The 56494-nt window shown below is 68.7% G+C and carries 52 protein-coding genes and 1 tRNA gene (1 of these 53 cut by a window edge); 34 read left to right on the top strand and 19 right to left on the bottom strand.

The features are described from left to right. Together rph and FZ029_RS15200 are read right to left on the bottom strand one after the other, a co-directional pair. Positions 1 to 101 carry the 5' end (the start) of a ribonuclease PH gene (rph, locus tag FZ029_RS15205; protein ID WP_149270031.1) on the bottom strand. It extends 619 nt beyond the left edge of the window, so 101 of the gene's 720 nt are visible here — the first part of the coding sequence; the start codon lies at positions 99 to 101; its stop codon lies off the left edge, out of view. A gap of 39 nt (positions 102 to 140) precedes the next feature. After that, positions 141 to 1448 (bottom strand): MFS transporter, encoded by a 1308-nt coding sequence (locus FZ029_RS15200; RefSeq protein ID WP_211104156.1) that lies wholly within the window; start codon positions 1446 to 1448, stop codon positions 141 to 143. Between the two features lie 306 nt (positions 1449 to 1754). On the opposite strand from FZ029_RS15200, the gene FZ029_RS15195 reads away from it, so the two are divergent. After that, on the top strand, positions 1755 to 4019 hold the full coding sequence (locus FZ029_RS15195; protein WP_149269954.1) for an NADP-dependent malic enzyme: 2265 nt from the start codon (positions 1755 to 1757) through the stop codon (positions 4017 to 4019). A gap of 146 nt (positions 4020 to 4165) precedes the next feature. On the opposite strand, the gene FZ029_RS15190 is transcribed toward FZ029_RS15195, so the two are convergent. Then, the gene (locus tag FZ029_RS15190) at positions 4166 to 4735 is read right to left on the bottom strand and encodes a GNAT family N-acetyltransferase (RefSeq protein ID WP_149269953.1); all 570 of its coding nucleotides are present in this window, start codon (positions 4733 to 4735) and stop codon (positions 4166 to 4168) included. A 12-nt stretch (positions 4736 to 4747) separates the two neighbouring features. Beyond that, positions 4748 to 5353 carry an XRE family transcriptional regulator gene (locus FZ029_RS15185; protein WP_149269952.1) on the bottom strand — a complete coding sequence of 202 codons (606 nt, stop codon included), beginning with the start codon at positions 5351 to 5353 and terminating at the stop codon, positions 4748 to 4750. A gap of 186 nt (positions 5354 to 5539) precedes the next feature. On the opposite strand from FZ029_RS15185, the gene FZ029_RS15180 reads away from it, so the two are divergent. The 7 genes from FZ029_RS15180 to FZ029_RS15150 all read left to right on the top strand — a co-directional run bounded on the left by FZ029_RS15180 (position 5540) and on the right by FZ029_RS15150 (position 13607). Next, entirely contained in the window at positions 5540 to 7171 is a 1632-nt protein-coding gene (locus tag FZ029_RS15180) for an ATP-binding protein (RefSeq protein WP_149269951.1), read from the top strand. Positions 7172 to 7299: 128 nt separating this feature from the next. Further along, entirely contained in the window at positions 7300 to 8355 is a 1056-nt protein-coding gene (locus tag FZ029_RS15175) for a PstS family phosphate ABC transporter substrate-binding protein (RefSeq protein ID WP_149269950.1), read from the top strand. 25 nt (positions 8356 to 8380) lie between these two features. Continuing rightward, positions 8381 to 9763: a phosphate ABC transporter permease subunit PstC gene (gene pstC, locus FZ029_RS15170; RefSeq protein ID WP_149269949.1), complete on the top strand. Its 1383-nt coding sequence runs from the start codon at positions 8381 to 8383 to the stop codon at positions 9761 to 9763. Beyond that, a complete protein-coding gene (pstA, locus tag FZ029_RS15165) occupies positions 9756 to 11069 on the top strand; it encodes a phosphate ABC transporter permease PstA (protein WP_149269948.1) in 1314 nt (437 codons plus the stop codon). Before pstC ends, pstA begins: the two co-directional genes overlap by 8 nt. A gap of 115 nt (positions 11070 to 11184) precedes the next feature. Further along, complete coding sequence (gene pstB / locus FZ029_RS15160) at positions 11185 to 11931, top strand: phosphate ABC transporter ATP-binding protein PstB (RefSeq protein WP_246457902.1); 747 nt, start codon at positions 11185 to 11187, stop codon at positions 11929 to 11931. 95 nt (positions 11932 to 12026) lie between these two features. Beyond that, positions 12027 to 12731 (top strand): phosphate regulon transcriptional regulator PhoB, encoded by a 705-nt coding sequence (gene phoB / locus FZ029_RS15155; protein WP_045582504.1) that lies wholly within the window; start codon positions 12027 to 12029, stop codon positions 12729 to 12731. A 147-nt stretch (positions 12732 to 12878) separates the two neighbouring features. Next, a complete protein-coding gene (locus FZ029_RS15150) occupies positions 12879 to 13607 on the top strand; it encodes an SAM-dependent chlorinase/fluorinase (protein WP_149269946.1) in 729 nt (242 codons plus the stop codon). An 83-nt stretch (positions 13608 to 13690) separates the two neighbouring features. Here FZ029_RS15150 and FZ029_RS15145 read toward each other — a convergent pair whose 3' ends face one another. From FZ029_RS15145 to FZ029_RS15135, 3 genes are all read right to left on the bottom strand, one after another. Next, on the bottom strand, positions 13691 to 14416 hold the full coding sequence (locus FZ029_RS15145; protein ID WP_149200796.1) for a Bax inhibitor-1/YccA family protein: 726 nt from the start codon (positions 14414 to 14416) through the stop codon (positions 13691 to 13693). 146 nt (positions 14417 to 14562) lie between these two features. After that, the gene (locus FZ029_RS15140; protein WP_149269945.1) at positions 14563 to 17088 is read right to left on the bottom strand and encodes an FtsX-like permease family protein; all 2526 of its coding nucleotides are present in this window, start codon (positions 17086 to 17088) and stop codon (positions 14563 to 14565) included. Between the two features lie 154 nt (positions 17089 to 17242). Next, positions 17243 to 18025: an ABC transporter ATP-binding protein gene (locus FZ029_RS15135; RefSeq protein ID WP_149269944.1), complete on the bottom strand. Its 783-nt coding sequence runs from the start codon at positions 18023 to 18025 to the stop codon at positions 17243 to 17245. A 112-nt stretch (positions 18026 to 18137) separates the two neighbouring features. Between FZ029_RS15135 and FZ029_RS15130 the strand changes: the two genes are divergently transcribed. The 4 genes from FZ029_RS15130 to thpR all read left to right on the top strand — a co-directional run bounded on the left by FZ029_RS15130 (position 18138) and on the right by thpR (position 21611). Next, positions 18138 to 18758, top strand: coding sequence for an arylesterase (locus FZ029_RS15130; protein ID WP_149269943.1), 621 nt, complete (start codon positions 18138 to 18140; stop codon positions 18756 to 18758). Positions 18759 to 18761: 3 nt separating this feature from the next. After that, entirely contained in the window at positions 18762 to 19913 is a 1152-nt protein-coding gene (locus FZ029_RS15125; RefSeq protein WP_149269942.1) for an FIST N-terminal domain-containing protein, read from the top strand. Between the two features lie 29 nt (positions 19914 to 19942). Further along, the gene (locus FZ029_RS15120) at positions 19943 to 20998 is read left to right on the top strand and encodes an NADP(H)-dependent aldo-keto reductase (protein WP_149269941.1); all 1056 of its coding nucleotides are present in this window, start codon (positions 19943 to 19945) and stop codon (positions 20996 to 20998) included. 67 nt (positions 20999 to 21065) lie between these two features. Continuing rightward, positions 21066 to 21611: an RNA 2',3'-cyclic phosphodiesterase gene (gene thpR, locus FZ029_RS15115; RefSeq protein WP_149269940.1), complete on the top strand. Its 546-nt coding sequence runs from the start codon at positions 21066 to 21068 to the stop codon at positions 21609 to 21611. Here thpR and FZ029_RS15110 read toward each other — a convergent pair. The 3 genes from FZ029_RS15110 to dnaK form a co-directional block, all read right to left on the bottom strand. Further along, entirely contained in the window at positions 21608 to 22795 is a 1188-nt protein-coding gene (locus FZ029_RS15110; protein WP_149269939.1) for a GGDEF domain-containing protein, read from the bottom strand. The two genes, thpR and FZ029_RS15110, sit on opposite strands and share 4 nt — an antisense overlap. Before the next feature lie 214 nt (positions 22796 to 23009). After that, complete coding sequence (gene dnaJ / locus FZ029_RS15105; RefSeq protein WP_109074961.1) at positions 23010 to 24161, bottom strand: molecular chaperone DnaJ; 1152 nt, start codon at positions 24159 to 24161, stop codon at positions 23010 to 23012. Positions 24162 to 24311: 150 nt separating this feature from the next. Beyond that, a complete protein-coding gene (gene dnaK, locus FZ029_RS15100; RefSeq protein ID WP_149269938.1) occupies positions 24312 to 26228 on the bottom strand; it encodes a molecular chaperone DnaK in 1917 nt (638 codons plus the stop codon). Positions 26229 to 26863: 635 nt separating this feature from the next. Between dnaK and FZ029_RS15095 the strand changes: the two genes are divergently transcribed. Beyond that, positions 26864 to 27067, top strand: coding sequence for a hypothetical protein (locus tag FZ029_RS15095; RefSeq protein ID WP_085086992.1), 204 nt, complete (start codon positions 26864 to 26866; stop codon positions 27065 to 27067). A 49-nt stretch (positions 27068 to 27116) separates the two neighbouring features. On the opposite strand, the gene FZ029_RS15090 is transcribed toward FZ029_RS15095, so the two are convergent. The 3 genes from FZ029_RS15090 to ddpX all read right to left on the bottom strand — a co-directional run bounded on the left by FZ029_RS15090 (position 27117) and on the right by ddpX (position 29733). Next, positions 27117 to 27635 carry a hypothetical protein gene (locus FZ029_RS15090; protein ID WP_149269937.1) on the bottom strand — a complete coding sequence of 173 codons (519 nt, stop codon included), beginning with the start codon at positions 27633 to 27635 and terminating at the stop codon, positions 27117 to 27119. 247 nt (positions 27636 to 27882) lie between these two features. Next, on the bottom strand, positions 27883 to 28935 hold the full coding sequence (locus FZ029_RS15085) for a polysaccharide deacetylase family protein (protein WP_149269936.1): 1053 nt from the start codon (positions 28933 to 28935) through the stop codon (positions 27883 to 27885). Positions 28936 to 29184: 249 nt separating this feature from the next. After that, positions 29185 to 29733 (bottom strand): D-alanyl-D-alanine dipeptidase, encoded by a 549-nt coding sequence (ddpX, locus tag FZ029_RS15080; protein WP_136704854.1) that lies wholly within the window; start codon positions 29731 to 29733, stop codon positions 29185 to 29187. Positions 29734 to 29932: 199 nt separating this feature from the next. Here ddpX and tsaB point away from each other — a divergent pair, with 199 nt between their 5' ends. Continuing rightward, the gene (gene tsaB / locus FZ029_RS15075; RefSeq protein WP_149269935.1) at positions 29933 to 30667 is read left to right on the top strand and encodes a tRNA (adenosine(37)-N6)-threonylcarbamoyltransferase complex dimerization subunit type 1 TsaB; all 735 of its coding nucleotides are present in this window, start codon (positions 29933 to 29935) and stop codon (positions 30665 to 30667) included. Next, positions 30664 to 31134, top strand: a complete 471-nt coding sequence (locus FZ029_RS15070; protein WP_149269934.1) for a GNAT family N-acetyltransferase — start codon at positions 30664 to 30666, stop codon at positions 31132 to 31134. Before tsaB ends, FZ029_RS15070 begins: the two co-directional genes overlap by 4 nt. Positions 31135 to 31137: 3 nt before the next feature. Here the strand turns inward: FZ029_RS15070 and FZ029_RS15065 are convergent, their stop codons facing one another. Beyond that, positions 31138 to 31392, bottom strand: coding sequence for a sulfurtransferase TusA family protein (locus tag FZ029_RS15065; protein WP_149200782.1), 255 nt, complete (start codon positions 31390 to 31392; stop codon positions 31138 to 31140). 89 nt (positions 31393 to 31481) lie between these two features. Between FZ029_RS15065 and FZ029_RS15060 the strand changes: the two genes are divergently transcribed. From FZ029_RS15060 to FZ029_RS15020, 9 genes are all read left to right on the top strand, one after another. After that, complete coding sequence (locus FZ029_RS15060; RefSeq protein WP_149200781.1) at positions 31482 to 31895, top strand: MucR family transcriptional regulator; 414 nt, start codon at positions 31482 to 31484, stop codon at positions 31893 to 31895. 341 nt (positions 31896 to 32236) lie between these two features. After that, on the top strand, positions 32237 to 33154 hold the full coding sequence (locus FZ029_RS15055; RefSeq protein ID WP_149269933.1) for a GNAT family N-acyltransferase: 918 nt from the start codon (positions 32237 to 32239) through the stop codon (positions 33152 to 33154). 7 nt (positions 33155 to 33161) lie between these two features. After that, a complete protein-coding gene (locus tag FZ029_RS15050) occupies positions 33162 to 34085 on the top strand; it encodes a lysophospholipid acyltransferase family protein (RefSeq protein WP_149269932.1) in 924 nt (307 codons plus the stop codon). Positions 34086 to 34132: 47 nt separating this feature from the next. Then, positions 34133 to 34206: transfer RNA gene (locus tag FZ029_RS15045), tRNA-Gly, on the top strand. 200 nt (positions 34207 to 34406) lie between these two features. Beyond that, positions 34407 to 34655, top strand: coding sequence for a hypothetical protein (locus FZ029_RS15040; protein ID WP_149269931.1), 249 nt, complete (start codon positions 34407 to 34409; stop codon positions 34653 to 34655). Between the two features lie 636 nt (positions 34656 to 35291). Next, positions 35292 to 35894: a YgjV family protein gene (locus FZ029_RS15035; RefSeq protein ID WP_188051950.1), complete on the top strand. Its 603-nt coding sequence runs from the start codon at positions 35292 to 35294 to the stop codon at positions 35892 to 35894. Between the two features lie 119 nt (positions 35895 to 36013). After that, entirely contained in the window at positions 36014 to 36457 is a 444-nt protein-coding gene (locus tag FZ029_RS15030; protein ID WP_149269929.1) for a PA2169 family four-helix-bundle protein, read from the top strand. Between the two features lie 178 nt (positions 36458 to 36635). Next, positions 36636 to 36875 carry a hypothetical protein gene (locus FZ029_RS15025; RefSeq protein ID WP_149200776.1) on the top strand — a complete coding sequence of 80 codons (240 nt, stop codon included), beginning with the start codon at positions 36636 to 36638 and terminating at the stop codon, positions 36873 to 36875. A gap of 81 nt (positions 36876 to 36956) precedes the next feature. Beyond that, positions 36957 to 38699: a hypothetical protein gene (locus FZ029_RS15020; RefSeq protein ID WP_149269928.1), complete on the top strand. Its 1743-nt coding sequence runs from the start codon at positions 36957 to 36959 to the stop codon at positions 38697 to 38699. Between the two features lie 20 nt (positions 38700 to 38719). Here FZ029_RS15020 and FZ029_RS15015 read toward each other — a convergent pair whose 3' ends face one another. The 3 genes from FZ029_RS15015 to FZ029_RS15005 all read right to left on the bottom strand — a co-directional run bounded on the left by FZ029_RS15015 (position 38720) and on the right by FZ029_RS15005 (position 43065). Continuing rightward, positions 38720 to 39520, bottom strand: coding sequence for a DUF1003 domain-containing protein (locus FZ029_RS15015; RefSeq protein ID WP_149200774.1), 801 nt, complete (start codon positions 39518 to 39520; stop codon positions 38720 to 38722). Between the two features lie 281 nt (positions 39521 to 39801). Next, a complete protein-coding gene (locus tag FZ029_RS15010) occupies positions 39802 to 41625 on the bottom strand; it encodes a phosphoenolpyruvate carboxykinase (GTP) (protein WP_149269927.1) in 1824 nt (607 codons plus the stop codon). Positions 41626 to 42114: 489 nt separating this feature from the next. Next, positions 42115 to 43065: a pyridoxamine 5'-phosphate oxidase family protein gene (locus FZ029_RS15005; RefSeq protein WP_149269926.1), complete on the bottom strand. Its 951-nt coding sequence runs from the start codon at positions 43063 to 43065 to the stop codon at positions 42115 to 42117. Between the two features lie 235 nt (positions 43066 to 43300). Here FZ029_RS15005 and FZ029_RS15000 point away from each other — a divergent pair, with 235 nt between their 5' ends. From FZ029_RS15000 to ptsP, 8 genes are all read left to right on the top strand, one after another. Next, positions 43301 to 43996, top strand: coding sequence for a response regulator transcription factor (locus FZ029_RS15000; RefSeq protein ID WP_149269925.1), 696 nt, complete (start codon positions 43301 to 43303; stop codon positions 43994 to 43996). Further along, the gene (locus FZ029_RS14995; protein WP_149269924.1) at positions 43968 to 45701 is read left to right on the top strand and encodes a stimulus-sensing domain-containing protein; all 1734 of its coding nucleotides are present in this window, start codon (positions 43968 to 43970) and stop codon (positions 45699 to 45701) included. The genes FZ029_RS15000 and FZ029_RS14995 overlap by 29 nt, the downstream gene beginning before the upstream one ends. A 193-nt stretch (positions 45702 to 45894) precedes the next feature. Further along, on the top strand, positions 45895 to 46311 hold the full coding sequence (locus FZ029_RS14990) for a hypothetical protein (protein WP_149269923.1): 417 nt from the start codon (positions 45895 to 45897) through the stop codon (positions 46309 to 46311). A gap of 98 nt (positions 46312 to 46409) precedes the next feature. Beyond that, positions 46410 to 46943 carry an HPr kinase/phosphatase C-terminal domain-containing protein gene (locus FZ029_RS14985; RefSeq protein ID WP_348771131.1) on the top strand — a complete coding sequence of 178 codons (534 nt, stop codon included), beginning with the start codon at positions 46410 to 46412 and terminating at the stop codon, positions 46941 to 46943. Continuing rightward, positions 46940 to 47935, top strand: coding sequence for an RNase adapter RapZ (rapZ, locus tag FZ029_RS14980; protein WP_149269921.1), 996 nt, complete (start codon positions 46940 to 46942; stop codon positions 47933 to 47935). Before FZ029_RS14985 ends, rapZ begins: the two co-directional genes overlap by 4 nt. Before the next feature lie 122 nt (positions 47936 to 48057). Continuing rightward, on the top strand, positions 48058 to 48456 hold the full coding sequence (locus tag FZ029_RS14975; protein WP_042690507.1) for a PTS sugar transporter subunit IIA: 399 nt from the start codon (positions 48058 to 48060) through the stop codon (positions 48454 to 48456). Between the two features lie 10 nt (positions 48457 to 48466). Continuing rightward, on the top strand, positions 48467 to 48769 hold the full coding sequence (locus FZ029_RS14970; RefSeq protein WP_149200766.1) for an HPr family phosphocarrier protein: 303 nt from the start codon (positions 48467 to 48469) through the stop codon (positions 48767 to 48769). Then, a complete protein-coding gene (ptsP, locus tag FZ029_RS14965; protein WP_149269920.1) occupies positions 48759 to 50630 on the top strand; it encodes a phosphoenolpyruvate--protein phosphotransferase in 1872 nt (623 codons plus the stop codon). The genes FZ029_RS14970 and ptsP overlap by 11 nt, the downstream gene beginning before the upstream one ends. Before the next feature lie 189 nt (positions 50631 to 50819). Here the strand turns inward: ptsP and FZ029_RS14960 are convergent, their stop codons facing one another. Together FZ029_RS14960 and FZ029_RS14955 are read right to left on the bottom strand one after the other, a co-directional pair. Further along, positions 50820 to 51680 carry a cytochrome c gene (locus FZ029_RS14960; RefSeq protein WP_188051949.1) on the bottom strand — a complete coding sequence of 287 codons (861 nt, stop codon included), beginning with the start codon at positions 51678 to 51680 and terminating at the stop codon, positions 50820 to 50822. Then, entirely contained in the window at positions 51677 to 52561 is an 885-nt protein-coding gene (locus FZ029_RS14955) for a thermonuclease family protein (RefSeq protein WP_247892315.1), read from the bottom strand. The genes FZ029_RS14960 and FZ029_RS14955 overlap by 4 nt, the downstream gene beginning before the upstream one ends. Here FZ029_RS14955 and FZ029_RS14950 point away from each other — a divergent pair. Continuing rightward, a complete protein-coding gene (locus FZ029_RS14950) occupies positions 52548 to 54080 on the top strand; it encodes a M48 family metalloprotease (protein ID WP_247892314.1) in 1533 nt (510 codons plus the stop codon). The genes FZ029_RS14955 and FZ029_RS14950 overlap by 14 nt on opposite strands. Before the next feature lie 95 nt (positions 54081 to 54175). Then, positions 54176 to 56179 carry an adenylate/guanylate cyclase domain-containing protein gene (locus FZ029_RS14945; RefSeq protein WP_149269919.1) on the top strand — a complete coding sequence of 668 codons (2004 nt, stop codon included), beginning with the start codon at positions 54176 to 54178 and terminating at the stop codon, positions 56177 to 56179. The last annotated feature ends 315 nt before the right edge of the window (positions 56180 to 56494 follow it).

Genomic DNA, 56494 nt, shown 5'->3' with positions numbered 1-56494 from the left:
TTGCCGAAGCGCACCATGCAGGAGCCCTCGGCATAGCGGCTGAAGCCGGGCTCGAGGGAGACGGTGCGCAGTTGGTCGAAGGCGCGGCCGGAGGGGCGCATGGGCATCATTCCGAAGGTCGTTTGCGGTTCGGCGGCAAGCTAACGGCTCTGCCCGCCCCCGTCCAGCACGGCGTCGGCAACCACCGGTACAGGTGTCGGCATAGGTGCCGGCATGGGCGTCAGACGCGTCGCCCGCTCCAGCCACAGGGTCAGCAGCGGCACGGCAAGCCCGATGGTGATGGAAATTGTCGCCATGGTCGTCACATGCTCCAGCCGGCCGTCGGTGGCGTTGGTCAGGATCTCGGCCGACAGGAAGGCGCCGAAGGCGGAGCTGAGATGCTGCACCGCCGATACCAGCGCCATGAAGCCGGCACGCTCCTGCGGGTCCGGCACGCGGGAGAAGGCGGCGCCGTTGGCCACCATGCGGATGCCGACGAAGGTCATGAAGAAGGGGAACAGCCCCAGCACCGGCATCCAGGGCCGGTAGCCGATGAAGGCGAAGAAGATCACCAGGCTCAGCCCCACCGTCGCCGCGAAGGTGACGGCGCTGGAGCCGTGGCGGTCGACCAGCCGCCCGGCCCAGCGCGCGGCGAAGAAGCTCAGCGTGCCGCCGGTCATGTAGACCAGGCTGAGATGGTCGCGCGGGAAGCCCAGATTGCCCTGCACATAGGCGGCGATGTTGGGGACGATCATGAATTGCTGGACCTGCACCAGCGCCACGGTGGCATAGGCCAGCCAGACCTTGCGGCGCGACAGCAGCGCCGTCATCCGTACCCAGGCCCCCGTCTTCACCCCTGCCCCGGCCAGATGGCCGCGCTGCGGCGGCAGGATGGCGATCGCGGCCACGGCGACGACCAGACCGGCGAAGGCCACCGCGAAGAAGGGCAGCCTCCAGCCGCCATAGAGCGCCAGTTCCAGCCCCACCGGCACCCCGGCGATGGCCGACAGCGAGAAAGCCGACATGACGGCCCCCATCGCCTGTCCCCGACGCTGCGGCGCCACCTGATCGGTCACCGTGGCGATGGCGACCGCGACGGCCGGGCCGCCGAACAGTCCGGCAAGCACGCGCGCCGCCAGCAAGGAGTGGAAATCCCACGCCAGCCCGCCCAGCGCGGTCGACACGATCAGCCCGGCCATGGCGACGGCGAGCGCCCGGCGCCGGTCGAAGCGGTCGAGCAGCATCGACCCGATCAATCCGGCCAAGGCCGCGGCGGCGGTGTAGCTGCCGCCGATATAGCCGATGTGCGCCGCCGGGATGTCCAAGGCCCGCGCGAAGTCCGGTCCGAGCGGCATCACCATCATGAAATCGAGGATGTTGATGAACTGCACCGCCGCGATGACCAGCGTGATGCGGCGTTCGTCCGGCGTCAGCGCGGTGGGAACCGCGGAGTTGGGGGCCAGGGACAAGATGGCGGCTCCGGCAGGGACGTAGAGCGTCGGTTGATTTTCGCACCGCATGATACCAGTCGCCGCCCGGCTGCCCCTACCGGCATGGTCATGCACGGAAAGCGGATCAGATAGGACGTGCAGCGAACTGGATGTGTCGCCAATCGTCAAAAAAATGCATGATTCGTACAAAAAGCGGGCGATGGAGGCTTGGCGAGTTGCGCGTGCGGCGTATACCATCGCGGCCCCACCGTCGGCAGCGCACCGCACAAAAGGCACCAACGAAGACCGACGGGCATCAGCACTCCGTTGAGGAACACGACATCCATGTCCGACACCAAGCGCGTCACCGACGAAGAGGCCCTGCTGCTGCATTCCAGCGGCCGGCCCGGCAAGCTGGAAATCACTCCGACCAAGCCGCTGACGACCCAGCGCGATCTGGCGCTGGCCTATTCGCCCGGCGTCGCCGCGCCCTGCCTGCGCATCGCCGAGGATCCGTCCCTCGCCTATGACTACACGGCCAAGGGCAACATCGTCGCCATCATCTCCAACGGCACGGCTGTGCTGGGGCTGGGCGACCTGGGCGCGCTCGCCGGCAAGCCGGTGATGGAAGGCAAGGCGGTGCTGTTCAAGCGTTTCGCCGACGTCGACGGCATCGACCTGGAGGTCGACACCCGCGACGTCGACGAGTTCGTCAACTGCGTGCGCTTCCTCGGCCCCAGCTTCGGCGGCATCAACCTGGAAGACATCAAGGCGCCCGACTGCTTCATCATCGAGGAGCGGCTGCGCGAACTGCTGGACATCCCGGTCTTCCATGACGACCAGCACGGCACCGCGATCATCGCCGCCGCCGGCCTGATCAACGCCTGCGACATCACCGGCCGCCGAATCGAAGACGTGAAGATGGTGGTGAACGGCGCCGGTGCCGCGGGCATCGCCTGCGCCGAGCTGTTCTGCACGATGGGTGTTTCACGTGAAAACATCATCCTGTGCGACACCAAGGGCGTGGTCTATCGCGGCCGCACCAACGGCATGAACCAGTGGAAGTCGTCCTTCGCCGTCGACACCGACAAGCGCACGCTGGAAGAGGCGGTGGCCGGCTCCGACGTGTTCGTCGGCCTGTCGGCCAAGGGGGCGATGACGCAGGAGATGGTGAAGTCGATGGCGGCCAAGCCGATCATCTTCGCGCTCGCCAACCCCGATCCGGAGATCACGCCGGAGGATGTGAAGGCGGTGCGCGCCGATGCCATCGTGGCGACCGGCCGCTCGGACTATCCGAACCAGGTCAACAACGTCCTGGGCTTCCCCTATCTGTTCCGCGGCGCGCTGGACGTCCGCGCCACCACCATCAACGAGGCGATGAAGGTGGCCGCCGCCAAGGCTCTGGCAGCACTTGCGCGCGAGGATGTGCCGGACGAGGTCGACGCCGCCTATTCCGGGCGCCGTCTGCGCTATGGCCCGGACTACATCATCCCGGTGCCCTTCGACCCGCGCCTGATCGTCACCGTCCCGGCCGCCGTCGCCCAGGCGGCGATGGAAAGCGGCGTGGCGCGCAAGCCGATCCTCGACCTGACCAGCTACAAGCATTCCCTGCGGACCCGCCTCGATCCGACCGCCGACAGCCTGGAACTGATCCTGGAGAAGGTGCGGACCAACCCGCGCCGCGTCGTCTTCGCCGAGGGCGAGGAGGAGCGGACGATCCGCGCCGCCATGGCCTTCCGTGCCGGCGGCTACGGCACGCCGGTGCTGATCGGGCGTGAGGAGGTCATCAAGGAGCAGCTGGTGGCGATGGGTCAGCCCAACGTCCAGTTCGAAATCCACAACGCCCGCCTGTCGGACGCCAACCGCCGCTATGCCGACCACCTGTACCGCCGCCTGCAGCGCAAGGGCGCCCTGCTGCGCGACTGCCAGCGGATGGTCAACCAGGACCGCAACGTCTTCGCCGCCTGCATGGTGGCGCAGGGCGACGCCCACGCCATGGTGACCGGCCTGACCCGCAGCTTCGGCGTCGCGTACGAGGAAATCCGCCGCGTCGTCGACCCGAAGGCGAGCGAGCCGGTGTTCGGCCTGCACCTGTTCATCACCCGCAACCGCACCGTCTTCATCGCCGACACCACCGTCCATGTCCGTCCCGACGGCAAGACGCTGGCCGACATCGCGGTTGGCGCCGCGGCCAAGGCCCGGCAGATGGGACACGAGCCGCGGATCGCGATGCTGTCCTTCTCCAACTTCGGCCAGACGCCGCACCCGAACACCGATCCGCTGCGGGAAGCCCTGTCGATCCTCGACAGCCGCCGGGTCGATTTCGAGTATGACGGCGAGATGTCGGCCGACGTGGCGTTGGATTACCAGCTGATGAAGCGGGTCTATCCGTTCTCGCGGCTGTCCGGTCCGGCGAACGTGCTGATCATGCCCGGCCTGCATTCCGCCAACATCTCGGCCAAGCTGCTGAATAAGATGGCGGGCGGCCAGATGATCGGCCCGCTGCTGATCGGCCTGGACAAGCCGGCGCAGATCGTCAGCATGGGCGCCACGGTCAACGACATCGTCACCGCCGCAGCGCTGGCGGCGCACGACTCGTTGCCCTGGTGAGGTGAGGTGCCTCCTCCCTAAAGTCCCCTCTCCCCCCTGGGGAGAGGGTTAGGGTGAGGGGGACGCACATGCCGGACTGTCTTCGGCTGCGCCGAACCCCCTCATCCCGACCTTCTCCCCAGGGGGGAGAAGGAGATCCCTAACTTTCACCCCAGCGCCTTGTAGAAGAAGGCCGTGTCGCAGAACCCGCCTTTCGGCCACAAAGCGTAGTTCGGGATGACGCCGACCTTCACCCAGCCGGCGCGTTCGTACAGCCGTTGGGCCTCGGGCGAGGCGGTGTCCAGCACCAGCAGGGTCTTGCCGGCGGCTCGGCCAGCCTCCTCGGCCGCCTGCATCAGGGCGGCGCCGACGCCCCGGCGGCGGGCGCGGCGGTGAACCAGCATCTTGGACAGGTCGGCGCGGTGCGGCTGGTTCGGCGGCTGGCCGACCACCAGCTGGACGGTGCCCAGCACGCCCTCCCCGTCTTCCGCGACCAGCAGGATGCGCTCCCCCTGCTCCACCCCGGCCACCACTTGACCCCAGAAGCCTTCGGCGGTGGCGCGGTCGAGCGGCGCCATGAAGCTGACCGACGCACCGCCCGCCACGCAATCGAGCAGCACGTCGGTCAGCCCCGGCACGGCTGCGTGAGCCTCCGCAGAAGACAGCACGCGCACCGTCACGGCAGCGGCGCCGCTCTCCCCACCGTGCTGGCCGGAGTCCAGGCAGGCACTATCCATCGCATGCTCCTTTCAGCGTTTAACGGCGTTTAAAGCAGGCCGCCCGTCGGTGGTCAGCGCCACGATGTAGCGGGCGGTGCGGTCGGTCGGGTTGTGGAAGCCGGTCGGCCGGTCGAGCCGCATGGCAAGGCAGTCGCCGGTGGACAGGCGGTGCGTCACCTCTCCCACCGTCAGTTCGATGGTGCCGTCCAGCAGATAGACCTGCTGCTCCACCGTGGCGGCGCGGTTGCCGCTGTCGTAGGAGACGCGGGCGCCCGGCGGCAGCTCCACCTCCACCAGTTCGATGGGCGACGGATAGCCCGGCGGCGACAGGTTGCGGCGGCGATAGCCGGTGGCGGGGTCGGCCCAGGCGGTCTGGTCGGCGCGGCGGGCGACCGGGCTGGCGTCGGCGCGCTCGGCTTCCGCGAACAATGCCGCCAGCGTCACCCCCAGCCCGGCGGCGAGCCGGTCGAGCACGGAGGCCGTCGGGCTGCTCTCCCCCCGTTCCACCAGCGAGATCATCGAGCGGCTGACGCCCGAGCGTTCGGCCAAGCCCTCCAGCGTCAGGCCCCGGTCCGCCCGCAGGGCGCGCAGGCGGGCGGCAAGGCGGCTGTCGATGTCGTTTCCAGCGTTTTCCATGAAGGTAGAATGTGGCTCCATGATATTGGAGTCAACGCTCCACCGCATAGTCATGCCCATGAATCTTTTATGACCGTCGCGCGGCGTGCGCGACGATGGTGTAGAAGGGCCATGCAGATGGGTGGGTCGAAGGACCGAACGTGACACCGCCCGCCCTTATCCTTACTCGAACCCGGTGCCGACCCCATGCGCCCGAAGGCGTTGCCGCCCGTCCCGCTGCTGACCGCGATCCTGCTGATGCTGGTGCCATTGGCCGGCGTGCTGGCCTGGGCGGTTCATGCCGGGGTGCTGCATGGCGGGCTGGCGCTGGCCGCGGCTGCGGCGGCGTCGGTCGGCGCGGTCCTGGTCCTGCGCACCTACCGCGGCGATGCCGACGCGATGACCGACTACGCAGCCCGGCTGGCCGAGACCGACGAGCCGCTGGCTCCGGCCGGCACGGCGCCCGCCTTGAAGGCGCTGGCCGCGACCATCGGGCGTCTGCACCGGGTCGGCCTGCGCCGGGCCGAGAGCGTGCGGATGCAACTCGATGCCGACGAGGCGGTGATCGACGCCCTGCCTGCTCCGCTGCTGCTGATGGATGCCGAACGGCAGGTGGTGCGTGCCAACCGGACGGCGCGGGAGTTGTTCGGCGACAAGATCGTCGACCGCGACCTCGCCTCCTGCCTGCGCACGCCGGCCGTGCTTGAAGCGGTGGATTCGGTGCTGCGCGGCGGTGCATCCCGCATCATCGAGTTTACGCTGCCGGTCCCGGTGGAGCGCAGTTTCGAAGCGCAGGTGAAGCCGTTCCAGCGGCTGGTGCCCGAACCCGATCCGTCCCTGCTGGATGGCGATATCGAGGAGGAGCCGGCGCCGCGTCCGCCCACCGTCGCCCGCATGGCGATCCTGACCCTGCACGACGTCACCGCCGCCCGCCGGTCGGAGCAGATGCGCGCCGACTTCATCGCCAACGCCAGCCACGAACTGCGCACGCCGCTGTCCTCGCTGCTGGGCTTCATCGAGACGCTGCGCGGCCCCGCCCGCGACGATCCCGAGGCGCAGGACCGCTTCCTGGCGATCATGCATGACCAGGCCAGCCGCATGACCCGGCTGGTCAACGACCTGCTGTCGCTGTCCCGCATCGAACTGGACGAGCATATGCCGCCCAGCGGCCGGGTCGACGTGGTGGAAGAACTGGAGAACGTCATCGCCGCGCTGCAGCTGAAAGCGGCGGAGCGCCGCATCCGCCTGCGTCTGGAAGCGCCGGAGGAGCTGCCGCCCGTCGTCGGCGACGAGGACCAGCTGACCCAGGTCTTCCAGAACCTCGTCAGCAACGCGATCAAATACACGCGCGAAGACACCGACGTGACCGTCACCGTCGCGCTGGCCGACGGCGCGGCGGTGGGCTTCACCGGCCTGCCCGCCTCCGGCGGTGCGGTGAAGGACAAGCGCGCGCAGCGCGGCGGCACCGCGATGGTGTCGGTGTCGGTGCGCGACCGGGGCGACGGCATCGCCCGCACCCATTTGCCCCGCCTGACCGAACGCTTCTACCGGGTCGATGCCGCGCGCTCCCGCGCCATGGGCGGAACCGGGTTGGGGTTGGCCATCGTCAAGCACATCCTGAACCGCCACCGTGGCCGCCTGACCATCGAAAGCGAGGTCGGGGTGGGCAGCGCCTTCACGGTTTATTTGCCTGCGGTTGGAGAAGCCGCACCCCCCTCTCCCCCCCGGGGAGAGGGGGGTGCGGGGGGGACGCTCCAGGATTTTCGTGGAAGGGCCGCCGCGCTTCCCCCTCACCCTAACCCTCTCCCCGGGGGGGAGAGGGGACTTGGCGGTTTGTGAGAGCGGTGGATCGTTCTGTGACGCTGTCATGAAAGTGTCATAAAAACGCAATCATTCGGTCGCCCTCCCGGTCTATGGTCCGCGCCATTCCGATGGACCAGTCTCCGTTTCCTGAAGGAGGGGCACCAGTGACCACCCGGACGCATGTCTTCGCCGCGACCGCCCCGGCCCTGACTCTGGCCTTGGCGCTCGGCCTTGCCACCGCCCCCGCGTCGGCGCAATCGCGCGACCAGATCCGCGCTGTCGGCTCCTCCACCGTCTTCCCCTTCACCACCGCGGTGGCGGAGGCCTTCGGCAAGACCGGCAAGTTCAAGACCCCGGTGGTCGAATCGACCGGCACCGGCGGCGGGCTGAAGCTGTTCTGCGCCGGCGTCGGCCCGGCGCATCCCGACATCGCCAACGCCTCGCGCCGGATCAAGAAGTCGGAGGTCGACCAGTGCGCCGCCAACGGCGTCACCACGATCACCGAACTGAAGATCGGCTATGACGGCATCGCGCTGGCCTCGTCCAGGAAGGCCGCTCCGGTGTCGCTGTCGACCGTCGTGCTGTGGAAGGCGCTGGCGAAGGAGGTGCCGGTGAACGGTGCGCTGGTCGCCAATCCTTACCGGCTGTGGTCCGACATCGACCCGTCGCTGCCCAAGGCGGCGATCGAGGTGCTGGGGCCGCCGCCCACCTCCGGTACGCGCGACACCTTCAACGAGCTGGCGATGCTGGAAGGCTGCAAGAAGGTGGCCGAGGTCGCCAAGGCGGTCCCCGACGAGAAGGCGCGCGAACGCGCCTGCATGACGATCCGCGAGGACGGCGCCTATGTCGAAGCCGGCGAGAACGACAACCTGATCGTCCAGAAGCTGGCCGCCAACCCCAACGCCTTCGGTGTCTTCGGCTACAGCTATCTCGACCAGAACCGCGACACGCTGCAGGCGGCGAAGATGGACGGGGTCGACCTGACCGCGGAGACCGTCGCCGCCGGCAAGTACGAGCTGGCGCGTCCGCTCTACATCTATGTCAAGAACGCCCATGCCGGCGTCATACCGGGCATCCGCGAGTTCATCGGCGAATACACCTCCGAACGCGCGCTGGGCGACGACGGCTATCTGGTCGACAAGGGCCTGATCCCCGAGCCGAAGGCGCTGCGCGAGGCGGCCCGCGTCGAGGCGGTGAACCTGACCCCGCTGCAGTTCTGATCCCTCTTCTACCTGAGCGACCCGCATGCAGCTGACCCTCCTCGCCCTGATCCTGGCCCTGCTCACCGTGATCGGCTTCCTGATCGGCCGGTCGCGCGCGGCATCGTCGGTCGGCGGGCGGGTGGCGGAGCTGCATTCGGTCCCCTCCTACCATGGCGTCTATGTCGCGCTGTGGGCCGGGCTGCCGGCGCTGCTGCTGTTCGTCGCCTGGACGGCGTCGGAAGGCTGGCTGGCGATGCAACTGGTGCTGTCGGCATTGCCCGATCGGCTGACCACCGGCGACGGCCAGTCGGTCGGCCTGCTGAAGGCCGACATCCTCAACCTCGCCCACGGCATCGCCACCGGGCGCGAGGCCGATCCGCTGGTGGCGGAGGCGGCCCGCCGCTACGCCGCCTTCCGCGATCTCGCCGACTGGAGCCTGCTGGCCGTCGGCGCCAGCCTCGCCGTCGCCGGGCTGGCCTGGGGCCGTCACCGCATCGGCCCGGACCTGCGCGCACGCCCGGCGGTGGAGCGGGTGGTGCGGGTGGCTCTGGTCTTCTGCTCGCTGGTCGCCATCCTGACCACGGTCGGCATCGTCCTGTCGCTGCTGTTCGAGGCGCTGCGCTTCTTCACCGTCGTCTCGCCGCTCGACTTCCTGTTCGGCACCCATTGGAGCCCGCAGACGGCGATGCGGGCCGATCAGGTCGGGTCCAGCGGCTCCTTCGGCGCGATCCCGCTGTTCGCCGGCACGCTTCTCATCACCGTCATCGCGATGCTGGTGGCGGTGCCGGTCGGGCTGATGGCGGCGATCTACATGTCGGAATATGCCGGGCGCGGCGTGCGCACCTGGCTGAAGCCGGCGCTGGAGATCCTGGCCGGCATCCCGACGGTGGTCTACGGCTTCTTCGCCGCGCTGACCATGGCGCCCTTCGTCCGCTCTGTGGGCGAGGCGCTGGGGCTGGACGTCAGTTCGGAATCGGCGCTGGCGGCCGGCATCGTCATGGGGGTGATGATCATCCCCTTCGTCAGCTCGCTGTCGGACGACGTCATCAACGCGGTGCCGCAGAGCTTGCGTGACGGCTCCTACGGCCTCGGCGCCACCAAGTCGGAAACGATCAGGCAGGTGGTCCTGCCGGCGGCGCTGCCGGGCATCGTCGCCGCGGTGATGCTGGCGGTCAGCCGCGCCATCGGCGAGACGATGATCGTCACCATGGCGTCCGGCCTGACCGCCAACATGACCGCCAACCCGCTGCAGGCGGTGACCACCGTCACCACCCAGATCGCCACGCTGCTGGTCGGCGACCAGGAGTTCGACAGCCCGAAGACGCTGTCGGCCTTCGGCCTCGGCCTCGTGCTGTTCCTCGTCACGCTCTGCCTCAACATGGTCGCCCTGCGGGTGGTCCGGACCTATCGGGAAAAATATGACTGACCTCGTCGAGCAGGACGTGGCGGCCGTGACGCCATCCCCTGCCCCTGCCACCCCCGTGAAATCGCGCCTGCGCAGCGAGGCCTTCGCCCGCCGTCTGCGCGCCCGCCATGCCGCGGAGCGCCGCTTCCGGCTGGCCGGGGCCGCCGCGGTGGCGCTGGCGGCGCTGATCCTGGTGCTGCTGCTGGGCTCCATCGTTACCAAGGGCGCTAGTGCCTTCCTGGAGGCGCGGATCCGGCTGGAGGTGACGCTCGATCCGGCGGAGGTCGCCGACCGCAACTACACCGCCCTGCTGCGCCGGGCGCTCTACGCCCACTTCCCGCAGGTCACCGACCGCGCTGGCCGCCGCGTGCTGAACGACCTCCTGTCGTCGGGCGCGCCGTACGAGCTGGAAACGATGGTCGCCAAGGACCCGGCGCTGGTCGGGACGACCCGGACCGTCTGGGTACGCGCCGACGACCAGATCGACCAGCTGGTGAAGGGCGGCTATCGCCGCGACCTGCCGGAGAGCGAGCGCGGCCTCAGCGACGCCAAAGTCGCGGCGGCCGACGCGCTGCTGGCGTCCGGCGCGCTGGCGCAGGGCTTCAACACCACCCTGTTCACCGCCGGCGACAGCCGCGAACCGGAACAGGCGGGCATCGGCGGCGCCATCGTCGGCTCGCTGCTGACCCTGCTGGTGACCATGGCGCTGTCGGTGCCGGTCGGCATCTCCGCCGCGGTCTATCTGGAGGAATTCGCGCCGAAGAACCGCTGGACCGATCTGATCGAGGTGAACATCAACAACCTCGCCGCGGTGCCGTCGATCATCTTCGGCCTGCTGGGCCTCGCGGTGTTCCTCGGCTTCTTCGGCATGCCGCGCTCCGCCCCGCTGGTCGGCGGGCTGGTGATGGCGCTGATGACACTGCCGGTCATCATCATCGCGTCCCGCGTCGCGCTGAAGGCGGTGCCGCCGTCGATCCGCGAGGCGGCGCTGGGCATCGGCGCCTCGCCCCTGCAGACGGTGCTGCACCATGTGCTGCCGCTGGCGATGCCCGGCATCCTGACCGGCACCATCATAGGCATGGCCCGCGCACTGGGCGAGACGGCGCCGCTGCTGATGATCGGCATGGTCGCCTTCATCGTCGACATCCCCCACGGGCTGACCGACAGCGCCACGGTGCTGCCGGTGCAGATCTACATGTGGGCCGACAGTCCGGAACGTGCCTTCACCGAGCGCACCTCCGCGGCGATCCTGATCCTGCTCGGCGTCCTGATCCTGCTGAACGGGGCGGCCGTGATCCTGCGCAAGATTTTCGAGAGACGGTGGTGAGCGCCCCATGAGCATTCCAGGCAGCATTAAAAGCGGCATCCCGAGCCAGTTGAAGCTGCGGCCCCGTGGCGACCGGCAACCGAACCGGGCGTCCGGCGCCGCCCTGCCTGCCAAGATGACCGCCCGCGGGGTGAAGGTGTTCTACGGCGCCAAGCAGGCGTTGAAGGGCATCGATCTCGACATCCAGGAAAACCGGGTGCTGGCGCTGATCGGCCCGTCCGGCTGCGGCAAGTCCACCTTCCTGCGCTGCCTGAACCGGATGAACGACACCGTCGAGGGGTGCCGGGTCGAAGGGCGGATCGCGCTCGACGGTGAGGACGTCTATGGCAAGGCCGTCGATGCGGTGCAGCTGCGCGCCCGTGTCGGCATGGTGTTCCAGAAGCCGAACCCCTTCCCGAAATCGATCTACGACAACGTCTCCTACGGCCCGCGCATCCACGGACTCGCTTCCGGACGCGACGAGTTGGACGAGGTGGTGCAGACCTCGCTGAAGCGCGCCGGCCTGTGGGCGGAGGTCAAGGACCGCCTGCGCGAACCCGGCACCAGCCTGTCCGGCGGCCAGCAGCAGCGGCTGTGCATCGCCCGCGCCATCGCCGTCAGCCCCGAGGTGATCCTGATGGACGAGCCCTGCTCGGCGCTCGACCCCATCGCGACCGCCCATATCGAGGAGCTGATCGACGAGCTGCGGGCCAACTACACCATCGTCATCGTCACCCACAACATGCAGCAGGCCGCCCGCGTGTCGCAGCGCACCGCCTTCTTCCATCTGGGCGAGATGGTGGAGTGCGACGACACCGAGGAGATCTTCACCAACCCGCGCGACGAGCGCACCCAGGGCTACATCACCGGCCGCTATGGCTGAGCCGCTGTCCCTATGCCCGCCCCCCTTCCCTCCTGTGTTGAAAAGGCTGTGCCATGCCGGTTAACGTCGAGACGCGCGCTGTGAACGGAGCCACCATGAACGCGGCCCTCAAGCCGCTCGTCCTGATCGTCGAGGACGAGGCCGACATCCTGACGCTGCTGAAGTACAACCTGGAAAAGGAAGGCTTCCGCGTCGCCACCGCCAGCGACGGCGAGGAGGCCCTGCTGGCCGCCGGCGAACAGACGCCGCACATCGTGCTGCTCGACTGGATGCTGCCGCTGATGAGCGGTCTGGAGGTGTGCCGCCAGCTGCGCCGCAATGCCAAGACCCGCGACATCCCGATCATCATGCTGACCGCCCGCGGCGAGGAAGGCGACCGGGTGCGCGGCCTGAATTCCGGCGCCGACGACTATATCACCAAGCCCTTCTCACCGACCGAGCTGGTCGCCCGCATGCGCGCGGTTTTGCGCCGCGCCTCCCCCGGCATGACCGACGAGGTGCTGACCTTCGCCGACGTGACGATGGACTTGGCCGCCCACCGCGTACGCCGCAACAGCCGGGACGTACATCTCGGACCCACCGAATTCCGCCTGCTGCGCCACTTCATGCAGCATCCCGGCCGCGTTTTTTCGCGTGAACAGCTGCTCGATCTGGTGTGGGGCCATGACGTGTACGTCGAGCCGCGTACGGTCGACGTACACATCCGCCGCCTGCGCAAGGCGATGAATGAAGAGGACGAATTGGACCTGATCCGCACCGTGCGGTCGGCGGGCTACGCGCTGGATACGAAGTCGATGTGAGGGTATTGGCATTGATTGCCCCCTCCCCATCCCTCCCCCACCTTCGGTGGGAGAGGGTGCCTTCTGCGAAGCGGCGGCAGTCCCCTCTCCCGCGATAGCGGGGGAGGGTTAGGGAGGGGGGCAAGGCTACGGAGGGAGCAACACCGCATGATCCTGCTCTTCACCGACTTCGGCCTCTCCGGCCCCTATACCGGCCAGATGAAGGCGGTGTTGGCGCAACAGGCGCCCACCGTCCCCGTCATCGATCTGTTCGCCGACGCCCCCGCCTTCGACCCGCAGCTCTCCGCCTATCTGCTGGCGGCCTACGCCCCGGCCTTCCCGGCCGGCAGCGTCTTCCTCTGCGTGGTCGATCCCGGCGTCGGCACCGAACGGTGGCCGGTGATGGTCGAGGCCGACGGGCGGTGGTTCGTCGGTCCCGACAATGGCCTGTTCGCCCTGATCGCCCGCCGCGCAACGTCGCTAAACGCCTGGACCATCGACTGGATTCCCGATCGGCTGTCCGCCAGCTTCCACGGCCGCGACCTGTTCGCCCCCGTCGCCGCCGGCCTCGCCACCGGCCGCAGCATCGAGCGCAGTCCGCTCGCCCCCGCCGCCATCGACCGCCCCGACTGGCCGGACGAGTTGGCCCGCATCGTCTATGTCGACGTCTACGGCAACGCCATGACCGGCATGCGCGCCGCCGCCCTGCCCGCCGATGCGGTGCTGACCGCCGCCAGCAGCCGCATCGCCCGCGCCCGCACCTTCGGCGCCGTCGGGCCGGGACAGCCGCTGTGGTACGAGAACTCCAACGGGTTGGCGGAGATCGCGGTCAACCGCGGGCGGGCCGACCGGGTGCTGGGTCTGGCGGTCGGCGACCCGGTGATCGTTGAGACCTGACCAAAAGAAAACCGCCCGGAAGCGGGGGGCTTCCGGGCGGCTGCTGCTTTGATCCGATGCTTGTCCGATCAGGCGTCTCGGGATCAGTCGTTGTTGCGCTGGCCCAGGAACTGCAGCAGGAACTGGAACAGGTTGATGAAGTCCAGGTACAGCGTCAGGGCGCCCATCAGGGCCAGCTTGCCGGTGCTCTCGTGATCGTAGCCCTCGGCGTAGCTTTCCTTGATCGACTGCGTGTCATAGGCGGTCAGACCGGTGAAGATCAGCACGCCGATGGCGGAGATCGCGAAATGCAGGGCCGGCGACTGGAAGAAGATGTTCGCCAGGCCGGCGATCACCAGGCCGATGACGCCCATCATCAGGAACGAGCCCATCTTCGACAGGTCGGCCTTCGTGGTGTAGCCGTAGAGGCTCATCGCCAGGAAGGTGGCGGCGGTGACGAAGAAGGTCAGCGCGATCGACGCCCCGGTGAAGACCAGGAAGATGGCCGACATCGACAGGCCCATGGCACCGCAATAGGCCCAGAAGATCATCTGTGCCGATGCGAAGGACAGGCGCTGGATGCCGAAGGACAGCACCATGACGAAGGCCAGCGGGGCCAGCATCACTACCCACTTCAGCGGCGTGCCGAAAATGGCCTGGAGCATGGCCGGGCTGGACGACACGAGCGCGGCGACCAGACCCGTCAGGATCAGGCCGGCACCCATGTAGTTGTACACGCGCAGCATGTGCTGGCGCAGGCCTTCGTCGAAGTATCCCCGATCTGTCGCGCGGCCTGCGGTCGCGAAGCGGTTATAGGTCGGGTCTGCCATGGTTTGGTTTCCTCGGTGGAATTGGGTGATCCCGTCGCAGGACATATTGGCGAGCCCGCCATGCGGTTCAATAGGAATCGACAGCGCTTTTTCTAGATGAAAAAGCTTTCACGATTCGTTTTTCCTGCGGCTTTCTGACGCGCGAATCATTCGTTCCGAAGCAATGGCGCCGAAGGCTGGCCCAAAGCCCGCCAAGTACCATAGAACCCGAAAGCAAGCGTGATCGCCGTGCTCAGCAATGCGGTGGTGACCACCGCCGACGGCAGGAAGTTCCACTCCCAATGCATCAGGAACGTCAGCACGGCCCAGGCGGTCAGCGTGCCGATGATGCCGGCAATGACCGCGGTCAGCAGACCCAACAGCCCGTATTCCAGCAGAAAGGCGCGCAGCACGTCGCCGCGCGTGGCCCCCAGCACCTTCAGGACAACCGCGTCGTAGACCCGGCGGCGGTGCCCGGCGGCGACTGCGCCGGCCAGAACCAGCGTGCCGGCGGCCAGCGTGATGCCGGCGACGATGCGCACCGCGGTGCCGATATGGCCCAGCATTTCCGACACCGTGTCCAGCGCGTCCTTCACCCGCACCATGGTGATGTTGGGGAAGCGTTGCAGCACGGCGCGCTGCACCTGCGTTTCGGCATCCGGCGTGGCGCGGACGGTGGCGACCCAGGTCTGCGGCGCGCCTTCCAGCGTGCCGGGGGCGAAGACCATGGTGAAGTTGATCGCCATGCTGCTGAAATCGGCGGAGCGCACGTTGGCGACCTTCGCCTCGATGCTGCGGCCCAGAATGTTGATGGTCATGGTGGCGCCGGGACCGATGCCGAAGGCCTCGGCCACGCTCTGGTGGATGGAGATCAGCGGCGGCCCGGCATAATCCTGCGGCCACCAGCTGCCGGCGGTGACGGTGGAATGCTTCGGCACCGTCGCGGAATAGGTGATGCCGCGGTCGCCGGCCAGGATCCAGGCCTGCTCCGGATTGATCAGCGCCTTTTCGGCCTCCTGCCCGTTCACCCGTTCGATCCGGCCGCGCAGGCTCGGCACCGCTTCGAAGGCGCTGGTGCCGGGGACGGCGGTCACGAGGTCGCGCAAGGGATCGAACTGGTCACGCTGGATGTCGACGAAGAAGAAGGCCGGGGCGTCCTGCGGGATCGTCTCCGACACCCGGCGGGCGAAGTTTCCCTGGATCAGCGCGATGGCGACCAGCACCGTCAATCCCAGCCCCAGCGACAGCACCACCGCCGCCGTCGGATTGCCCGGCCGGTGCAGGTTGGCGAGCGCCAGCCGCAGCCCAGGGCGCCTGACGCGCCCCACCCGCTTGGCCCCCCAGGTGACCAGGGCGGCAGCGGCGCGGAAGGCGAGGAAGGTGGCGATGGACCCGCCGACGAACCACAGGGCGAAGATCTTGTTGTGCGCGGTCAGCACGGCCAGCCCGGCGAGCGCCAGGGCCGACAGGATCATCGCGACGGTATAGGGCGTGCGCGGCCGGCCACCCGCCGGGGCGATCACGTCGCGGAACAGGGCGCCAGCCGGCACCTCGCGCGCCCGGCCGAGCGGCCACAGCGAGAAGGTCAGCGCCGTCAGCACGCCATAGAGGGCGGCGAGTGCCAGGGCTCCGGGATAGACGCCGATATGGGCCGATACCGGCAGCACGCCGTCGAGCAGCCGCCCCAGCGCCAGCGGCGCCACCGCGCCCAGCGCCAGTCCGATAACGATTCCTAGCAGCGCCAACGCCAGGATCTGCGCCAGATAGAGCTGGAACACCAGGGCGCCGGGCGCGCCGATGCACTTCATCATGGCGATGGTGCGGGCGCGTGAGTCCAGATGGCTGCGCACCGCGTTGCCGACCCCGACGCCGCCGACCAGCAGCGCGGTCAGCCCGACCAGGGTCAGGAACAGCGTCATGCGGTCGATGAAGCGTTCGATCTGCGGCGAGGCGTTGGTGTAGTCGCGCATCCGCCAGGGCGCATCGGGGAAGCGGGCGCGAAGGGTCTCCTGCCACGCCTTCAGGTCGGTTTGCGGCGGCAGAGCCACCTTGGTGCTCCACCAGGTGAGGCTGCCCGGTTGCAGCAACCCGGTGCCCTGAAGCGACGGCAGCGCCACCAGCACCCTCGGTCCCAGCGAAAAGGCGTTGGAGGACGCGCGGTCCGGCTCGCGGTCCAGCACGGCGGCGACGCGGTAGGCGCCTTCGCCGATGCGGATGGTTTCGCCGGGCTTCACGCCCAACCGGTCGACCAGACTGGCCTCGATCACCGCGCCCCAGCGACCGTCCTTCTGTGCCAGCGCATCCCGCAGGTCGCCGCCGCTCTCCAGCGTGACGGTGCCGTAGAGTGGATAGAGATCGTCCACCGCCTTCAACTCGACCAGGGAGGAGCGCGTCTCGTCTGCGGCACGGGCCATCGCCCGCATCTCGGCGGAGGTTGACACCCTGCCATCGGCTTTCAGCGCCGCCATCTGCTCGTCGGCCGGTGGGCTGTAGAGTTGCCGCAACGCGACGTCACCGCCCAGGATCGACCGCCCGTCGCTCGCCAGCCCGTCGAGCAGCCCGCTCGACACCGACTGCACCGAGGCGATGGCCGCCACCCCCAGCGCGAGGCAGGCGAGGAAGACCCAGAACCCCTTCAGGCCGGTGCGCAGCTCCCGCCGGGCAAGGCGGAGCGCGAGGGGGAGGTTGGTCATGCGCGTGCCCCCTCCCTAACCCTCCCCCGCTTCGCGGGAGAGGGAACTGCCGCCGTTATGCAAATCACCCCTCTACCGCGAAGCGGGGGAGGGAGGGACCCGCGGCGAAGCCGTGGGAGGGAGGGGGCACCCGGCGCTTGTTCAGCCATCCCCCTCACTCCCCCGCCGCCTGCAGCTTCGCGCGGCGGGCCGCCTGCCCGTCGTCGGCGATCCGCCCGTCGGCCAGCCGCACCGTGCGGTCGCAGCGCGCGGCCAGCGTCTGGTCGTGGGTGATCAGCACCAGCGTCGTGCCCCGCCGCTCGGCCAGATCGAACAGCAGCTTTATGATGGTGGCGCCGGTGTCGATGTCGAGGTTGCCGGTCGGCTCGTCCGCCAGCAGAAGCGACGGCTCGGTGACGAAGGCTCGGGCCAATGCGGTGCGCTGCTGCTCGCCGCCGGATAGCTGGCCGGGATAATGGTGGATGCGGTGGCCAAGCCCTACCTGTTCCAGCCCGATGCGGGCGCGGTCGAAAGCGTCGGCGACCCCGGCGAATTCCAGCGGGATGGCGACATTCTCCAGCGCCGTCATGGTCGGCACCAGATGGAAGGCCTGGAAGACGATACCGACATGCTGCCGGCGGAACCGCGCCAAGCCATCCTCGTTCAAGCGGCCGAGATCCTGGCCGGCAACGCGGACGGTGCCGCCGCTGGGGCGTTCCAGACCGGCCATCACCATCATCATGGTCGACTTGCCGGAGCCGCTGGGACCGACCACGCCGACCCGCTCCCCGGCCGTCACCTGAAGATTCACGCCGCGCAGGATGTTGACGGGTCCGGCACCGCTGTCCAATTTCAGGTGGACGTCGTCGAGTTCAACGATGGAATCGTTGCCAATGGAATCGTTGGGGGACAAGGCGATGGATTTTGACGACGTTGCAGGGGACTGAGCCTTGGGCATGCGATTCTCGCACAAGCGGAACGGACCATCGCCATATGGCGCGACCCGCCGGGCTTTCAACACGGGCGCCTTCGCCGCGGCGCTGGCCTTCGTCTTTGCCGCAGGGGTGCCGATGACCGTTCCGACCCGCGCAAACGCCGCGCAGCCGGTGAAGCTGCTGGCGCTGGGCGACAGCCTGACCGCGGGCTACGGCTTGCCGGAACAGCAGGGCTTCACCCGCCAGCTGGAGAAGGCGCTGGCCGCCAAGGGCTACAGCGTCACCGTCATCAATGCCGGCGTATCGGGCGACACCACCGCCGGCGGCCGGGCGCGGCTGGACTGGGCGCTGGCCGACAAGCCGGACGCCGCCATCGTCGAGCTGGGCGCCAACGACATGCTGCGCGGGCTCGATCCCGATCAGGCCAAGGCGAACCTCGACACCATCCTCAAGTCGCTGAAGGATCGCAGGATCCCGACCCTGCTGGCCGGCATGCTCGCCTCGCCCAGCCTGGGCAAGCCCTACACCGATAGGTTCAACGCCATCTATCCCGATCTGGCGAAAGCCTACGACCTGCCGCTCTATCCCTTTTTCCTCGATGGGGTGGCGCTGGACCGGTCGCTGATCCAGCCGGACGGGATGCATCCCAATGCCCAGGGCGTGGCGGTGATCGTGGAGCGCATCCTGCCCTCCGTCACCGCGCTGCTCGACGGCCTCCCCAATATCGGCAAGACTACCGTCAAAACCGGAGGCTGACCCATGACCGTGACCCTGGACAGCGACACCCGCTTTCGCGCCGCCTGCGCCGCCGGGGCGGAATGGGGACCGACGGTCAAGGCCTGTCTCGACCGGCTGGGACCGGTCGCCGGCTGCAACCTGGGCTTCCTCTACCTGACCGACGGGCTGGCGGAGCATGCGACCAGCATCGTCACCCTGCTGCGCGGCGTCACCGGCATCCGCCATTGGGTCGGCACCGCCGGCATCGGCGTGATGGCCAATGGCGAGGCCCTGTTCGACGAGCCGGGGCTGGCGATCATGGCCGCCCGCCTGCCGGAGGACAGCTTCCGCCTGTTCCCCACCCTGACCGACGGGCTGGAGCCGTTGCGCGGCAGCGCCGGCGGCTGGCTGGACAAGCATGGCGCGGCGCTGGCGCTGGTCCATGTCGACCCGCACCACGCCGACATGGCCGGGCTGGTGTCCCGTCTGTCGGAGGAGGCCGGCGTCTTCCTGGTCGGCGGCCTGACCGCGTCGCGCGGGGAGTTCCCGCAGATCGCCGCCGGGGCCGAGGATGCCGATCCGGTCACCGAGGGCGGCGTGTCGGGCGTGCTGTTCGCGCCCAACCTGCCGGTCGCCACCGCCCTGACCCAGGGCTGCCGTCCGATCGGGCCGACGCGCACCGTCACCGCCAGCGACGACAACGTGATCCTGGAGATCGACAACCGCCCGGCGCTCGACGTGTTCAAGGAGGACATCGGGCCGGAGCTTGCCGCCGACCTGCGGCAGGTCGCCGGGGTGATCTGCGCCGGGCTGCCCATCGCCGGATCCGACACCCAGGATTATCTGGTGCGCGACCTGATCGCTATCGACCCGCGCGCCGGCTGGATCTCGATCGCCGAACGGGTGACGACCGGCCAGCCGGTGATGTTCACCCGCCGCGATCCGGAAACCGCCGCCGCCGACATGCGCCGGATGCTGGACAGCCTCAAGAAACGGGTGAAGGCGACGCCGAAGGGAGCGGTGTATGTCAGTTGCATCGCCCGCGGTCCCGGCCTGTTCGGCGCCGCGAACGCCGAGCTGTCGATGATCCGCGACACCTTCGGCGACATCCCGCTGACCGGCTTCTTCGCCTCGGGCGAGGTGTCGCACAACCGGCTCTATGGCTACACCGGCGTGCTGACGCTTTTCCTCTAAAAGATCATTTCGAATAAGGAACGTTCCGGATGCAGTATCGTCCGCTTGGCCGAACCGGCCTGTCGGTCAGCGCCATCGGCCTCGGCACCATGACCTGGGGCCGCCAGAACACCGAGGCCGAAGGCCATGCCCAGATGGACGCCGCCCTCGACCGCGGCATCAATTTCTGGGACACGGCGGAGATGTACGCCATCCCGCCCACCGCCGACACCTATGGCAAGACGGAGGCGGTGATCGGCAGCTGGTTCCAGTCGCGCGGCAAGCGTGACCGGGTGATCCTCGCCAGCAAGATCATCGGCGCGCCGGCCGGCGGCTTCGGCTGGGTGCGCGAGGGCAAGTCGCGGCTCGACCGCGCCAACCTTTTCGCGGCGGTGGAGGCCAGCCTGTCGCGGCTGAAGACCGACTACATCGACCTCTACCAGATCCATTGGCCCGACCGCGTCACCAACCGCTTCGGCGTCCGCACCTACCGCCACAAGCCCGAACAGGACGGCGTGCCGATCGAGGAAACGCTGGCGGCGCTGGCCGAACTGGTGCAGGCCGGCAAGATCCGCCATGTCGGCCTGTCGAACGAAAGCCCGTGGGGCGTGATGCGCTGGCTGCGCGCCGCCGAGGTGGCGGGGGAGTTGGCTGGGCTGCCGCGTGTCGCCTCCATCCAGAACGCCTACAACCTGCTGAACCGGACCTTCGAGAACGGCCTGTCGGAGGTGGCCCTGCGCGAGGATGTCGGGCTGCTGGCCTACTCGCCGCTGGGCGCCGGCACGCTGACCGGGAAATATCTGAACGGCGCCGTCCCGCCGGGCAGCCGCCGCGCGCTCGACCACCGGCCGTCGCGCTACGCCACCGTCAACGCCGACGCGGCGACGGAGGCCTATCTGGACATCGCCCGCCGCCATGGTCTGGCGCCCAACCAGATGGCCATCGCCTTCACGTTGCAGCAACCCTTCGTCACCTCGTCCCTGATCGGGGCGACGACGATGGAAACGCTGGTCTCCAACATCGACTCCATCGACGTGACCCTGTCGCCGGAGGTGATGGCGGAGATCGACGCCGTGCACAACCGCATGCCGGACCCGTGCCCGTAAGCTGTCCTATGATCCGCCCCTCATCTGATGGAGGGGCGGATCAGTGCAGCAACCCCGGAGGTGCTCCATGCTCCGCCTGTTCGTCGCCCTCGATCTGACGGAGGAGGTCCGCCAGCGGCTGGCCGGGCTGGGCGGCGGGGTGCCCGGCGCGCGCTGGACCGAGCCGGAGGCGATGCACCTGACCCTGCGCTTCATCGGCGAGGTGCCGGAGGATCAGGCGATGGACATCGACGCCGCGCTGGCGGAGATCCGGGCGCCGGCCTTCACGCTCACGTTCGACGGCGTCGGCATGTTCGGCAGCGGCCGCAGGGCGCGGGTGCTGTGGGCCGGGGTGGAGCGCAACGAGGCGCTGGCCCATCTGCAGGCCAAGGTCGAATCGGCTCTCGTCCGTTGCGGCCTGCCGGCGGAGGAGCGGAAATTCTCCCCCCACATCACGCTCGCCCGCCTGAAGGACGCGCCGGCCGACCGCATCGGCCGCTTCCTGTCCGACCGCGGCCTGTTCCGCGCCGGGCCGATGCCGGTCGATCACGTCACGCTCTACCGCAGCCATCTCGGCAACGGCGGTGCCGTCTATGAAGCCCTGCGGGAATATCCGCTTGAGAGTGGTGCCTAGGCGGTGATGCCGTCCCAGGGCTGAGCCTCGGCGGGTCCGTTGCCGCCGCCTGTCCCCACCACCCGATCCTTGCCGTCCTGCTTGGCGCGGTACATGCGCTGGTCGGCCAGTTCGACCAGGGATTCCCAGTCGGCGGGGCGGTCCGCCGTCTGTTCGGCGATGCCGATGCTGGCGGTCTGCAGGCTGCCGTCCGGCCGCTTGCCGAAACCGGCCCGGCGCATGCGCTCCACCGCGATCATCGCGCCCTCCACCGGCGTGTCCGGCATGACGACCAGGAACTCCTCCCCACCCCAGCGCACCAGCGCATCGGACTGGCGCAGCAGGCTGCGGATGGTGTTGGCGGCATGGCGCAGGACGCGGTCGCCCTCCTCATGGCCATAACGGTCGTTGACCGCCTTGAAGTCGTCCAGGTCGACGAAGATCGCCGACAGCGGCTGCGCCGCACGTTCGGCGTGGGCGACCTGGAGTTTCAGCAATTCCTCGCCGATGCGGCGGGAGAAGGCGCCGGTCAGCGCGTCGTGCGCCGCCTGTTCCAGCAGCGCGATCATGAAATGCAGCTGGCTGATCGCCGCCAGCGTCGCCACCACCGCGATCAACGCCAGCAGCCACAGCGCGCTGATGTAGGAGGGAAACGGCATCACCAGCGAGCCGTAGAAGCCGGCGGCCAGATGGGCGCCCAGCATCGGCGCTGCGAACAGCGCCCCTTCCAGCGCGGTCAGCGGAAAGACGCTGAGCCCCGCCACCATCACGAAGGGCAGATAGCCATAGCCGGCGCTGACGGCGATGCGCAGGTCGTCGACACCCTGGTTGTAGAGCAGCGGGTGCGAGATGGCGAAGAACAGCGTCGGGATCGCCAGCAGGGCGGTCAGCCGCCACCAGGCGCAGGTCATGTCCTCGCAGGACCGGCGGTCGAAGGCGAGCGCCAGAAAGGCGGCGCTGGCGCTCAGACGCAGCACGATCAGCCAGACCGCCAGCTTCCATTCGAAGACGGTGACGTCGATGGCGATCCACAGCGGCGTCAGCACGCCGAAGATCAGCGACACCATGCGCACGCGCGACTGGATCATCGCGGCGCGGCGGCGCTGCAGGATCGGCGTGTGCGCGGCCGGCCGGATCAGGTCGGGCAGTTCGTCGCCGCGGACGAAGGCACCGAACAGGGCGGCAAGAAGCCTGTCAACCCGCATCAGGCAGCCTGCCCCCGGCACCGGCCGGACATGTCGCCAATGGATTAGCCATGCTGGGTGATTACACGGGCATGACGTCCCCTTCAACGGCTTTCGCGCCGAAACGGCTCATAAGCCGCCGGAAAACACGGAAAGATCCCGGCATGCGACAAAAAGTAACGGGCGGCGCATCACCGACACGCCGCCCGTTGATAATTTTCGCATTGGTGAAGGATCAATCCTTCAGGTCTTCCCAAAGCTCCTTCACCTTGGCGAAGAAGCCCTCCGACTGCGGGTTCGACCCTTCCTTGGCGGCGCCCTCGAACTCGCGCAGCAGTTCCTGCTGGCGCTTGGTCAGGTTCACCGGGGTCTCGACCACCGCCTGGATGTACATGTCGCCGCGCTGGGCGCTGCGCAGCACCGACATGCCCTTGCCCTTGATGCGGAACTGGTGGCCCGACTGGGTGCCCGGCGGGACCGTCACCTTGGTGCGGCTTCCGTCGATGGTCGGCACCTCCACCGAACCGCCGAGCGCCGCCGTGGTCATCGGGATCGGCACCCGGCAGTGGATGTTGGCGCCGTCGCGCTGGAAGATCGGGTGCGGCGCCAGCGCCAGGAAGATATAGAGGTCGCCGGCCGGCGCCCCGCGCAGCCCCGCCTCGCCCTCGCCCGCCAGACGGATGCGGGTGCCGTCCTCGACACCGGCCGGGATGTTGACCTGCAGGGTCTTTTCCTTGCGCAGACGGCCGGAGCCGCCGCAGTTCTTGCAGGCGTCCTTGATGACCTTGCCGGCGCCGTGGCAGCCGGGGCAGGTCCGCTCGATGGTGAAGAAGCCCTGCTGCGCCCGCACCTTGCCGTGACCCTGGCAGGTCGGGCAGGTGATCGGCTGGGTCCCCGCCGCCGCGCCGGAACCGTTGCAGCTGTCGCACTGCACGGTGGTGGGCACGCGGATGGTGGTCTGGGTGCCCTTGAAGGCCTCCTCCAGCCCGATCTCCAGATTGTAGCGCAGATCCTGGCCGCGGCCGGACGCGCCGCCGCCGCCGCGGCGCCCGCCCATGAACTCGCCGAACATCTCGTCGAAGATGTCGGCGAAGCCGCCGCCGCCGCCGAAGTCGAAGTTGAAGCCGCCGGCCCCGGCGCCCGCCCCCGGACCACGGCCACCCTCGAAGGCGGCGTGGCCGAACCGGTCGTAGGCCGCGCGCTTCTGATCGTCCTTCAGGACGTCGTACGCTTCGCTGATTTCCTTGAACTTCTGCTCGGCGTCCTTGTCACCCTGGTTGCGGTCCGGGTGGTACTGCATCGCCATCTTGCGATAAGCCTTTTTCAGCTCATCCGCGCTGGCGTTCTTCGCCACACCGAGCAGCTCGTAATAATCCTGTTTCGCCATGGGGGCCGACCGCCTTTGAGTCGTTCTGGTCCAAACTGTCCGCGTCGCGTCGGAGCCTGACCCCAGCATACCGAAGGCCCGCCGCCGGGAAAAGGCGGCGGGCCATCGATGCTCGCGTCAGGTCCGTATCAAAAAGAAGCTGGCCTAACCTCAGGCCGACTTCTTCTTGTCGTCCTGGACCTCTTCGAAGTCGGCGTCGACGACGCCCGGCTCGTTCGGCTGGGCGCCCGGCGCCTCGCCGCCCGCAGCCGGGGCCTCGCCCTGGCCGGCCTTGTACATCGCCTCGCCCAGCTTCATCGACACCTGGGCCAGCGCCTCGGTCTTCGCCTTGATGCCTTCCAGATCCTCGCTGTCCAGCACCGACTTCAGCTCGGCGACGGCAGCCTCGGCGGCGGTCTTGTCGGAGGCCGGGATCTTGTCGCCGTTCTCCTTGATGGTCCGCTCGGTGGTGTGGATCAGGGCGTCGGCATGGTTGCGGGCGTCGACCAGCTCGCGGCGCTTCTTGTCGGCGTCGGCATGGGCCTCCGCGTCCTTCACCATCTTCTGGATGTCGGCGTCCGACAGGCCGCCCGAGGCCTGGATGCGGATCTGCTGCTCCTTGCCGGTCGCCTTGTCCTTCGCCGTGACGCTGACGATGCCGTTGGCGTCGATGTCGAAGGTCACCTCGATCTGCGGAACGCCGCGCGGGGCCGGCGGGATGCCGACCAGATCGAACTGGCCCAGCATCTTGTTGTCGGCCGCCATCTCGCGCTCGCCCTGGAAGACGCGGATGGTGACGGCGTTCTGGTTGTCCTCGGCGGTCGAGAAGGTCTGGCTCTTCTTCGTCGGGACCGTGGTGTTGCGGTCGATCAGGCGGGTGAAGACGCCGCCCAGCGTCTCGATGCCCAGCGACAGCGGGGTGACGTCGAGCAGCAGGACGTCCTTGACCTCGCCCTTCAGCACGCCGCCCTGGATGGCGGCGCCGATGGCGACCACCTCGTCCGGGTTCACGCCGCGGTGCGGCTCACGGCCGAAGAACTGCTTCACCGCGTCGATGACCTTGGGCATGCGGGTCATGCCGCCGACCAGGATCACCTCGTCGATCTCGCTGGCCTTCAGGCCGGCGTCCTTCAGGGCCGCCTTGCAGGGCTCGATCGTGCGCTGCACCAGATCGTCCACCAGGGCTTCCAGCTTGGCGCGGGTCAGCTTGATGTTCAGGTGCTTCGGACCGGTCTGGTCGGCGGTGATGAAGGGCAGGTTGACTTCGGTCTGCGTGGTCGACGACAGCTCGATCTTCGCCTTCTCCGCAGCTTCCTTCAGGCGCTGCAGCGCGAGCTTGTCCTTGCGCAGGTCGATGCCCTGCTCCTTGTTGAACTCGTCGGCCAGATACTCGATGACCCGGCTGTCGAAGTCCTCGCCGCCCAGGAAGGTGTCGCCGTTGGTCGACTTCACCTCGAACACGCCGTCGCCGATCTCCAGCACGGAGATGTCGAAGGTGCCGCCGCCCAGGTCATAGACCGCGACGGTGCCGGTGCCCTTCTTCTCCATGCCGTAGGCCAGCGCGGCGGCCGTCGGCTCGTTGATGATGCGCAGCACGTCCAGGCCGGCGATCTTGCCGGCGTCCTTGGTGGCCTGGCGCTGGCTGTCGTTGAAGTAGGCCGGGACGGTGATGACCGCCTGCGTGACCTTCTCGCCCAGATAGTTCTCGGCGGTCTCCTTCATCTTGGTGAGGATGAAGGCGCTGATCTGGCTGGGGCTGTACTTCTTGCCGTGCGCCTCGACCCAGGCGTCGCCGTTGTCGCCGGAGATGATGCGGTAGGGAACCAGGCCCTGGTCCTTCTTCGTCAGCGGATCGTCGAAACGGCGGCCGATCAGACGCTTGATGGCGAAGAGGGTGTTTTCCGGATTGGTGACCGCCTGGCGCTTGGCGGGCTGGCCGATCAGCCGCTCGCCGCCCTGGCTGAAGGCGACCATGGACGGCGTCGTCCGCGCGCCCTCGGCGTTCTCGATCACCTTGGCGCTGCCGCCTTCCATAACGGCGACGCACGAGTTCGTGGTGCCGAGGTCGATACCAATCACTTTGCTCATGTTCAGCCTCTTTCGTTCGGCAGATGCGTGGCGGCCCGTCTGGTCCGGCACCGCCGCGATCCCCATAGGGTCGGTGAAACGTCGGTGGAGCGCTTGGGGGTCTGGTCCTCGGGGAACGATGCTTGAGAGCAGTGCCCCCGGGTCCGGCCCGTGCTGGCGGAGATATAGGCGGAGCCGTTTCGGGCTGCAACAGGGTGGCGCGCCTTTCGACCCGCAAATACGGCGAAAAAACGCTGCCGCGACATCCTCCGCCACGCCGCCGCCGTCCCGCTGCTCCTTGCAATAGAATACCAGCGTATTCAAGCAAGCGAAGGCGAGTATCCCGATAATCACCCTCTCTGATTCAAATCGTCACAGATGTTACAAGTGATTAATGCTTCGATCGTGAACCAGTCAATGCAGTTAACCTTTCATTAACAAGCAATGGCGTGCAGAGCCTCTTCCAATCAATTCGCGGTTGCTGTGATTATTCATGTTCTGGAGAATCTAATAGTGAAAAGCCGAAAGGAATATGCTATCTCCTTTGTGTCATAAGGGACGACCGCAAGGGATTGGGCCAGCGACTCCCCTGTCGCCGCCACCAGAGCATGCGGTTCTATGCAACGCTGGTCATACAGGTGTGAAAGGGAAGCGCGATGATGGACGAACGACGCGATGTGGCCCTGGCCATCAAGTCCTGCCTGGACAGCCTGATGAGCGACGCGACGCGCTGCGACCTCGATGACCTGGCGCGCTTCATCAGCCTCGCCGCTCTCGCCGCGGAAGAGGCGGCCGTCGCCCACGACCCCCAGGCCGTCCGTCTGAAGGCGCTGATGGCGACCGGGGCCGGCCACTGCTGACCGCCACCCCTGACTTTCCTTGACGTACCGAGGCGGAAGCCCTTCCGCTCTACAGTATCTCAGCGTTGCGGATGGCGTCGTCGATCCGGCCCAGTATTTCGGCGCAGGACTCGTCGCCATCCATCAGGTCGGGAAGCGCGAAACTGAACATCGCGACCGCGGCCACACTCCCCGCCGCATCCGGGCGTTCCGCGCCGACCAGCCACAGGTAATGGGTCTCGGCGCGGCCTTCCTCTTCCGTCCGCATCATCGCCTGGGCGATCACGGCGCCGTCGGCGCGGCTTTCCACGGTCCGGTCGCCCGCCCGCGGGTCTTGCGGCCGGACGAAGCGCAACGCCATCTCCTGCAGGGTGGCTGCCGTTCCGCCGGACTCCGGCCGGGGCACCACCCGATCCGTCACCAGCCGAAGCACGCCGGCGGCCGGCGGCGGCGGCCGGAAGGTGCCCACCGGCTGTCCTTCATGTTCTTCCACATCGACCGCCCAGCCGGCCGGCAGCCGGAACCGCACCGTATCGGACCAGCCGATGTCGGAGCCCGGACCATTCCCCGAATAAGTCTCGTCAGCCATCGCCCGCTCCCGAAAATCGCCACTCTTAAAGCGCGATCGGTTCAGACGGAATCGTCTGAAGCGTGAATCGCACGGAAAATCAAAAGGTTGGAGTCTGTCCGATGCTTCAATAAGCATCGGACAGACTCTAGAAATCTCGCGGGCCTCGCAACGGCACGCCGGGACCGGCACCATAGGCGGCGCCCGTCTTCCCGCCAATGCCCGATCGAACCGGTCGGGATTGCCGCCGGGACCTCCTGTCCCTGGATTACTCCGGGATCAGGAACTGAACGCCCAGCCAGCGCCAGCGGCCGTCGGCGGCCGGCAGGGTGCAGTTGACGCGGGCGCGGCCCGGCGGGAAGGGGTCCTTGATGCGGACCTCCACCCGATCCTCGGCGATGCGCTCCAGCGCGGTGCGGCCCTGGCCGGTGGCGAAGCAGGCCAGCTTGGAGCTGTCGCCCACGCCGTCGGCGATGGTGAAGCCCAGCGGCGGCGGATTGACGGTGACCAGCGGGTCGTCGGGAGTCAGATCCGACACCGGCAGCGGCAGCGCGTTGGCCGCCAGCTCGAAGCGGTCGGCACTGCCGTAGGTCTCGTTCATGACGAAGCGCGGCAGGCTCCAGGGATCGGCCTGCGGGTGCAGGACCCCCGACTGCTGGCCGAAGGCGGCGGTGAAGCCCTGGTCGACCACCAGTTGCCGCACGGCCAGCGAATATTCCCCCTGCGGATAGGCGAAGACCGCCGGGCGCTTGCCCAATTCGGTCTGGAATCGGTCGGACATCCGGCGCAGGTCGGCCGCCAGCTGATCCGGGCTGCGCGACAGCATCGACTGGGTCGAGGTGCCGAGCGCCCCGATGGTAACCCCCGCCGCCGCCAGCTGGCGGATTTCGGCCCAGGTCATGTGGGTGGGGGAGCCGCGGTCCACCGGGTCGGTGGCGACGAACAGGGTAAAGGGCAGACCCGCCGCCTTCAGCCGCGGCCAGGCCTCGGTAAAGGCGGAGCGGCTGGCCTCGTCGATGGTGATCGCCACCGTGCGGTCGGGCAGCGGCTTGCCGTTGCGCAGGGCGTCGAGGATCTTCGGCAGCGGCAGGACGTGGTAATCGCCGTCGGTCAGCTCGTCGAGATGGGCTTCGAACTGGTCGATTCGGATGCTGATCGAGGGGTTCTGGTCCTCGCCGAAACGGTCATAGGCGAAAACCACCGCGCTGGCGCCCTGCGGAGAGGCGGAATCGGCGGCGGCGGGCCGGGACACCGGCACGAACGCGGTCCAGACGGACAGCGCGGCGGCGGCGAGTACCCTGACGGCACGACGGAACGGCATGGCGGCCTGCGGAAAAGGCTGATCGGGGCGACCGTCGCCCAGACGCAAAGGATGTGCCACAGTCCCCGCCATGCGAACAAGCTCCGTCCGCCCCTTTTCCACGGACAGCAGCGATGCGGTGCGCGCGTGCAACAATGGAAGACCTCCGTCCTGGTACAAGCCCGGATGGAAGGTCCGGCGCCCGGCGTCACCGTCTGTCCGTCACCGTCTGTCCGTCTGCGGCCGACCCCATCCTTGCACCGGCCCTCCTTACATCAGCCGGCCGCCGGCCGCCGCGTCGGTCAGCAGCGGGTAGCGCTCTGCTTCCGGAAGCTGATAGTGCCACCATTCCGACGGGTAATGCTCCCACCCGGCGCCGACCATCACGCCCAGCAGCAGGGCGCGGTTGCGCTGCTGTTCGGCGGTCAGGTCGCTGCGGCCATGGTGCGACCGCTCGGTCATCGCGTCGAAGCCGGTGCCCATGTCCAGGGCCGAGCCGGCGCCATCCACCAGTGTCAGGTCGACCGCCACGCCGCGGGTGTGGTTGGAGCCCAGACGCGGGTCGGCGATGTAGACGGGGTCGGGAAAGGCGTGCCACAGCTTCCATTGCGCCTCCGCCGGGCGGAAGGCATCGTAAATCCGCAGGCGGCAGCCGATGCCGCGGGCCAGCCGGATGGCGTCGCCGAGCCGGCGGGCCGCATCCGGATGCAGCAGGCACACCGCCGATCGGTAGATCGGCACGCCGGACAGGTTGTCGGCGGTGGCGTAGAGAAGCTCCAGGTCGATGTCGAAGGCCGGAGGCGCGATCTCGGTCAGCATGGAATGGACAACCGTGGGCGTATGAGGAAAACGATCGTCCTCTAGCATGGCCGCGGCGCCATCTGCCATGGTCGCGGGTCTGCCATGCCCGAGGTGATCTTTCCCGATCGAACGGCCCCGGTATGGCAATCCGGGGAAGGCGTGCCTGCGTATTACACATCGGCCGTCCGCGCGACGCGGCGGTCAGGAAGGCGGAGCGATGAAGGTTCTGGGTTTGGATACGGCCACGTCCGGCTGTTCGGCGGCAGTGTGGGAGGGAACGGCTGGTCAGGCCGGCGGCGCGCGCGTGACCGTTCGGCGCAGCCCGCCGATGTCGCGCGGTCAGGCCGAAGTGCTGGTGCCGCTGGCGCAGGAGGTGATGGCCGAGGCCGGTGTCGGATTCGCCGACCTCGACCGCATCGCCGTCACCGTCGGGCCGGGCGCATTCACCGGGCTGCGCATCGCGTTGGCCGCCGCGCGCGGCATCGCCGTCGCCCAGGATCTGCCGGTGGTCGGCATCACCAGCTTCGACGCCATCGCCCATGGCGTGCCGGCGGCCGAACGTGCCGGCCGGTCGATGCTGGTCGCCGTCGACAGTCGGCGTGCCGAGCCCTTCCTGCAGTTGTATGACGCGACGCTGACCCCCGTGGGCGAGCCGGCGATGCCCGACCCGACGGCGATCGCCGGCTGGCTCGACGCGCTGTGCCCGTCCGGTCCGCTGCTGTTGGCCGGCGACGCGGCGGCGGCGCTGCTCCCGCTGCTGGGCGGCCGGGCCGACGTCGTCCGGGCGTCCGGCGACGGGCTGCCGGACGCTGCGGTGGTCGCGGCGCTGGGGGCGGCCCGCCCCACCGGCCTGCCGGTCGAGCCCTTCTATCTCCGCCCGCCCGATGTCACCCTGCCGAAGGCTGCGGCCCGCAAGCCCGCCTCCAAGCCGGAACCGGGAGCGGCGTCATGACCGCGCCCTCCGTCCGCCTCCACCCTGCCGGCCCGCTGGAAGCCGGGGTGGTCGCGGCCCTGCAGCAGGTCTGCTTCCCCGACGATCCGTGGGACGAGACGTCGGTCGCCACCCTGACCACGCCGCCGGCCGGCTTCGCCGTCATCGCGCTCGATGCGCAGGAGCAGCCGGTCGGCTTCGTCATGGCCCGCGTCGCGGCGGAGGACGCCGAGATCCTGGCGATCGGCGTGCTGCCACAGGCGCGCCGCGGCGGCATCGGCCGCCTGCTGGTGGAGGCCGCCGTCACCGGATCGCAGAACCTGGGTGCGACTGCGCTGTTTCTTGAAGTCGCCGAGGATAATCCGGCGGCATCGAGTCTATACAAGGCCAGCGGCTTTTTTTCCGTCGGGCGCCGCCCCGGATACTACAAGCGTGTCGACGGCCGGGTCGCGGCGCTTGTCCTGCGCCGCAATCTCGATGGGGCATAGGGGTTAATTTTTCCGCACGATCAGGCGATGGACTCCGTCAGGATCATCCAATCGTTCGGGGTGGACAGACAGAATGCTGTGACCCAACTCGATCAAGGATCGTGGAACGTTTTCCAAGGGTTCACCGGCATTCAGCCGGACTTCGAGTGTCTGCCCCGCGTCCATCCGCTCTACCATCAACTTGGTCTTGACGAAGGTTAACGGACAAACCTGCGAGGTGATGTCGAGAAACAAGTCTGCAGAGATTTTTTCGGTCACCGATTCCTCTTTGTTCCAAAGGATGGATATTGCACGATTCAGAAAACCTCTTTATATGGTGAGGTACGAATGCCGCGGAGCAAGCTTACATGAGCAACGGGTCCCCTTCCAACGCGCTGTTGTCTCTGACCACGGAGATCGTGGCGGCGCATGTCTCCAACAATACAGTCTCGCTGACCGATCTTCCGACACTGATCGAACAGGTCTACAAGTCGCTGGCCAACGTCGGCACCGAACCGGTGGTGGCGGAGGAGCGGCCGCAGCCCGCCGTGCCGATCAAGAAGTCGGTCACGCCGGACTACATTGTCTGCCTGGAAGACGGCAAGAAGCTGAAGATGCTGAAGCGCCATCTCAAGACGGCGTACAATATGACTCCAGAAGAATACCGGGAACGCTGGGGCCTGCCGACCGACTACCCGATGGTCGCGCCGAACTATGCCCGCCAGCGCAGCTCGCTGGCCAAGCAGATCGGTCTCGGCACCCGCGCCCGCCGCGGCGCCTGAGGGTCGGGGCTTCCGCAGGGCGGACCGGCGTCATGACGGCGCCGCCGCCCGTGCCTGCCCTCTCCCGCTTCTTCCTTCCGCATTGGCTGCCGGGACATCCGCGGTCCCACCCGGGACTTCCAGAGTCCCAACGGGTCGCTTCCCCGAAGCGGACGATTCCCGAAGGTCGCAACAGGTTTCGGCTGACGGCACGCGACGATGTCGGTTGACCGGCAACCGGCGGATCGTGTTATGCCTTGTGGTGCGTGCGACGCTGTCCGTCCCGACCCTGGCCGCCCGTGGCCTGGCGGCGGCAAGCCGGCGCGGTGCACAGTCCAGAACCATCGCAGCGGACCGTCGACATGGCTGATGCAAGCTTGGACCAGCCGGGCATGACCCGGACTAGCCCGGAGCGGCGCGAGGCGTCCGCCGCCGGTGTTGCCGGTATCGAGGCCGGCGGCGAAAAGGAAAGCGGCGGCGAAAGGCCGATGGACGGCATCCGCCTCGGCACGCTGGAAGTGCGGCTGGCCCGCTCCGCTGAGGAGATCGACTGGGCGCAGGCCTTGCGCTACCGCGTCTTCTACGAAGAGATGGCGGCGATCCCCTCCCCCGAGATGCAGGCCCGGGGGCGCGATTTCGACGATTACGACGGCGTCGCAGACCATCTGCTGGTCATCGACCATTCCCGCGGCAACGGTCCCGACATGGTGGTCGGCACCTACCGCCTGATCCGCCGTCCCGCCGCCGAGAAGGTCGGCCGCTTCTATTCGAGCGACGAGTACGACATCGGCCGCCTCGCCGGCTATCCCGGCGAGGTGCTGGAGCTTGGCCGGTCCTGCGTCGATGCCGGCTATCGCACGCGCGGCAGCATGCAGCTGCTGTGGCAGGGCATCGCGGCCTATGTGTTCCAGCACGACATCGCCCTGATGTTCGGCTGCGCCAGCCTGCCCGGCACCGATCCGGACGCCATGGCGGAGCCGCTGTCCTACCTCTACCACCATCATCTTGCCCCGGCGGATCTGCGGGCGACGGCGCTGCCGGAACGCTTCGTGTCGCTGGACCGGATGGCGAAGGAGCATATCGACCCGCGGCGGGCGCTGAACATCCTGCCGCCGCTGATCAAGGGCTATCTGCGGCTCGGCGGCTTCATCGGCGACGGCGCGGTCATCGACCACCAGTTCAACACCACCGACGTCTGCATCGTGGTGAAGACCGATCTGATCACCGACAAGTATTTCAAGCATTACGAACGTCGCAGCCGCGACAGCCAAGCCGGCTGAGGCGATCATGACCCGCACCGCGCGCGCCTTGGGGTCTTCCGGCCGCGGCGCCCTGCGCCTGACGCTGTACCTGCTGTGGACGCTTCTGCTGATCCCGCTGCAGGCCCTGGCGGTGGCGCGCGGCTGGCGGCTCTGCCGCACCCTGCCGCCCTTCTATCACCGGGTCTGCGCCCGGCTGATGGGGCTGGACGTGGTGGTGCGCGGCCAGCGTGTCGCCGACGGGCCGGTGCTGTTCGTGTCCAACCACTCCTCCTACCTGGACATCACGGTGCTGGGCTCGCAGATCCCCGGCTCCTTCGTCGCCAAGTCGGAGGTCGGGAGCTGGCCCTTCTTCGGCCTGCTCGCCCGGCTTCAGCGCACGGTGTTCGTCGAACGCAAGGCGCGGACCACGGTCGACAAGCAGCGCGACGACATCGGCAGCCGTCTGGATGCCGGTGACAGCCTGATCCTGTTCCCGGAGGGCACCTCCAGCGACGGCAACCGCACGCTGCCGTTCAAGACCGCCCTGTTCGCCGTCGCCGCCCGCCGCATCGACGGCCGCCCGCTGACGGTCCAGCCCGTCAGCATCGCCGCCACCCGGCTGGACGGCATCCCGATGGGTTTCGCCTTCCGTCCCTTCTATGCGTGGTACGGCGACATGGATCTGGCGCCGCACCTGTGGCAGGCCTTCCGCCTGGGCGGCATGACGGTGGAGGTGGAGTTCCACCCGCCGGTGACCATCGACGGCTTCAGCAGCCGCAAGGCGCTGGCCGAGCATTGCCAGCGCGTGATCGCCGACGGCGTCGCCCGTGCCATCTCCGGCCGCCCCGACGGGCCGTCCCCGGCGAAGCACGCCGCCGCCCCGGCCACCGCCCAGCCCACCGCCAATGCCGCCACGAGTACGGCCACGCCTGCGCCGCCGGTCGCCGATCCTGCTCCCGGGAGTGCTTGATTCCGCTCTTGTATCCGCCGCGGCAGTCGCCTATAAACAGCGGGCGCGCGGGTGTAGCTCAATGGTAGAGCAGAAGCTTCCCAAGCTTACGACGAGGGTTCGATTCCCTTCACCCGCTCCAAACGCCATGCCGTCCGCATGGCAACCGGCCTTGAGCCGCTCCCTTTCAAAATCCGATTTTTTCTGACGAGCGGTTCGCACCGATGGGTGCGGATGGGCGCTCTCCTTTGCGTTGGCGGTTCGCCGATGGCGCGGTTGCCGGGATCGCCCGTTATCCTTGAAGCTGGGCGGCACTGTCCCTCAGCCGAAAGGAGAACGCCGATGCCGCCGATCGAAAGAGCCCGCCGGCTGAGCCGGTCCCTGCAGGCCCGCTTCCGCATCGACCTGTTCTCCGCCCTCGTGGAGCGCGAGTTCGAACGGCGGTTGGCCGACGCCATCCTGGAGGCTGAACGCGATGCCTACCGGCGCGGGCGCGAAGAGGCGCAGGCCGGGGCGAATGGCGGCGCGGTCAGTCCATCTCCGCGGCCGGAAGCGGCGGCTCGGCCGGGCGGCCCGCCCATGACCATGTAAGGCCAGCCCGCTCGGCACAGGCATAGTGCCAGGGGTTCTGATGGCCATGCCCGGCCCAATGCGGGTCGCCGGCACGGATCGGCCGGCCGCAGGCACAGCACAGATGCCCGTTGCGGCCGGCACGGCCACCGTGGCCGCGCGTTTCGCCGGTCTTGCCCGATTTCGGCTTCGGTTCCCAGCCAAGCGAGGCAGGATGGCGGCCGTACAGCGCCATGATGGTTCCCCCAGTTCGTCCGGATTGCGCCAATTACCGGATGATCCCCCGATCCCGGTCCGCCAGCGTCGATAAGGACATCGTCGATAACGATGCTGCCGTGACGGTGCGAGAATGCCGCCGTGCGCCTCCAAAGCCAACGGCAAGGATGGGCGGGATCCTCTCCGAAATCGTCGGGCTGTCTCCTGACAAACCTTTCGCAACCCTTGCCATGGAGGCGCAGCAGGGCAGAGAACACACAATAATCACCGAAGTTACCAGCACGATCCACATGATTGCGTCTCCAAACTGTCGGGGACATTCCGGCATCCATCTTTTAGTCTGTTTCCGGTCACATCGATGTTCATATCTGGTTAACCGTCCGGGACTAGCGTCCGCCGCCTTCGCTGCACTGCGGCATGTTCTTCATGCGAAGGCGCTCCATGACGGTCTTTCTGCTCGATTATCTGCCGACCCTCTCGGCAGTCCCCGCCACGATCCCGACGGTTGCCATCACCGGCATGGCCGGGCTGTCGGCCGCCACCCTGTCGACGCTTCTCGGCGGCCGGCGGGCGATCCTGCTGGCGCAGGCGGCGGCCTCCTCGCTGTTCCTGCTCCATTTCCTGCTGCTGGGCGCGCAGACAGGCATGCTGATGTGCGGGCTGGGGCTGATCCAGATGGCGGTGCGCGTCCGCCGCCAGCCCTCCCGGACGCTCGGCCTGCTCTATGGGTTGACGGTGCCGGCGGCGTTGGCCGTGGCGATGCTGAGCTGGCAGGGGCCGATGTCGGCGCTGTCGGCCACCGGCTTCCTGCTAGCGACGCTCGGCCGCTGGCAGACGGCGGTCGGACGGATGCGGGTGTTCTTCGTCATGGCGACCGTGGTCGGGGCGGGGCACAACCTGCTGGCAGGATCGGTCTTCGGGTTGGTGTCGGACGCGATGGGGCTCGGCGGTCATTGTGTCAGCCTGTGGCGGGCCGGGATGTTCCGCGGCCTGATCGGCCGCCATTCGCCCGCCGCGCGCGGCCTTTCCGCAGCGTCGGCGTAAGGAGGCGGCGGCCGGCTTCCGGCCCGTCGCACTGGTATTGCCCCCGGTGGCAGGTTGGAACATTCGGCCCTACCGCCGGGTTGTGGCAGCGTAGGGGACGCATGGGAGGGCCTGCCGCCATGGAAAAAAACGAGATCGTCGATACGCTCAATGACCTGATCCGCATCGTCGAGGACAGCCACGAGGGCTACCGGCAGGCCGCGGAATCCGCCGAGGACGAGGATCTGAAGGCTCTGTTCAACGATCTCGCCGCCCAGCGCGGCGCCATCGTGCGCGAGATTCAGCGGCTGGTCGCCGAACAGGGCGGTGCGCCGGACATGGGCGGCACCATGCTGGGCGGCGCCCATCGCTTCTTCCTGGAACTGAAATCCGCCGTGCTCGGCCATGAACGCGCCACCATCATCCAGGAGGTCGAGCGCGGCGAAAGCGAATGCCTGCGCCGTTACGAAGAAGCGATGGCGAAAGAGCTTCCCCTGGCCATCACCGTGGTGATCGCCCAGCATCTGGACCGCATCCGCGTCGACCGTGACCGCATGGCCGCCCTGCGCGGGGTGGTGGCATGATGGTGCGTCGCAGCATTGCGGGTGTGGGAAAGCGGGCGTAGGCTTTTCCCGGTGGCTGCAACGCATTGATACGGCTGCAGGGTCGTATCGCAGTCTCCGCCGATTACCGGCTCCGATCATCCGGCCCCAATCACCCAACCCTGGCGGCCGGATGCCCACTCCATCTGGACATGGATTGATGAACAGCGACAAATCGAAAAATGCAGACCCGGTCGGCAACGATCTGGTGACGAAGGGCGCTTTCGCCCTGTACCGCGCCGAGAATGCCCACCGCGTGTCCGAGTTCAAGAAGTCCCAGAACGCCGAGGCGGCCATCGCCGCCGATTTCGACGCCTACCGCACCCGTTATCTGCGGAAGTTCAAGGACGTCTTCGACAGCCTGTCCGAACAGGGCCTGACCGTCACCCGCGCGGTCTGACCCCAGCCCATGGGGCCGGGGCGGCACTGAAACGAATGGGAAAGCCGCGGGGCCGCCGCTATACTGCGCGGCATGGCCCGTATGCTGTTCCTCCGCGACATCGACGCCGACGTGCAACTGCGCTGCCGCGCCTGCGGACATGGCGGCGTGCTGCCCCGTGCCATGCTGGAACGGCGCTTCGGCCCCAATTATCCGGTGCTGTCGATCGCGCCGCATTACCGCTGCTCGCGCTGCGACTCCCGCGATATCGAAAGCCGGCCGATCCTGGCCGAACCCCCGACCGCCGGCCTCCCCGCCGCCAGCAATGACGAGCCGTCCTTCGATGCGCCGTTGGCGGCACTGAACGGACTGCTCGCCTCGTTGCGCGGTGGTGACGGCGGCCGGGACAGGACGGCCGATGCGGAGCCGCCGCCCCCTCCCCCTTCCCCTCCTCCGGCGCCTGTTCGCGGCAAGCCGGTGTCGGAATTGCCGCTGTCCGACCTCGTGGCCGACGGTCCGGCGGAGGATGGCGCCGCTCCGCTGTGGGAACCTGTTTCGCTCGCCGACATGGCGGCGCGCCTTGGCCGCCCGTCGCCGGCGGATGATTGGCCCAACGATTGGGATGACGAGCCGGCGGCGGGCGATGCCAGGACCGCCGCCAACGACGAGGGGCCGGAGCCGGCCCGCGACGAGGTTGCCGACACCGCTGATCCGGACGGCGCCGAGTCCGAAGATGGCGATCCCGACGACGATGGCGACGAGACGCTGATGGCGATGCGCCGGCTGCTGGCGCAGGCCTATGGCTCCGACGACGATGAGGACGACCCTGCGCCTGAGCCCCGGGCCGGCCGCGCTGCAAGCTTTGCCGAACCCCCGTCCTTTGGCGGTCCCGTCGGCGACCGGCCGGATCCGCGTGAAGACGAGCAGGACGAGCCGCCGGTCTTCTCGCACAAGGTCCTGGTGCGCAGGGATTTCGAGGACGACGGCGCGGATGCGGGGACCGATCCCTGGCAACCGGAGTCCGGGGACGGTGGCCGGGAGGACGATCTCGAAGACGGCGGTTCGGACGGCGAGGAACCGTCGGAGGAGGAGATCCTGTCCTTCGCCATCCGCGACCCGGAGAAGCCCATCCCGGCTTCCGCCTCCCGCCCGGCGAAGCCCGCGGCGCCGCCTGCCGAGCCGCTCGATTTCGACCAGCATCGCGCCGAACGCCGGGCCCAGCGCCCGCCCCCGCCGCCGGAGGATGAGGAAGGATTCGATCGGACTCTCGCCGCCCTGCGCTCCATGATCGAGGACGCGGCGAACGAGCCGGCGGAGGAAGAGGAGGACGCTGCGCCGCCGCCCAAGGGACCGCGCGATGCCGGCAGGATGGTCGACAAGCCCGCCCGTCGCGAGGAGCCGGATGACCCGGCGCCTGACCGGGGCGAGGACGACTGGTCGCCGCCCACCGGCTGGGGCGAACCCGATCCGGCGCCGGAGGCTGCTGCCCCGGAACAGGAAAAGGATCCGGAACCGGCACCCGCCGGCCGCCGCTCCGCCCAGGAGCGCGAGGTCGAGGAGGCGATGAAGGCCCTGCGCGGGCTGATCGAGGACGAGGTGCAGCGGGATTCGCCGCCCGCTTCCCAGCCGAAGCCCCGCGCCGCCAAGCCGCGCCCGCCGGCCCGCAGCGGATCGGCGGCGCCGGAGGCAGGGACGCCGCCCGACGCCAAGCCGCCGGATGTTCACCCGGAGACGGCAAAGCCGGCCACCCCGGAAACCAAGCCTGCCGGCGAACCGACGCCGCTCAGCAAGACCATCGCCGCGTTGCGCGGCATGCTGGAACTGGACGGCCGCCGCAAGCGCTGACGCGCCGCCCGGCGTCCGGTTCACTTGCGCAGCCGCTTTTCCTGCATGATCTCCAGCTGCAGCTGCTGGATCTCGGTCAGCCGCTGCCATTGGCGCTGGATCAGATAGTCCATCTTCTCGTGCAGGTGCCGGATTTCCAGCTCGGCCTTCAGGTTGACGCGGTAGTCGTTTTCGGAGCGCAGCCGGTCCTTCGCCTCCTGCCGCTTCTGGCTCATCATGATGACGGGCGCCTGGATGGCGGCCAGACAGGAAAGCAGCAGATTCAGCAGGATGAAGGGGTAGGGATCGAAGGCCCGCGCTTCGCCTTCGAGGATGTTGATGAGCATCCATACGCACAGGACAACGGCGAAGGAGATCAGGAAGGCCCAGCTGCCGCCGAAGCTGGCGAGACCGTCCGACAGCCGTTCGCCCAGCGTGCGGTGGTCGTCGTATTCCTCCTCCGGGTTCTCGGCCAGCGTCTCGTGCCGGGCGAGGCTTTCGGCGACCTCGCGGTCCAGTTCGCTGAGTTCGCCATGCTCCTCCTTCAGCAGTTCGGCGACATAGAGCGAGCGGTAGCGCGCCAGCTCCTGCCGGCTGATCTGCGCGTCCGGTTCCAGATGCGGGTGGTCATGGCGGATGCGGTCGGCCAGGCTGGGGCGCAGCGCGTCCAGCGCGATCAGGTCGCGCTTCGGCCGGCGCTTGCCGCTGATGGCGCAGGGCTGGCGCTTGGACGACAGCAGGCCGCCGGCGTCCTCCGGATCGGCTGACGGAAAGGTCGGCTCCACGGAGTCGTCACCATCCTGCGGTGGGCCATCCTGCGGTGGAATCTGATGATCGGACATGTGGTCGCCCTCCCTGGCATGCGCGAACCGGCGCGGGCGACTTTATGCCCGATCTTTTTGACATGCCGGTTAAATCACCGACAGGCAAATGCGGCAGGTAAGGATGGCATCGCCTTGCAAAGGCTGAGGCTTGGCGATCCCGTCCCCCGACACCACCGCCGGCGGGCCGGTTTCAGATGAATTCCCGTTCATCTTCGCCGCCACAACGGAAAAGGGGCCGCCTTGCGGCAGCCCCTATCCTTACCTGCTGACAGGCCTTACGTGCCGACGGCTTCAGCCGGTCAGCCGATGCGCCAGACGTCCGGGCTGCTCTCCAGCCGCTTCAGGACGGCGAGGCGCTGCTGCTCGATCTCCTCCGGCAGGCGGTCGCCGAAGCGGTTGAACAGTTCCTCCTGGTCCCGCGCCTCGGCCTCGGCCTCCTTGCGGTCGATGTCCATGATCTTGGCGAACTTGTCGGCCGGGAAGTTCAGGCCGGACCAGTTCAGATCCTGGTAGCGCGGGGAATAGCCGAAGGGCGATTCCGCCACGTCGGTGGCGCGGCCGCGGACGCGGTCGACGATCCACTTCAGCACGCGCATGTTGTCGCCGAAGCCCGGCCAGACGAACTTGCCGTTCTCGTCCTTGCGGAACCAGTTGACGCGGTAGATGCGCGGCAGGCTTTCGACCTTGCCTTCCATCGACAGCCAGTGGTTCCAGTAATCGGCCATGTTGTAGCCGCAGAAGGGCAGCATGGCGAACGGATCGCGGCGGATGGCGGCCTGGCCGACGGCGGCGGCGGTGGCCTCCGAGCCCATGGTCGCGGCCCAATAGACGCCTTCGCGCCAGTTGTAGGCCTCGAACACCAGCGGGAAGGTCTTCGACAGGCGGCCGCCGAAGATGAAGGCGCTGATCGGAACGCCGGCCGGATCCTCCCAGGCCGGGTCGATCGACGGGCACTGGGCGGCGGGGGCGGTGAAGCGGCTGTTCGGGTGGGCGGCGACGCGGCCGCAGCCCGGCGTCCAGTCCTTGCCCTGCCAGTCGATCAGGTGGGCCGGCGCCTCGTCGGTCAGGCCCTCCCACCACACGTCGCCGTCGTCGGTCAGCGCGACGTTGGTGAAGATGACGTTGTGGTCCAGCGTCTTCAGCGCGTTCGGGTTCGACTTCACGCTGGTGCCGGGGGCGACGCCGAAGAAGCCGGCCTCCGGGTTGATGGCGCGCAGCGTGCCGTCGGGCTGCGGCTTGATCCAGGCGATGTCGTCACCGATGGTGCGGACCTTCCAGCCCTCGAACTCCTTCGGCGGGACCAGCATGGCGAAGTTGGTCTTGCCGCAGGCCGACGGGAAGGCGGCGCCGACATAGGTCTTCTCGCCGGTCGGGCTTTCCACGCCCAGGATCAGCATGTGCTCGGCCAGCCAGCCCTGCTCGCGGCCCATGGAGGACGCGATGCGCAGCGCGAAGCACTTCTTGCCGAGCAGCGCGTTGCCGCCGTAGCCGGAGCCATAGGAGACGATGCGGTGCTCTTCCGGGAAGTGGACGATGTACTTGTTGTCGGCGTTGCACGGCCAGGCCACGTCCTGCTGGCCGGGCTCCAGCGGGGCGCCGATGGAATGCAGGCAGGGGACGAAGTCGCCGTCGCCCAGGATGTCCAGAACCTTCTGGCCCATGCGGGTCATCAGGCGCATGTTGACCGCGACATAAGGGCTGTCGGAGATCTGCACGCCGATGTGCGCGATGTCGGAGCCCAGCGGCCCCATGCTGAACGGCACCACATACATGGTGCGGCCGCGCATGCAGCCCTCGAACAGGCCGTCCAGCTTGGCCTTCATCTCCTCCGGGTCCATCCAGTTGTTGGTCGGACCGGCTTCCTCGCGCGTACGCGAGCAGATGTAGGTGCTGTCCTCGACACGGGCGACGTCGCCCGGATCGGAGCGGCAGAGGAAGGAGTTCTGGCGCTTGGCCTCGTTCAGGCGGATGAAGGTGCCCGCTTCCACCATCTCGTTGCAGAGACGGTCATATTCCTCCTGCGACCCATCGCACCAGTGAACGCGCTCCGGCTTGCATTTCAGCGCGATCTCCTCGACCCAGGCCAGGAGCTTCTTGTTCCGCGTCCGCGTATGTCCAGTCATATCGTCCCTCTCGAAGGCTGGGCCGGTCCCCTTGCGCCCGGGCATGCCCCTCGCCGGGGGTCCCGCGGCCGGTCCGGCCGTTCTTTCGTCCGTTGTCGTGTCGTCAGATGGAAGGCGGCCGCCGCATCAGCGGGGGGCCGGTCCGAAGAGGCGGCCGGGTTGGAAACCCGCCGCTATGCGCTGCACCGGCGGGGTGCGGCGACGATACGGTGCAAAAGGCGGTCCTGAGGCGACAGGTCTGGGGGCCAATGGCCCGGACGGGAAACGGGTCGATCCGTTATGGTCCACTGAAGTGTTCTCCTGGTTGCGCGTGCCCGCGCGCCGCGTTCTTGTTTTTGGTGCGGCGCCCGGTGGTGTCGAAGCGACCTCTCGGCTGGTCGTTCAGGCTGACGGTTGGCTTCTCGTCTCTCTCGTTGTTTACTTTTTGCTGACCGTTCTTGTTGTTCTTCTTTTTTATCTTCTTGTTGTTCTTTCCGGCACCGGGGTCCGTCAGGCACCCTCGTCGCCGGCGGTTGCGGTTCCAGCCTTTTCGGTCCCGGATGTCGATCCTCCGGGTTGTCCGGACCCGTCCTGCGGCCGGATCAGCGTGTCCAGCATCAGTTTAGCCGATTCGGGGTCATGGATTCTCTGCTCAAAATCGACGCGGGCGACGTACCCCCCGCGTCGCAGGTCGCATCCCTCCGGGTCCACTCCGGTCAGGCTCCAGCTTTCCCCATCGCCGGCGCCCTCACCATCGGAGGCGGGCGCCAGTCGGGAGCCGTACCGCTGCCCGTTCAGGTGGTCGAGCAGCGCCGCCTCGCCCGCCGCCAGGGCGGGGGCTGCGGCGGGCAGGTCCAGCTCCGCGGCGGACAGCCAGTGGATGCGGCCGAAGCCGGCGACCAGATGGGCGCGCTCCACCGCCACGCGGTAGACCGCGAAATCGGCGAAGCCGGCATAAAAGGCGGCGTCGGGATGGCGGCGCAGATAACGCTGGCGGCGGATCGGATCGTCCGACCGCTCCGCCCGGCCCAGGACCGACAGGCGGGCGCCGGTCAGCGGCTGCGCCAGTCCGGCGGTGCCGTCGAACAGCAACCCGACCCGGCCGTCGGCCCGCAGGTTGCGCGTGTGGTCAGCAAGCGTGGAGAGCAGAAGCAGCGGACTGCCGTCATGATCGAACGCCACCAGCACCAGTGAGGGATAGGGCCAGCCGGCCGCGTCCGCCGCCACCGCGCCACCGTCATCGGCCGGCCGCTGGGCGGTCGCCAGCGTAGCGCGGTCGCAGGCGCGCATGAGGCGCCGGGCGCCCAAGGCCGCAGCCATGGTTGCCGGAGCCATGGTTGCCGCAGCCGGGATGGCGGAATCCGGGCCGCTCCGGCCGGTGCCCGGCGGCATCGCGCCCTCCTTGCCGTCCGGCGTGGCGCCGGATGGAGAGGACGCGGGAAGGGCGTTCGAAAAACTCATTCCAAAACGAGTGCGTTCTCCCGCGCGGCACCGTTGTTCGGCGCCGCATTGCCGCCATATTGGACCATACAAATGCTGCGGGAAAAGAGAAAACTGCCTCTGGTACCTGGACTCTGGCATAAAGTATTGGAATGACCACTCCTCCTATGCCTGATGTTTCCGCTAACATTTCTGCGAACCGGCACTTCGACCATCCGACCTGACCTGACCCGTTTCAATAGGATCTGTTACGACCATGGCCCACACCGTCGCCCTGGTGGATGACGACCGCAACATCCTGGCTTCGATCTCCATCGCCCTGGAGGCTGAAGGCTTCGACGTGCGCACCTACACCGACGGCGCCGAGGCGCTGCGCGGATTGAGCCAGCGCCCGCCCGACCTCGCCGTGCTCGACATCAAGATGCCGCGCATGGACGGCATGGAGTTGCTGCAACGTCTGCGTCAGACCAGCCAGATGCCCGTCATCTTCCTGACCAGCAAGGACGACGAGCTGGACGAGCTGATGGGCCTGCGCATGGGGGCCGACGACTACATCAAGAAGCCCTTCTCGCAACGCCTGCTGATCGAGCGCATCCGCGCGCTGCTGCGGCGTGAGGCGCTGCGCGGCGAGACGGTGGAAGCCGATCCAGGCCAGCTGATCACCCGCGGCCCGCTGCTGCTGGACGGCGCCCGCCATGCCTGCAGCTGGAAGAGCCAGCCGATTGACCTGACCGTGACCGAATTCCTGCTGGTGCGCGCGCTGGCCCAGCGGCCGGGCCATGTGAAGAACCGCGACCAGTTGATGGACGCGGCCTATGGCGAGCATGTCTATGTCGACGACCGCACCATCGACAGCCACATCAAGCGGCTGCGCAAGAAGTTCAAGGCGGTCGACCCCGACTTCGCCCAGATCGAAACGCTCTATGGCGTCGGCTACCGGTACAAGGAATAGCGCGGTGTCCACGCTGGGCCGGGGCGGGACCAGACGGCGCGTGTCGCCGCTGACCCTGCGCATCCTTGCGGTGAACGTGCTGGCGCTGGTCCTGCTGATGGCCGGCCTGCTCTATCTCGGCCGCTACCAGGACCGCCTGATCCAGGCGGAGACCGAGGCGCTGGAGACGGAGGCGCGCATCTTCGCCTCGGCGCTCGGCGAAGGGGCGGTGAACCGCATCCTGACCGCCCCCTCCCCCACCGGCGACGAGGGGGGCGAGCGGTTCGAACTGGCGCCCGAACTGGCCCGGCCGATGATCCGCCGTCTGGCGGAGGCGACGGCGACGCGCACCCGCCTGTACGACATCGACGGGCGCATGCTGTCCGACAGCCGGGTGCTGGTGGGATCGCAGGGCCGCATCGAAATCCGCGAGCTGCCCTCCCCGCCGGCCGGCGACCCGCTGTCGCGCGCGATCAACGACCTCTACACCCGCCTGATCGACGTGGTGCCGAGCCGGGAGGGGTTGCCGGTCTACCGCGAGCAGCCGGGCGAGCCCAATCCGGACGTGGAACGCGCGCTGAGCGGCGAGGCGGCGGCCACCGTCTGGCGTGTCGACGGCGCCGGCGGCGACCCGGAACTGCTGCTGACGGTGGCGGTGCCGGTCCAGCGCTACCGCGAGGTGCTGGGCGCGGTGCTGCTGACCCGCGGCGGCGGCGAGATCGACCGCGCCATCCGCTCCGTCCGCTTCGACATCCTGCGGGTGTTCGCGGTGGCGCTGCTGGTGACGGTGGGGCTGTCCTTCTATCTGGCCGGCACCATCGCCCGGCCGATCCGCCGGCTGGCCCAGGCTGCCGACCGGCTGCGCACCAGCCACGGGCGCCATGCCGAGATTCCCGACCTGACCCGCCGCGGCGACGAGATCGGCGAGCTGTCCGGCGTGCTGCGCGAGATGACCGACGCGCTGTGGACGCGGATGGACGCCATCGAACGCTTCGCCGCCGACGTCGCACACGAGATCAAGAACCCGCTGACCTCGCTGCGCAGCGCGGTGGAGACGGCGGGCCGCGTCAGCGATCCGCGCCATCGCGACCGGCTGATGGCGATCATCGCCGACGACGTGCAGCGGCTGGACCGCCTGATCAGCGACATCTCCAACGCCTCCCGCCTGGATGCCGAGCTGTCGCGGGCCGAACCGGAGCCGGTGGACATCGGCCTGCTGCTGGCGATGCTGGCGGAGCTGCGTCAGACTGTCGCCGAAACCGTGGCCGCAACCGTCGAGGAACCGATGGCGGCCGGTGGGACGGGAGAGGCCGCCGCCGCGCCGCCGCGCGTCGTCGTCGACGTGCCGGCGGGCGAGCGGCTGGTGGTGCCGGGACTGGAGGGGCGGCTGACCCAGCTGTTCCAGAACCTGATCGACAACGCCCTGTCCTTCTCGCCGCCCGGCGGTCTGGTGCGGCTGACCGCCCGGCGCAACGGCCGCAACGTCACCGTGGTGGTGTCGGACCAGGGACCGGGCATCCCGGAGGGGAAGGAGAAGGCGATCTTCGACCGCTTCTATACCGAGAGGCCGGCGGGCGAAAAGTTCGGCACCCACTCCGGTCTTGGACTATCGATCGTGAAGCAAATAGTCGGTGCGCACAACGGTTCAGTATTTGCGCAAAATAGGAAGATATCGGATGGGAGCATCGATGGTGCCGACTTCGTCGTGACCCTGCCTCTGCTGTAAGAGGCTCTGCGGAATTTCATACATCCTTTGCACTCTCGGCTAGACAAGCCGCCTGTAAGCACCGATCATGGCTCAGTTCGCTCTCTCCTGCCGGCTGCCGAGGCACCGGGACCATATCGGTTCGGTTGTTTGCTTCTGCTCCATAGGCTTGGAAGAGGGTGACCACAGCCCGGAACAAGGATGTGGGGTTGCCATGCCTGAGTCCGCTCCACCCGAGTCCCCCCTGCAGTTTCCGCGCAGCCCCGGCCGCCGTCCCGCCGGCTTCGGCGCCGCTTCGGCGGAGGTCGTCGATTTGCGCCGTTACCGTCTGGCCCGCCTGATCCGCGATGCCGGGCGGCAACAGGGGGAACTGGCGAAGCTGATGCGGGACTCCGCGCAGGAGCGGACGCAACTGGCCGAAGCGCTGCAGGGCGCGCAACGCCACCTCGCCAGCATCGCCGACAACTACAAGGTCCTGCTGGTGCGGCTGAAGCGGGAAAAGGACTTCCGCGACGCCTGCCAGGAAGCGGCCGAGCTGGACGATCTGGACGAGATGATCCGTCGCCGCGACGCGCTGGCCATGGAACTGGAGGCGATCCGCCGCACCCCCCGCGGCGCCGCCGGCGCCTGAGGAGCACCGCCCGATCCATCACGCCGCCCAAGCAATCAGACCGAAAGAACGGTCGGAAGCGGATGGGGGAGCCCGGACAGGTTTCCCCGCCTGACATCATGGGCCACCGTTCCGTTTCCATTGACAGAATCAGCGCCACGTCTCACCTTCGCCAGACTATGGTGACGATTCACGGCACCTGCGTCTTGCTCTCCGGAATCGGCGTGCTGCTGCGTGGAGAGTCCGGACGGGGAAAATCGGATTTGGCCTTGCGACTGATCGATGGCGGCGCCTTGCTGGTCGCGGATGACCGGGTGGTGCTGCAGAGCGAGCCCGGCCGCCTGACCGCCTCTTCCCCGCCCACGCTGGCCGGGCTGCTGGAGGTGCGGGGCGTCGGCATCCTGCCCGTTCCCTCGGCCCCGTCCGCTCCCGTCGGTCTCGTCGTCGATCTGGTTTCCCGTCCGGAGGTGGAGCGCCTGCCGGAGGCGGAGACCGAGACGCTGCTGGGCGTCGCCCTGCCCCGCCTCGGGCTTTGCGCCTTCGACGCCTCGACCCCCGCCAAGATCCGCCTCGCCGTCGCCAGCCTGTGCGGCGGCCGGCTTGACCGGGTGCCAGCCAGCCTGTCCGCCCAGCCGAGCCCGGTCACATCATGACATCTCCCGACGTGCCGTCTTCCGAAGGGTTGGGCGATTCCGCCGCCACCGCTGCCTCCCGCGGGCGCGTCGTGCTGGTCACCGGCCTGTCGGGCGCCGGCATGTCGGTGGCGCTGAAGGCGCTGGAGGATCTGGGCTACGAGGCGGTGGACAATCTGCGCCTGTCGCTGGTCCCCGCCCTGATCCGGCAGGCCGACCCGAAACGCCGGCCGCTGGCCCTGGTGATCGACAGCCGCACCCGCGACTTTTCCGCGCAGAACTTCCTGGACGAGCTGGAGGAGTTGCGGGGCGACGGCGACCTCGACGTCAGCCTCGTCTTCCTGGATTGCGGCGACGAGGTGCTGCAGCGCCGCTTCACCGAAACGCGCCGCCGCCACCCGCTGGCGGAGGACCGCACGGTGCCCGACGGCATCCAGCGCGAACGCGCCCTGCTGTTCCCGCTGAAGGAGGAGGCCGACGTCACCATCGACACCACGCAACTGTCCATTCACGATTTGCGGCGCATCCTGTCCGGACATTTCCGGCGTGACGCCCAGGCAGCCCTGCAGGTGTTCGTGACCTCCTTCTCGTTCCGCCAGGGACTTCCGCGCGAAGCCGATCTGGTCTTCGACGTGCGGTTCCTGACCAACCCGCATTACGATCCGGAGCTTCGGCCGCTGACCGGCCTGCATCCGGCCGTCGCCGCGCGGGTGGAGGGCGACGCCGACTACCCGGCCTTCTTCCGGAACCTGACCGAACTGCTGCGCCCGCTGCTGCCGCGCTACAATCAGGAAGGCAAGAGCTACCTGACCATCGCCATCGGCTGCACCGGCGGCAAGCACCGTTCCGTCTTCGTCGCCGAACGGCTGGCGGGATGGCTGAAGGAGCAGGGGCTGCGGGTCAACCTGAGCCATCGCGAGTTGGAGCGGTTGGGGCTGCGGATCGCCGGAGCCGGCCCGGGCAATCAGCAGTCCGGCCATCAGGCCCCTTACCCGGCCCCCCATCAGGGATGATGCAAATTGCGCCTTGACGACCATACGTCCAACCAACGATCCAGATGCGATGCGGACAGGCGCCTTGCGGCACCGGCCCGCGCGCAGGTCTCCGGGGAGGACCCAACCTTGAAGGATGTCCCATGATCGGTATGGTTCTTGTCACCCACGGGCGGCTGGCCGAGGAGTTCATCGCCGCGCTGTTCCACGTCGTGGGCGAACAGCAGCAGGTGCGCGCCGTGTGCATCGGGCCGGACGACGACATGGAACAGCGCCGCCAGGACATCCTGAATTCGGTGGCGGAGGTCGATGACGGGTCGGGTGTCGTGGTGCTGACCGACATGTTCGGCGGCACGCCCTCCAACCTCGCCATCTCCATCATGGACAAGGCGAAGGTGGAGGTGATCGCCGGCGTCAACCTGCCGATGCTGATCAAGCTCGCCAGCGTGCGCAAGACCGAGCCGCTCGACAAGTCGGTGATCGCCGCCCGCGACGCCGGGCAGAAATATATCAACGTCGCCTCCACCCTCCTGTCGGACTGAACCGCCCGCGATGAGCCACCCCGACGACATGGCGCCGACCGACGGTGAAATCCGCCGCACCGCCACCATCACCAACCAGCGCGGCCTGCACGCGCGCGCCTCGGCCAAGTTCGTCAAGCTGGTCGCCACCTTCGATGCCGAGATCTCGGTGCGCCGCGGCGACTCCGTGGTGTCCGGCGAATCGATCATGGGGCTGATGATGCTGGCCGCCGGTCCGGGGACCAGTGTGGAACTGCGCGCCAGCGGCGCCCAGGCCGATGCGGCGATGGACGCCCTCCTGGACCTGATCAACCGCAAGTTCGATGAAGAGTGACCTGCCCTCCGCCGTCCCGGCCGCCGTCCCCACCGGCGGCCCGGTGGCCGGCCCCGACCGCGGCGGTTCCGGCGGAACGCCCTCGCCTGAGTCCTGGAGCACGTCTGCCGGCGGGTCCGGACGCGCCCTGCGCGGCCTCGGCGTGTCGCCCGGCATCGCCATCGGCCCGGCCCATGTGGTGGAAAGCGGCGCCGTCGCCATCCCCGAATACATCGTCGAACCCGACGCGGTCGAGGCGGAGGTCGCCCGCTTCAACGAGGCGGCGACCAAGGCGCGCCGCCAGATCAAGAAGCTGAAGAGCAAGGCGCTGGTCCTGCCCGACTCGGCGTCGGAGGAGATCGGCTTCCTGTTGGACGCGCACCTGTCGATGGTCACCAACTCGCGCCTGACCCGCGGGGTGGAACATCGCATCAAGCAGGACCGCATCAACGCGGAGGCCGCCATCCAGGCGGAGATCGCCGCCATCGCCGCCACCTTCGCCGGCATGGACGACGCCTATCTGGCCGGGCGCATCGACGACATCCGCGAGGTCGGGCGGCGGCTGACCCGCAACCTGATGAAGCAGGAATACCGGGCCTTCAGCACCCTGGCTCCCGGCAGCATCATCCTGGCGGAGGAGCTGACCCCCGCCGACACCGCCCTGCTCGACCCCGCCGTCGTCGGCGGCTTCGCCACGGTGCTGGGCGGGGCGGAGGGGCACACGGCGATCCTCGCCCGTTCGCTCGGCCTGCCGGCGGTGCTGGGCGCGCCCGGCCTGCTCGCCGGCGTGCGCAACGGCGTGACGGTGATCGTCGACGGGCTGCAGGGCCGCGTGCTGATCGACCCGCCCACCGACGTGCTGGACGACTATGGCGAACGCCGGGCCGCCCGCGAACGCGAGCGCCAGGGATTGAAGAGCTTGCGCAAGCTGCCCGCGGTCACCCGCGACGGCACCGCCGTGACGCTGATGGCGAACCTGGAGCTGCCGCGCGACCTGGACCAGGCGCTGGAGCATGGCGCCCAGGGCATCGGCCTGCTGCGGACCGAGTTCATGTTCATGAACCGCGACCATCTGCCCGACGAGGATGAGCAGTACACCGTGCTGCGCACCATGATCGAGGGGATGGGCGGCCGCACCGTCACCGCCCGCACCATGGATCTGGGCGGCGAGAAGCTGGCCGGCTGGATGGCCGGCCGCTATGGCGAGCCGGCCAACCCGGCGCTGGGCCTGCGCGCCATCCGGCTGGGCTTGCGCGAACCGAAGCTGCTGGAGACCCAGCTGGCCGCCATGCTGCGGGCCGGCGCCCATGGGCCGCTGCGCATCCTGCTGCCGATGATCGCCTCGGTCGCCGAGGTGCAGAAGGTGCGGGAGATGATGGGCCAGGTCGCCCGCCGTCTGCGCCGCCGCGGCGTCGCCATCGCCGATCCGCTGCCGCCGGTCGGGGTGATGGTGGAGGTGCCGGGCGCGGCGCTGGCGGCCGACGCGCTGGCCTATGCCGCCGATTTCTTCTCCATCGGCACCAACGACCTGACCCAGTACACGCTGGCCATCGACCGTGCCGACGAACAGGTCGCCACCCTCTACGATCCGCTGCATCCGGCCGTGCTGCGGCTGATCCAGTTCACGGTGGAGGCCGCCCTGCGCGCCCGCATCCCGGTGTCGGTCTGCGGCGAGATCGCCGGCGACCCGCGCTATTGCGCGCTGCTGCTGGGGTTGGGTGTGCGCGAGCTGTCGATGGCGCCGCTGTCGGTGCCGGCGGTGAAGAAGCGCATCCGCTCGCTCGACCTGATGGAGGCGGGCAAGCGCGCCCGCGTCATCATGGACCAGAGCGACAGCGGCCGCATCGCCACGCTTCTGGACGACTTCAACGCGATCCTGTGATGTGAGGCCAAGCAGATCCTTTATCGGCCGTCATCCCCGCGGAGGCGGGGATCCAGTGTTTCCCAAGCAGAACCAATGGGTAAGCCTGGATCCCCGCCTTCGCGGGGATGACGCCGAAAGAGGGGCTGGCCCATTGGGAAATGGGTCAAGCCCTGTAAATTATTGATGCCTGTGGGGCGAAAGCCCCTCTCAAGGCGCCTTGCGTCCCGCCATGTGCCCCAGATAGGCGACGACGCGGTCCAGATCGGCATCGCTCAGCATCGCCGGATCGAAGCCCGGCATCTGCTGGCCCGGCCATGTCCGGACGGAGCGGGGATCGCGGACCAGCCTTTTCAGTCCGGCGGGGGTGAGATATTCGGTCGGGTTCATCGGCCGGTTCAGGTCCGGCCCCATCGTGGCGCTGCCGGCGCCGTTCAGGGTGTGGCAGGCCATGCATTGGGTGATGAACACCGCCTGCCCGGCGCGGATCGGCGAATCGGCGGCCAGCCCCGGCTCGACCGCCAGCTGCGGCCAACGCCGCAACGGATCGTCGGAGGCGACGATGCGGGCCAGCTGGTAGGGCCATTGTTCGCTGCGCACCCCCGACGCCTCCGGCCGCACCCACACCAGATAGAAGGGACCGGCGGACACCTCCTTGCCCGGCAGGTTGGGCCAGGGCCGGTCGGCCGGTTCCACCGCCAGGAAGGCGACGGCGCCGTCGGGACCGGTGCGCAGGCACAGCTCCGGCGGCAGCTGCGCGGTGAAGCCGTCCGACGCCACCCCCTCCAGCACGGTGCCGGGCGGGAAATCACCGGTGCCGAGCAGGCTGGCGAGCGGCACGGCGCGGTAGCTCATCGGCCGGCCATAGGACACGTCGGCGGGAATGTCGACGGTCACCGCGTCCGGCCGGGCCAGCAGGGCGTCGCGGTCGAAAACCCGCTCGGCCCCGGCGACGGCGATGGTCAATGTCGGCCCGCCGGCCAGTGCCGCATGCACCGGCAAGGCGCCAAGCAGAAGAAACAAGGCGGCGAGCAGGCGCCCGCCCATACGCGCAATCGACGGCTTCATCATTCCGGGTCGTCCTCCGTTTCGTCCTCTTCCCACGGGTCTTCATCGTCCGGCTTGCCGCTTCGCAGGGAGGCGGAGGCCGGTACCCGCTCCAGCCGTTCGATCTGCTCGGGATGGGTGATCTCGATCATCGGCCCATTGCGCAGCGTGATCCAGCCGCGCACGCGCACGCGGCGGCCCTCGTAGGATAGCGGATCGATGCCGGCGCGGGTGACCTCGCGCATCGCGGCGCGGCCGATATGGACGGTGACGTCGCTGCGCCAGTCGGCGCCGAAATCCAGCCAGGTCTCGCCGCCGCCCTTGGACACCGCCAGCACCAGCCCCTCCAGCAGCTGGAAGCTGTCGCGGTCGCGGGCAAGCTCGTCCGCGTCGGCGGCGTCGCGCACGGCATAGACCCGGCTGCGCCACAGCCCGCGCCCGGCGGTGCGTGCGGAATCCTCGCCGGCCAGCATCTCCGCCGCATAGGCACGGGCGTCGGGCCGGGTGCGGACCCGCGCCATCCCGCGGACCAGCAGCGCCGATTGCAGCCACAGGCCATCCTCCCGCACCAGATGGGCGAGCAGCCGGCCATGGCGGTCGACTGGCGCCGGCCCATGCAGCAGGACGCGGCGGCCCAGGGCCAGATCGCTCAGCGTCCTCGTCGCCGCGTCCGCCAGCGGCCAGACGCGCCCGTCGGCCGGATTGGCCCCGGAGCCGGCGCTGCGCGGCGGCTTTGCCGCCTCGATCCCCGCCAGCCGGACCTGTCGGCCGTCCTCCAGCTCCAGCGTATCGCCATCCAGAACGGCGGTGACCCGCAGGGGCTCCGCCGAGGCGGCGGCGGCCAGCAGCAGCCAGCCCAGCAGCAGAACCGGCAGGCACACAAGCGGGAGCGTGACACGTCGCATCGGGAATGCCGTCGTTGCGGAACATCCGCCGCCGGGCGGGGTTCTGACCGGTATGCCGACCCACGCCCCCTTCCGCAAGCCGTTCCGCACCGCGCTCGCCGCGCTCTGGCTGGCCGCCACCCCCGTCCTGGTCCCGAGCGCCCAGGCCGGGCTGCTCGACAATGTGCTGTCGGGCGGCGACGAGGCGGCGCTCGGCGCGCAGGAGCATCCGAAGATCCTGGCCCAGTTCGGCGGGGCGGTGAAGAATGCCAGGCTGCAGGGCTATATCGACCAGCTCGGCCGCAAGCTCGCCGCCACCACCGCTCTGGCGCGCGAGCCCTGGACCTTCACCGTGCTGGACAGCGACGTGGCCAACGCCTTCGCCCTGCCCGGCGGCTATGTCTATGTCACCCGCGGCCTGCTGGCGCTGGCGGAGGACGAGGCGGAGGTGGCCGGCGTGCTGGCGCACGAGATCGGCCATGTCACCGCCCACCATTCGGCCCAGCGCCAGACCCGGCAGACCATCGCCGGCATTCTCGCCGCCGGGGTCGGGCTGGTGTTCGGCAACGACACGCTGGCGCAGCTGGCCGGGCTGGGCGGCACCGCCGTGGTCGCCAGCTATTCCCGCGAGCAGGAGCTGGAGGCCGACCAGCTCGGCGTCGAGACCCTGCGGCGGACCGGTTACGACCCCTTCGCCATGGCGACCTTCCTGGAGACGCTGCGGCGCGACAGCCAGTATGAGGGGCTGCGCGCCGGCAACAAGGGCGAGGGCGGCTTCGACTTCTTCGCCAGCCATCCGGCGACGGAGGAGCGGGTGCGCATCGCCGCCGACCTCGCCCGCAAGATGCCGCAGGGCGGCGCCCGCCCGCGCGATCCTTACCTGGCGGCGGTCGACGGCATGGTCTATGGCGACAGCCCGGAGAACGGCTATGTCCGCGGCCGGACCTTCGCCCACCCGCAGCTGGGCATCGCCTTCACCGTGCCGCAGGGCTATGCGCTGCTGAACGGCGCCGATCAGGTGGTCGCCAAGGGCCGGAACGGCACCGCCATGGCCTTCGACGGCGGATCGGCCGCCGGCGTCTCCGACCCGGCCGCCTTCCTGACCGGCGTCTGGGGCAAGGGGGCCAATCTGTCCAACGTGCAGCGCATCACCATCGGCGGCATGCCGGCGGCGACCGCCACCACGCGCGGCGAGTCCAATGGCGACAGTGCCGACATCCGGCTGGTGGCGATCCGCGCGTCGGATGGAAAGATGTACCGCTTCACCTTCCTGGCGCCGGCCGGATCGCTGGCGCGTTTCGATGGCGATTTCCAGGCGGCGGCCAACAGCTTCCACCGCCTGACCGCCGAGGAGGCCGCCCGCTACCGCCCCCGCCGCGTGCAGGTGACCACGGTGCAGCCCGGCGACAGCGTCGCCGGCTTCGTCCGCCGCATGCCGCAGGAACCTTACGCCAAGGAACTGTTCCGGATCATCAACGACCTGCCGCCCGGAACGCCCCTGCAGCCCGGCCACCGGGTGAAGGTGATCGTTGGCGAATAGCGCCTTTCCCGGCGTGAGCGTGGCCGCATGAAATCCGCGTAAGGATACAGCCCGGCGGGTTGCCGCCGGACGGGCGGGCGGGTAGGCTGCCGCGCATGTCCGACACCCCGTCAGCACGCGCCCCGATCGCACCGGCCGTTCCGGCAAAGGCTGCGAAGCCGGCGCAGAAGCCGAAGCCCGCCGGGCGTCGGCGGCTGCGGCTGCCCATCGCCGCGGTTCTGGTTGCGGGGTTCGGCTCCCTGATGCTGGCGGCGGTCGCCAGCGTTCTGGTGCTGGGTCTGGTCAGCGCCAGCACCAACACCTTCGCCCTGCTGAACGACAAGGCCGATCTGGCGCTGGCCGGGGTGGAGGTGCGGGTCCGCCACCAGCTCGACCCCGCGCGGGAGATGGCGCGCTTCGTTGCCGGACTAGTGGAGCGCGGCGACCTGCGCGCCGGCGACACCACGGCGATGATCGACACGCTGCGCGGCGCGCTGGCCGGCGCGCCGGACGTCACCGGCCTTGCCTTCATTCGTCCCGACCTGACCGGCGTCCGCGTCGGCCGGCTGAACGGCGAACTGCTGGCCGAGCCCTTCGACATGCAGGGCGACAGCGACATCCCGCCGGAGGTGCTGGACGGTCCCAACCGCAGCGCCGCCAGCTGGGCCGAGCCGCGCTGGCTGAAGGAGGCGCAGAACAGTTTCGTCACCGTCTACCAGCCGGTGCGGCGCGACGGCCGCTATCTGGGGCAGGTGGCGGTCGGCGTCTCGCTGGGCGACCTGTCGCGCTTCCTGCAGGTCCTGTATGTGGAACAGGGGCTGAACGCCTTCGTGCTGTACGACCACAGCCATGTGCTGGCCCATCCGGCGCTGGTCGGCCGGACCTTCGATTTCTCCGGCAAGCTCGACGGTCCGCCGCTGCCGCGCATCGATCAGGTCGACGACCCGGCGCTGGCGGCGCTGTGGTCCAGCGGCGTGCCGGTCCAGTCGCTTAAGAAGCGGGTGGAGGCGCGCGGCGTACGCGTTCTCGGCAGCGAATACATGTTTCTGACCCGCAAGATGGCGGGGTACGGCCAGCAGGACTGGATCATCGGCATCGGCTATCGCGACGGCGAGATGGGGGTGGAGATCCGCCGGCTCTACGTCACCGGCGCCGTCGGCTTCGCCATCCTGCTGGTGTCGGTCGGGGTGGCGCTGCTGGTCGGGCGGCGGATCAGCCGGCAGGTGGCGCGGCTGGCCGAGGCCGCCGACCGCGTCCGCGCCTTCGAATTCCGCGCCATTCCCGATCTGCCGGATTCCCGCCTGCGCGAGATGGCGCGCGCCGCCGCCGCCTTCAACGCCATGATCGCCGGCCTGCGCTGGTTCGAGACCTATGTGCCGAAGGCGCTGGTCCTGCGCCTGATGCGCCAGCGCGAGACCGAGGGCGGACTCGATTCCGTGCAGCGCGAGGTGACGGTGATGTTCACCGACATCCGCGGTTTCTCGCGCATGGCCGAGCATATGGCCGCCGCCGACACCGCCGCCCTGCTGAACGAACATTTCACCCTGCTCGCCGCCTGCATCGAGGCGGAAGGCGGCACGGTGGACAAGTTCATCGGCGATTCCCTGATGGCCTTCTGGGGCGCGCCCGAAGCGCAGGAGGATCATGCCGTCCGCGCGCTGCGCGCCGCGCTGGCGATCCATCACGCCATCCGCGCCGACAACCGCCGCCGCGTCGCCGCCGGCCGGGCGCCGATCCATGTCCGCGTCGGGCTGCACAGCGGCCCGGTGGTTGTGGGCAACATCGGCTCCGACAGCCGGATCAACTACACCATCGTCGGCGACACCGTGAACGTCGCCGCCCGCATCGAGGAGCTGTCGGCCGCCCTCCAGGGCGACGCCGAGGTGATCGTGCTGACCAGCGGCGTCACCGCCGCCAAGGGCAAGGACGCCGTCCCGCTGGTCCGCCAGGGCGGCCGGTCGCTGCGCGGCCGCACCGGCATGACCGAACTCTGGCGTCTGGTGCTGGAGGAGGAGAAGAAGGATGCGGCGAAGCCGGTGGCGCCGGCGATATCATTCCCTTCCCTTCCCGATGCGGGAGAAGGCGCGAAGCCGGCGTTCGCAGGTAAGGATACACCCTGAACCGGGACTCTATTTCCAGCTAAGTCACTGACAAATCTGGAAACGCCCCTGCCCGCTTCCTTACCTCAACGCCATCCGCGGCGGGCCCCGCGGGGGGGGGCCCCGCGGAACAAGGCGGCCCGGTTGTTTATCATCCGTGCGCCCCGCTGGCCCCCCCCGGCGACGGTCCAGGGGGCGGGGGAGGGGGGGGGGGGGGCGTGGGCGGGGGCGGCGCAGGGGGCGGGGGGGGGCCCGGCCGCGGGGGGGAAGCGGCGGGGCCCCCCGCCCGCCCCGGGGGGGGGGGGGGGCTGGGGCGGGCCGGCGAGGGGGCCGCCG

The organism is Azospirillum sp. Sh1 (genome assembly GCF_008365135.1).
GTDB classification, from domain to species: Bacteria; Pseudomonadota; Alphaproteobacteria; order Azospirillales; family Azospirillaceae; genus Azospirillum; species Azospirillum oryzae.
This window is presented reverse-complemented; position numbering and strand designations above follow the sequence as displayed.

Coding starts and splice junctions, on each gene's coding strand:
- FZ029_RS15195 (WP_149269954.1), top strand. CDS start 1,755: ATGTCCGACACCAAGCGCGTCACCGACGAAGAGGCCCTGCTGCTGCAT.
- FZ029_RS15190 (WP_149269953.1), bottom strand. CDS start 4,735: ATGGATAGTGCCTGCCTGGACTCCGGCCAGCACGGTGGGGAGAGCGGC.
- FZ029_RS15185 (WP_149269952.1), bottom strand. CDS start 5,353: ATGGAAAACGCTGGAAACGACATCGACAGCCGCCTTGCCGCCCGCCTG.
- FZ029_RS15180 (WP_149269951.1), top strand. CDS start 5,540: ATGCGCCCGAAGGCGTTGCCGCCCGTCCCGCTGCTGACCGCGATCCTG.
- pstC (WP_149269949.1), top strand. CDS start 8,381: ATGCAGCTGACCCTCCTCGCCCTGATCCTGGCCCTGCTCACCGTGATC.
- pstA (WP_149269948.1), top strand. CDS start 9,756: ATGACTGACCTCGTCGAGCAGGACGTGGCGGCCGTGACGCCATCCCCT.
- pstB (WP_246457902.1), top strand. CDS start 11,185: ATGACCGCCCGCGGGGTGAAGGTGTTCTACGGCGCCAAGCAGGCGTTG.
- phoB (WP_045582504.1), top strand. CDS start 12,027: ATGAACGCGGCCCTCAAGCCGCTCGTCCTGATCGTCGAGGACGAGGCC.
- FZ029_RS15150 (WP_149269946.1), top strand. CDS start 12,879: ATGATCCTGCTCTTCACCGACTTCGGCCTCTCCGGCCCCTATACCGGC.
- FZ029_RS15145 (WP_149200796.1), bottom strand. CDS start 14,416: ATGGCAGACCCGACCTATAACCGCTTCGCGACCGCAGGCCGCGCGACA.
- FZ029_RS15140 (WP_149269945.1), bottom strand. CDS start 17,088: ATGACCAACCTCCCCCTCGCGCTCCGCCTTGCCCGGCGGGAGCTGCGC.
- FZ029_RS15135 (WP_149269944.1), bottom strand. CDS start 18,025: ATGCCCAAGGCTCAGTCCCCTGCAACGTCGTCAAAATCCATCGCCTTG.
- FZ029_RS15130 (WP_149269943.1), top strand. CDS start 18,138: ATGACCGTTCCGACCCGCGCAAACGCCGCGCAGCCGGTGAAGCTGCTG.
- FZ029_RS15125 (WP_149269942.1), top strand. CDS start 18,762: ATGACCGTGACCCTGGACAGCGACACCCGCTTTCGCGCCGCCTGCGCC.
- FZ029_RS15120 (WP_149269941.1), top strand. CDS start 19,943: ATGCAGTATCGTCCGCTTGGCCGAACCGGCCTGTCGGTCAGCGCCATC.
- thpR (WP_149269940.1), top strand. CDS start 21,066: ATGCTCCGCCTGTTCGTCGCCCTCGATCTGACGGAGGAGGTCCGCCAG.
- FZ029_RS15110 (WP_149269939.1), bottom strand. CDS start 22,795: ATGCGGGTTGACAGGCTTCTTGCCGCCCTGTTCGGTGCCTTCGTCCGC.
- dnaJ (WP_109074961.1), bottom strand. CDS start 24,161: ATGGCGAAACAGGATTATTACGAGCTGCTCGGTGTGGCGAAGAACGCC.
- dnaK (WP_149269938.1), bottom strand. CDS start 26,228: ATGAGCAAAGTGATTGGTATCGACCTCGGCACCACGAACTCGTGCGTC.
- FZ029_RS15095 (WP_085086992.1), top strand. CDS start 26,864: ATGATGGACGAACGACGCGATGTGGCCCTGGCCATCAAGTCCTGCCTG.
- FZ029_RS15090 (WP_149269937.1), bottom strand. CDS start 27,635: ATGGCTGACGAGACTTATTCGGGGAATGGTCCGGGCTCCGACATCGGC.
- FZ029_RS15085 (WP_149269936.1), bottom strand. CDS start 28,935: ATGCCGTTCCGTCGTGCCGTCAGGGTACTCGCCGCCGCCGCGCTGTCC.
- ddpX (WP_136704854.1), bottom strand. CDS start 29,733: ATGCTGACCGAGATCGCGCCTCCGGCCTTCGACATCGACCTGGAGCTT.
- tsaB (WP_149269935.1), top strand. CDS start 29,933: ATGAAGGTTCTGGGTTTGGATACGGCCACGTCCGGCTGTTCGGCGGCA.
- FZ029_RS15070 (WP_149269934.1), top strand. CDS start 30,664: ATGACCGCGCCCTCCGTCCGCCTCCACCCTGCCGGCCCGCTGGAAGCC.
- FZ029_RS15060 (WP_149200781.1), top strand. CDS start 31,482: ATGAGCAACGGGTCCCCTTCCAACGCGCTGTTGTCTCTGACCACGGAG.
- FZ029_RS15055 (WP_149269933.1), top strand. CDS start 32,237: ATGGCTGATGCAAGCTTGGACCAGCCGGGCATGACCCGGACTAGCCCG.
- FZ029_RS15050 (WP_149269932.1), top strand. CDS start 33,162: ATGACCCGCACCGCGCGCGCCTTGGGGTCTTCCGGCCGCGGCGCCCTG.
- FZ029_RS15040 (WP_149269931.1), top strand. CDS start 34,407: ATGCCGCCGATCGAAAGAGCCCGCCGGCTGAGCCGGTCCCTGCAGGCC.
- FZ029_RS15035 (WP_188051950.1), top strand. CDS start 35,292: ATGACGGTCTTTCTGCTCGATTATCTGCCGACCCTCTCGGCAGTCCCC.
- FZ029_RS15030 (WP_149269929.1), top strand. CDS start 36,014: ATGGAAAAAAACGAGATCGTCGATACGCTCAATGACCTGATCCGCATC.
- FZ029_RS15025 (WP_149200776.1), top strand. CDS start 36,636: ATGAACAGCGACAAATCGAAAAATGCAGACCCGGTCGGCAACGATCTG.
- FZ029_RS15020 (WP_149269928.1), top strand. CDS start 36,957: ATGCTGTTCCTCCGCGACATCGACGCCGACGTGCAACTGCGCTGCCGC.
- FZ029_RS15015 (WP_149200774.1), bottom strand. CDS start 39,520: ATGTCCGATCATCAGATTCCACCGCAGGATGGCCCACCGCAGGATGGT.
- FZ029_RS15010 (WP_149269927.1), bottom strand. CDS start 41,625: ATGACTGGACATACGCGGACGCGGAACAAGAAGCTCCTGGCCTGGGTC.
- FZ029_RS15005 (WP_149269926.1), bottom strand. CDS start 43,065: ATGAGTTTTTCGAACGCCCTTCCCGCGTCCTCTCCATCCGGCGCCACG.
- FZ029_RS15000 (WP_149269925.1), top strand. CDS start 43,301: ATGGCCCACACCGTCGCCCTGGTGGATGACGACCGCAACATCCTGGCT.
- FZ029_RS14995 (WP_149269924.1), top strand. CDS start 43,968: ATGGCGTCGGCTACCGGTACAAGGAATAGCGCGGTGTCCACGCTGGGC.
- FZ029_RS14990 (WP_149269923.1), top strand. CDS start 45,895: ATGCCTGAGTCCGCTCCACCCGAGTCCCCCCTGCAGTTTCCGCGCAGC.
- FZ029_RS14985 (WP_348771131.1), top strand. CDS start 46,410: ATGGGCCACCGTTCCGTTTCCATTGACAGAATCAGCGCCACGTCTCAC.
- rapZ (WP_149269921.1), top strand. CDS start 46,940: ATGACATCTCCCGACGTGCCGTCTTCCGAAGGGTTGGGCGATTCCGCC.
- FZ029_RS14975 (WP_042690507.1), top strand. CDS start 48,058: ATGATCGGTATGGTTCTTGTCACCCACGGGCGGCTGGCCGAGGAGTTC.
- FZ029_RS14970 (WP_149200766.1), top strand. CDS start 48,467: ATGAGCCACCCCGACGACATGGCGCCGACCGACGGTGAAATCCGCCGC.
- ptsP (WP_149269920.1), top strand. CDS start 48,759: ATGAAGAGTGACCTGCCCTCCGCCGTCCCGGCCGCCGTCCCCACCGGC.
- FZ029_RS14960 (WP_188051949.1), bottom strand. CDS start 51,680: ATGATGAAGCCGTCGATTGCGCGTATGGGCGGGCGCCTGCTCGCCGCC.
- FZ029_RS14955 (WP_247892315.1), bottom strand. CDS start 52,561: ATGCGACGTGTCACGCTCCCGCTTGTGTGCCTGCCGGTTCTGCTGCTG.
- FZ029_RS14945 (WP_149269919.1), top strand. CDS start 54,176: ATGTCCGACACCCCGTCAGCACGCGCCCCGATCGCACCGGCCGTTCCG.